This is a genomic window from Eubacterium barkeri (genome assembly GCF_900107125.1).
Lineage (GTDB): Bacteria > Bacillota > Clostridia > Eubacteriales > Eubacteriaceae > Eubacterium_O > Eubacterium_O barkeri.
Map to the genome: position 1 here is coordinate 115,343 of NZ_FNOU01000003.1, position 57,671 is coordinate 173,013.

The following is a 57,671-nucleotide window of genomic DNA, read 5'->3' on the forward strand; positions in this document are numbered from 1 at the left end:
CGTTGGGCCATAATCTTAGTGACAAGTTTCGTCGCCTCCAAAGTCCCACTGGTTTTTTCACCAACATTTTTAGCGAAATCATTTAATGTATTGAGCAATGCCATGATTATACCTCCATATTGTTTTATTGATAGTATTATTATAATAACATAAGATTAAAATCCACTGTAAATTTTTGCCTTTTAAACTGACAGTTTATGGGAAATGTCTAATATTCATCACTTTACGTATACCATTTTATAATTTTGGTTTACACACTTCGTGCTGTATGCTATAGTATAAAAAACAATCATTGTGAGGTATTCGTTATGACAGAAAAACATCCTTCCTTAATCAAAACTAAAAAGATGGTACTTTGTGCCCTTTTTGCAGCTTTGGTTGCTATTGGTGCCTTTATCCAGATTCCTATTCCTAACCTGGACTATTTTACCCTCCAGTTCTTTTTTGTTCTACTGGCCGGTATGCTCCTTGGCCCCCGTCTCGGAGCCCTTTCCATTGCTGTGTATGTCGCCATTGGACTGCTGGGCCTTCCTATTTTTGCCGCTGGGGGCGGACCAGCTTATATCCTTCGCCCCAGCTTCGGGTACCTCCTCGGCTTCATTGTCGCAGCCGGTGTTACCGGTTTGATTGCTGGTCAAAGTGACTCCCCACATGTCAAACATCTCCTCATCGCCAGTCTGGGTGGATTTCTTATTACCTACGGCATTGGGCTGACCTATAAATATTTTATTTTGAATTTTTATATGGGAGAGCCCATGCCCCTGGGGTTGATCTTTTTGTCCGCCTTCCCCCTGGATATTCCCGGAGACTTGATCCTTTGCCTCATTGCCTCCATTACAGGAACCCGGCTGATTCCCCGCCTTCGGAGGTCAATCAATGCTTAGTACCCTAACCCAAAAAATTTTAAAGGGCGGGCAGATTACCCGTCAGGAAGCGTCCGCCCTATCCCAGGTCCCACTGAATCATCTGGCAGATGCCGCCACACAGCTGCGAAAGCACTTTTGCGGTAATACCTTTGATCTCTGCACCATTATTAATGGAAAGGGCGGCCATTGCTCTGAAAACTGTAAATTCTGTGCCCAATCCACCCATTACCAAACCGGTGCAGAAGTCCATCCCCTTTTAGACACCCAGACCGTTTACGACACAGCCAAGCATTGTGGGGACCAGGGTATCCTGCGCTTTTCCAATGTGACTGCCGGACGCCGGCTCTCCTCCCCTGAGATGGAAGTCGTCGCCGCCCAATACAAAGCCATCCACGCCGACCTTCCCATTAAACTGTGTGCCTCCCATGGCCTTTTAGAAACTGAGGATTTTAAAAAATTGAAGGCTGCTGGTGTCACCCGCTACCATAACAACCTCGAAACCTCCCGTAAATTCTTTCCCAAAGTCTGCAGCACTCATCGCTACGATGATAAAATCAGAACCATCCTAGAGGCTAAAGAGGCTGGTCTTGAGGTATGCAGCGGTGGGATCTTTGGCCTGGGTGAAACCCTGGAGGACCGTCTGGATATGGCCTTTACCCTCCGGGAACTTCAGATTACCTCGGTTCCCATTAATATTTTAAACCCCATTCCTGGCACGCCACTGTCAGAACAGCCTCTCTGCTCCGAAGATGATGTTCTGCGCAGTGTGTGCCTCTATCGTTTCATCCTTCCAGGTGCCGCCCTGCGTCTGGCTGGCGGCCGGGGACTCCTTTCCGATAAGGGGGAAAGACTTTTTGCCACCGCAGCCAATGCAGCCATCACCGGGGATATGCTCACCACCGACGGTATTGATGTCAAAAGCGATCAGGCCATGCTGGCCCGTTTAGGCTATATCATTGGAGCCCTCTAATGGGAAAGACTCTTTTTATTGCCGGAACGGGAACGGATGTGGGTAAAACCTATGTCAGCGGTCTGCTTCTGAAGGCCCTCCTGGACACTGGTATCCAGGCCGCCTATTACAAACCGGTCCTCAGCGGTGCCCTTTCCCAGGGTGGTCGATTAATTCCCGGGGATGCGGCCCAGGTTTGTCAGATGGCAGGGCTTCACCAGGCACCGGGTGACTGTGTCAGCTATTGCTTTGGGCCGGCCCTGTCCCCCCACCTGGCGGCCAGGGAATCGGGGGAGGACATTGAGCTTTCAAAAATCCAACGAGACTTTGCTATTCATAAAAAAAGCACCGATACCCTCGTGGTCGAGGGGGCTGGTGGACTGATTACACCCCTGACCGATGGCCCTGCACCACTGCTCCTGACGGATATAATCCTCACCCTGGGCTGTCCGGTCCTATTGGTTTCTGGCAGTGGCCTTGGGGCCATTAATCATACAATGCTTTCCATTCACCACGGGCAAAGCCTTGGGATTCCCATGGCAGGTGTGGTCCTGAATCATTACGATTCCACCAATCCCATTCACATCGATAATGCCCGGATGATCGAGACTCTAAGCGGTCTTCCGGTGTTGGCTCGAATCGAAAGGGACGCCCGGACCTGGCCGGATGATAAAAATCAACTTAACACACTACTTTGTACCCTTTAAGAAAAAACACCAAGCCCCCTTAGGATTGGCTTGGTGTTTTTTATCGGCGTTATTTACGCCTTTTTATAGGCTTTTTCAATGGCGGCATACAGACGATAGCCTCCGGCTAAATGACTGCATTCATAGCCATTTCCCATCAGAATACGACAGGCAATATAGCTGCGAAGCCCAGACTGACAATGGAGATACACCGGCTTATCCTTTGGAATTTCTCCCAATCGGTTACGCAGGCAGTCCAGTGGAATCTGGGTGAAGCCTGAAATCCCTCCCCGGGCCACTTCGGCATCGGTGCGGACATCCAATAAGGTCGCACTGCCATCCCGGGGAAGACGGTCTACGTCATCCCAGAAAAACTGATTAACCTTTCCGGTTACCAGGTTTTCACCCACAAAACCAACCATATTGACCACATCCTTGGCCGATCCAAAGGGCGGGGCATAACAGAGCTCAAGTTCTGTTAAATCCGTAATCTTTCCCCCAAATCGGATGGCCGTTGCCAGGACATCCACCCGTTTATCCACGCCAGCATAACCAACAATCTGGGCCCCAATAATCCGCTCATCATCCCGACGCCAAAGCACTTTTACGGACATACTGGATGCCCCTGGGTAATAGCCCGCATGATTGGGTGAGAAAGTATAAGCCTTATTGTACGCAATCCCTGCTGCCTGAGCTGCCTTTTCAGTTAATCCGGTAACGGCCACCGTCATATCAAAGGCCTTAATCACAGCAGAGCCCTGGGTTCCGGTATAGGCAGTGCCAAGTCCACACACATTATCAGCGGCAATGCGCCCCTGCTTGTTGGCTGGGCCCGCCAAGGGAATCATGGCTGGACGATCGGTGATAAAGTTCTGGATTTCAACCGCATCGCCCACTGCAAAAATATCCTGGGTATCGGTTTGCATCTGGGTATTGACGACAATGGCCCCCCGGGCATTGGTTTTGATCCCCGCATCCACAGCGATTTTCGTATCCGGGCGGACCCCAATGGCCAAAATAACCATATCCGCCGTCAGTTCCCCATCTGAAAGTGTCACCTTTAAACCCCGGCCAGATTTTTCAATGGCGGTCACCCCACTGCCGGTTCGAATATCCATGCCCTTTTCTGTCAAATAATTTTGCACATCTGCGGCCATATCGTAATCCAGAGGGGCGATGATGTGGTCGGCCATCTCTACAATCGTTACTGCGGTACCCACATCCACCAGGTTTTCCGCCATTTCCACACCGATGGCACCGCCTCCGACGACCACCGCTGTTTTGGGCTTCGTGGATTGAATATAGGTTTTAATCCTCAAGGTATCCGGAATATTGCGCAGGGTAAAGATGCCCTCCAGATCTGCCCCGGCAATGGGCGGGACAATGGGCTCTGCCCCCATGGAAAGAATGAGCTTGTCATAACTTTCCGTATAGGTTTTATTATTCCCCCGATTAAGCACCGTCACTCGGTGGGCTACCGGGTCGATGGCGATGACTTCGTTTTCCACCCGGACGTCCACATTAAACCGGGCGTTAAAGGAACCCGGTGTCTGCAGAGTCAAAGCAGACCGATCACTGATGGTTCCCCCAATATAATAGGGCAAGCCACAATTGGCAAAAGAAATAAAGCATCCCTTTTCTAACAATACAATTTCTGCCTGTTCATCCAAACGTCGTAGTCGGGCTGCTGCAGAAGCGCCACCGGCCACACCACCAACAATTACTGTTTTCATAATCACTCACCATTCCTTCCATCATCTGTTATAATATCTTATTGTAATCCAATAACGCACTTTTTGAAACACCCTTAATTATTTGATCAGGAGAACACCATGGAATTAACCACTTTTGAACAGCATTATGCTCCCATCCTTTCTTTTTGGCATCACCTCAACAAGGGGCAACGTATTCTTCTCAGTCATCATGCCCGGGAGGTCTCCTTTAAGGCGGGAGAAAACGTCCACGGCAACACCGGTGAATGTACCGGTGTCGTCATTCTTAAAAGCGGAAGCCTGCGGGCCTATATGCTGTCGGATAAGGGACGGGAGATCACCCTTTACCGTTTGGTTCCCGGGGAAATCTGTATGCTTTCAGCCTCCTGCGTTATCGAATCCATTACCTTCGATGTCTTCATCGATGCTGAGGTCCAAAGCGAAGCCCTGCTCATTAACCCGGCGATCTTCTCCAGCCTCTCCAGGGAAAATGTCTATGTGGAAAATTTCGCCTTAACCATTGCCACCACCCGCTTTTCAGATGTGATGTGGGCGATGGAGCAAATTTTATTTATGAGCTTCGATAAACGTCTGGCTATTTTCCTCCTGGAGGAATATCGCAAGACTGGAGATCCCACCATCTTCCTTACCCTGGATCAGGTGGCCCGCTACACAGGCTCTGCCCGGGAGGTGGTCTCCCGGATGATCAAATATTTTGTGGCCGAAGGGATGGTCAGCCACAAACGCGGCCGGCTCACTCTGCTGGATATCCCCAGACTAATCGAGCTAACCAGAGATTAGTTTGATTATACACCCATCCGACTCCATTATACCGTGATTTAATCACGTACACATTGATAAAAAATCGGTTATAATAGAAACATATCATTCGTTAAAGGGGAATTTCTATGTTAAAAACCATTGCAAAAAAATTTTTTATTGATGAAAAAGCAAATTGTGCAGAAGCAGTCTACCGGGCTGCTGCCCAGTATTACCACTTTACTGCAGGTAAAGAGGATATCGCCATGGTCCGCGGCTTTGGCGGCGGTATGGGCTGTGGCAGTACCTGTGGTGCACTGGCCGGTGCATTATCCGCCCTGGGGCGTCTTTACGACGGTGAAAAAACCGCCCTCACCCAAACGGAACTAAGTGCCAAGCTTGTGGCTGCTTTTTCTGAAATCACAGAAGATACCAATTGCTCTGTCCTCAAAGAAAAATATTTTGAAGAAGAACAACGCTGTTTAAAAACGGTGGAGATTGCCTGTGATGCCCTCGAGGTGATTGCCGCAGAAAGTGGCTTTGGACCAATAACCACCACAACCCTATCCGCCGAAGATATTAAAGCCGCCAAGGGGATGGGATTCCTGCACAATAAAGGCACCAATGCCTTTAACTGCCGGGTCATCACCCGAAATGGCAGAATCTCCAGTGTTGAAAACGCCTGTATCGCAGAAGCCGCCAAACGCTTTGGCAACGGAAATTTGGCCTTTACCACCAGACTGACCGTGGAAATCCAGGGTGTTCCCTTTGAAAACATTGAACCCATCCGGGAATTCCTGGCAACTGTGGGCCTGGAAACCGGTGGAACTGGCAGTAAGGTCCGCCCGGTGGTGGCCTGTAAGGGCACCACCTGTCAATATGGCCTGTGCGACACCTTCGATTTGTCAGAAAAACTCCATTATATTTTTTACAAGGGCTACCGCAATGTCAGCCTTCCCCACAAATTTAAAATCGCCGTGGGGGGGTGTCCCAATAATTGTGTCAAACCGGACCTGAACGACATCGGCATCATTGGACAACGCCAGCCCATTTTGGATACCGATATCTGCCGAGGTTGTGGCAAATGTGCCGTCGAAAAGGGCTGCCCCATCGGTGCCAGCCAGGTGGTGGATGGAAAGCTTATCATTGACCGGGATATCTGTAATAATTGTGGCCGCTGTATTGCCATGTGTCCCTTTGAGGCTCTTTCCGGCCCAAGTAACGGCTTTAAGATTGTCATTGGTGGCCGTTGGGGTAAGAAAATAGCCCTTGGTCAAGCCCTGAACCATATCTTCACCACTGAGGAAGAGGTCATTGCCACCGTGGAAAAGGCCATCCTCCTCTTCAGAGAACAGGGTATCCCCGGGGAACGTTTCTCCGACACCATTGCCCGCATCGGTTTTGAACAGGTTGAAGCCCAGCTCCTGGCCGATGAGCTCCTGGCCCGGAAGGATGCTATCATCAATGAAATGACTGTGGTGGGGGGCGCCACCTGCTAAATAACGAGGGACTGTCCGTCCGCCTCTCCTGCAACCAGACGCAACAGCTTCCCCGCCGTTGCGTTCTTTTTTTACAACGTAATCCCGTCTTTAATCTGCTCAAAAAGCTTATCCCCAATGCGATTGACGTTTTTAAGCTCCTCTAAATTCGTGAAGGAACCATTTTTCGTCCGATAGTCAATAATATTTTGGGCCAGGACCTCTCCTATACCACTCAAGGTCATCAGCGTTGTCTTATCCGCGGTATTGATATTCACCAAACCACTGCTACTGATGGACCCGCCCCCTTCTTCCTCCCCTGTATGAATTGTCGGAATGGTAATCTTAGCGGCATCCTCAACCACTGCAGCTAAATTCAGGGCATCACCATCCGCCTCTGGAGACAATCCCCCCGCTGCATCAACGGCATCGATCACCCGAGAGCCTCCGTCTAAGGTATAGACTCCCGGATTATTAACTGCCCCAGCCACATGTACCAAGACCTTCGTGCTTGTGGTCTCCTGGACAGCGGAGGTGTTTCCTGCCGGTTCCACCGGGGTTAGCAGTGCATCTCGCTTCTGTTGTTGACGCACAATCCCCCAGATTACAATTCCCAGGAGAACGGCCCCAATGGCCAATCCATATCCCCATTTTTTACCATCAATTTTCCATTTTCTTTCCATCCGGCGTCGCCTCCCCCATTCTATTTCCCATTTAAAAATATTGTAACATGTAATTAAAATGTTTTCAAATACCCTTGACATTTCCATCACAACGTTTTATACTGGACTAAAAGAATCCAGTTTAATGAGAGGATCCAATGTTTATAACCAGAGAAATAGATTACGGTTTTCGTGTTGTTCGGGCCTTGCACCGAAACGGTCAGTGTACTGCTGCTGAGATTAGTGAACTTGAGGGCATTCCCACTGCCTTTGCTTACAAGATTTTGAAAAAACTCCAAAATGGAGAGATTGTTGAAATCATCCGTGGGAAATCCGGTGGCTACCATCTTAAGCAGAGCCCCGATACTTTAACCCTTCACGATATCGTAAAAGCCATCGGTGATGAAACTACCATCACCGCATGCCTGACTCCTGGCTATGTGTGTACATCCAATGAGAAAGGAAGGTGCAATGTCCACAGTGAGCTGCTTCGCATTCAAGCCGTACTCGAAGCTGAGCTTAAACGCAAAACACTGACAGAGGTATTCAACAGCTAATTCAAAATTCCCTTTTGGCAGAAAATTTCATAGGAGGTAGATTATTATGTTGTACAAAACCACAGATAACCACGAGGCCCTACGGACCAAGATTCGAGAATTCGCAGAAGCTGAGGTTAAACCCATCGCCTTCATGCTGGATCAAAACAACGAATTCCCAGATGAAGCCGTAGCCAAGCTTGGAGAAATGGGGATCATGGGGCTGCCCTATCCCAAGAAGTACGGTGGTGCTGGCCAAGATATTTTAAGTTATGCCATCGCCGTTGAGGAACTCTCTCGAGTTGATGGTGGAACTGGGGTTATCCTCTCTGCCCACGTATCCCTGGGCTCCTGGCCAATCTTTGCCTACGGCACTGAAGAACAGAAGAAAAAATACTTAGTTCCCCTGGCTAAGGGTGAAAAAATTGGCGCCTTCGGTCTAACCGAGACCAATGCCGGCAGCGACGCGGGTGAAACAGAAACCACCGCCGTCCTTCAGGGTGATCACTACTTACTCAATGGGGGAAAAATCTTTATTACCAATGCTGATAAAGCGGATACCTATGTGGTCTTTGCCGTCACCACACCAGACATCGGTGTACGAGGTATCAGTGCTTTTATCGTTGAAAAGGGCTGGGAGGGCTTCACCTTTGGAGATCACTATGACAAAATGGGAATCCGTTCTTCCTCCACCGCTGAATTGCTCTTCAACGATGTGAAGGTCCCAGTGGAAAACCTCCTGGGCAAAGAAGGCCAGGGCTTTAAAATCGCCATGTCCACCCTGGACGGCGGACGAATCGGCATCGCTTCCCAGGCCCTGGGTATCGCCCAGGGAGCCTACGAGCACGCCCTGGAATACGCCAAGGAACGGGAACAATTTGGTAAACCCATCGGTGCCCAGCAGGTAATTAGCTTCAAGCTGGCTGACATGGCCACCAAGCTGCGCTGTGCCCGATTCCTGATCTACAGTGCTGCCGAGCTGAAGGAAGCCCATGAGTCCTACGGCATGGAAGCCGCCATGGCCAAGCAATACGCTTCAGATGTCTGCCTGGAAATCGTCAACGATGCCCTCCAGATCTTTGGCGGAACCGGTTACTTAAAAGGGATGGAAGTCGAACGGGCCTACCGGGATGCTAAAATCACCACCATTTATGAAGGAACCAATGAAATCCAGCGTGTGGTCATCGCCTCTCATCTTCTGGGGAAGATCACCAAGGATACGGCCCCACGAACGGGAAAAAAGGGCCCCATCACCGGGGTTCGTAAGAAAATGATTCTTAAGGATGGCTCTGCCCAGGAGCGGGTGGCATCCGTCGTGGAATCCTTGAAAAAAGATGGCTATGATTTTACTGTGGGCATTCCCATGGATACCCCCATCCCCATGGCAGAACGGGTGGTCAGTGCCGGAAAGGGCATCGGCAGCAAGGAAAACATGAAGCTGGTAGAGGACTTAGCTGCCGCTGCGGGTGCAGTCATCGGTTCCTCCCGTCCAGTGGCTGAAACCCTGCGCTATCTTCCCCTGGATCGCTATGTGGGGATGTCCGGACAAAAGTTCAAGGGCAATCTCTACATTGCCTGCGGTATTTCCGGAGCTGGCCAACACCTTAAGGGCATCAAAGATGCCTCCACCATTGTCGCCATCAATAATAACCCCAATGCCCCCATCTTTAAAAATGCTGATTACGGCATCGTCGGGGACGTGGAAGAAATCCTGCCACTCCTTACTGCAGCTCTGGATACCGGAGAGGCCAAGAAACCGGCACCGCCCATGGTCAAGATTAAACGGGCCACACCGAAAAAACAGCCTCCAGCCTGGAAACTTTACGTCTGTAATGGCTGTGGCTACGAATACGATGCCGGTGCAGGGGACCCTGAAGCGGACGTGGCACCAGGTACCCTTTTTGAAAAACTTCCCGATGAATGGATCTGCCCGGAATGCGGCGAAGCAAAAGATCAGTTTGTCGAAGTATAATGGCTATATAAGGAAATCTCACAAACAGGAGGCATTGAAATGTATTGTGTAAGAAAAGTAACAGATGATTTGTATTGGGTTGGTGCCAGCGACCGTCGTTTGGCTTTGTTTGAAAATATCCATCCCATTCCCCGGGGCGTCTCCTATAACGCCTATGTACTGCTCGATGAAAAAACCGTTCTCTACGATACTGCAGACTGGTCTGTAGGGCGGCAATTTTTAGAAAATGTTGAAGCGGTTTTAAATGGACGACCCCTTGATTATATGGTTATCAACCATATGGAACCCGACCACGCTGCATCCATACAAGAAATTCTGCTTCGTTTCCCTGAAGTGACAATTATTACCACCGAAAAAGCGGCGATGTTTATGCATCAATTCGGCTTTTCCATCAACGACCATTTAGATGAGGTGGCCGAAGGCGATACCCGCTGCTTTGGCAAGCATACCGTCACTTTTGTGGCCGCCCCTATGGTCCACTGGCCGGAAGCCATGGTCACCTTTGATCTGACCGATGGTATCCTCTTCGCTGCCGATGCCTTTGGATCCTTCTGCGCCCTGGATGGCAAACTCTTTAACGATGAAGTCAACTACGACCGGGACTGGATCGATGAAGCCCGCCGTTACTACACCAATATCGTTGGGAAATATGGCCCCTTCGTGCAAAAACTCCTGGCCAAGGCGGGTACCATCGATATTAAGATGATTTGTCCCCTCCACGGTCTGGTTTGGCGCAGTGACTTAGGCTATATCATTGAAAAATATGATAAATGGAGCCGCTATGAGCCTGAAGAAAAGGGAGTGGTTGTCGCCTATGCTTCCATGTACGGCAATACTGAGACCGCAGCGAATATCATTGCACAAAAACTGGTAGAGCGCGGAGTGACCAACGTGGTGGTTTATGATGTCTCTAAAACCCACAAGTCCTATTTGATTTCTGATGTGTTTAAATACAGCCATTTGGTACTGGCCTCGGTGACTTACAATTTAGGAATCTTCCCGCCCATGCATGAATTCCTCATGGATATGAAAGCACTGAATCTGCAAAAACGGACCGTCGGTATTATCGAAAATGGCTCCTGGGCTTGTAAGTCCGGCAGCCTCATGTCCGAGCTTCTTGACCAGATGAAGGAAATGACCGTCCTGGACGACACCGTCACCCTGACCTCTTCCCTGAACGATATGGTATTGCCGGAAATGGATACCCTGGCCGATGCCATTGTGGAAAGCATGAAAGGCGAATGACACCCCTCCAATCTTTAACCGCCCCCTCCCTGAGGGGGTTTTCTTATTGCATCTTTTTAAGGAAATTTTATGTCAAAAGCCCCGATTTGTGCATTATCTGCCCCTTTTTGTCATTCCTATTTTTTGGTTCTCTCACTTAAGAATCGAGAATTATACTGACCTTAACCTAAGGAAACAGATCCACCCTACTGGATGCCTTAAGGAATAAAAACAATGGAGGTTACTACTTTGAAACACGTCGATGTAAAAGCACTTTTTATCGGTGATAAATCAGAAAACGGCGATTACTACAAAGAACAGATGGAAAAGCTCATGGATGCACACTTGGGCTGGCGACAGGATTATATGCCCGCAGATATGCCTGCCATCAGCGATGAAGACAAGCGTGACCCAAACTTTATTGCAACCCTTGGAAAAACCACAGAGGTTTTAGATGATCTGAACCAACGAATGCGCTCTGGCTCCATCCCCTGGAACAGCGCTGGACGGTATTGGGGGCAGATGAACGCGGAAACACTCATGCCTTCGCTCATTGCTTACAACTATGCCATGCTTTGGAATGCCAACAATGTCGCTCTGGAATCCTCCATGGCAACCTCCCAGATGGAAGCAGAAGTCGGTAATGATTTTGCCAATCTTTTCAGTTATACCGACGGATGGGGACATATCACCCACGATGGCTCCATCGCCAACCTCGAAGGGATCTGGTATGCCCGCTGCTTTAAATCCATTCCCCTCGCCATGAAGGATGTGTATCCTGAAAAGGTTGCCGGTCAATCGGATTGGGAGCTTCTCAATCTAAGCGTGGAAGAAATACTGGAAATGGTGGACTCCCTGAGCGCCGATGAAATGGATGCAGTCAAGGCGGCATCTTCCCGGAGCGGTAAACATATTTCCGATCTCGGTAAATGGATTGTTCCGGAAACCAAGCACTATTCCTGGGAAAAGGCTGTGGATATCTCCGGGGTTGGCCTCGATCAGATGGTAGCTATTCCCGTAAAAAGCAATTATCGTATGGATGTTGATGCTTTGGAAAAAACCATTCGACAGTTGGCTGCTGAAAAGACCCCTATACTCGGTGTCGTTGCCGTCGTTGGAACCACCGAAGAAGGTGCTGTGGACCATGTGGACCAAATCGTCGCACTCCGGGATCGCCTCAAAAATGAAGGGATTTATTTCTATCTCCATGTCGATGCCGCTTACGGTGGGTACGCCCGGGCTCTCTTCCTCGATACGGACGGCCAATATGTGGACTACGACAATATGGATGCCATGTTTAAGGAATATGACACCTTCCATTATCCAGTTGAAATTTCAGAGGATGTCTACAATGGCTATAAAGCTATCCAATTTGCGGAATCCATTACGGTGGACCCCCATAAAATGGGATATGTGCCCTATGCTGCTGGCGGGATTGTCATTAAGCATAAGGATATGCGCAATATTATCTCCTATTTTGCACCCTATGTCTTTGAAAAATCCACTGTGAAAGCTCCGGATATGTTAGGTGCTTTTATCCTTGGAGGATCTAAGGCCGGTGCCACAGCCGCTGCAGTCTGGACTGCCCATCGGGTGCTCGACCTCAATATTGCCGGATATGGACAACTCATTGCTGCCTCCATTGAAGCCGCGCACCGTTTCCGCGCCTTCCTGCAGAACCTATCCTTTACAGTTGACGGTCATACCATTGAAGTGTACCCTTTGAACCATCCGGATTTCAATATGGTGGATTGGGTCTTTAAAGAAAAGGGCTGCACCGATTTAGCCGCCATCAATGCCCTCAATGAAAAAATGTTTGATTATTCTTCTTATATGGAAGGTGATGTCTATGCCAATCATTTCATCTCATCCCATACAACCTTCAATCAGGATTCCTATGGGGACAGCCCTTTGGAATTTGTAGAAAGTATGGGAATCTCCGCCGATGAATGGCAAAAAGTCAAGGAGGTCACCCTGATGCGTGCCGCCATTATGACCCCCTATTTGAATGATGAAAAATTATTTGATTTCTATTCCCAGGCCATTGAAAAGGCTATGGGGAAAAAGCTGACAGAAATCTATCGTTCGAAGTAATCGCCATTACAGATCTGCTTGTCGCTCATCATCGGATTGTCGGTTTCTTACAATTAATAGAAAGAGGTGTTTTTCATGGGTAGCACTAAAAATTCAACACAAGGGTTGACCTTATCCAAGGTCAGTACCTTCACCTTTATCGGTATGACATGCGCCTTGGTTGCAAGCGTCAGGAATATTCCTGACGTTGCCGCCACTGGCTGGACAATGTTCTTTTATATGATTGTTGGGACACTCCTCTTTGGTTTGCCCATCGCCCTGATTTCCGGGGAATACGCTGGAATGTACCCCTCCGCTGCTGGCGGTCCGGAGCTCTGGACCACCAAGGCTTTGGGAAAAAAATGGGGATTTGTAACCTCCTGGCTCTTGTGGGTCCAAATGTTCCCGGGGATGGTCATGGTCGCCTCGGTTTTAGCCCCAATGCTGTGCGTGGGGATTAATCAGCCGGCCCTTGGTGAAAATAATATCTTTACTCTGGTCATGATTCTGGTGGTTTACTGGGCCGTTACCCTCCTGAATCTCAAATTCGATATGGCTAAAATCGGTGGAAAATGGGGAATCTGGTTTATGCTCTATATTCCAATTATCATTATCTTTTTACTCGGTGCCGCTGCCTTGTTTAAAACCGGAATCGATCCCCATAACCTCCTCGGCCATTTTGAAGCATCCTCCCTTGTTCCTTGGGGAAATAAAGGTGCCATTGAAAGTCTTCAGTATTTTGGTCCCATTATCTTTATCTTCACAGGGATTGAAATGTCCTCAGTTTATATCAAGCGTCTCGAAAAGCCCGTTAAGCAATATATCTCTGGTGTCTTTGCCGCTTTAGCCATTATGTTCATCGCCAACACCTTTAGTGCCCTGATTGTCGCCAATGTTTTAAATTCCGGCAATATTGACTTAAACAACGTCGCCCAGCCGGTGGTGTTCTTTTGTCAAATTCTTGGCTTACCCACCTGGATTGGTAACATCTTTGGTCTATTAGTCTTTGTAGGTGTCATGGTACAGCTTTCGGCATGGATTACTGGTCCCTCAAAGACCATCACCCAGGCTGCCCGTCGTGGCCTGTATCCGCCAAAATTCGAGTTTTGGAAAACCAACAAAATGGATGTCGCCCCAACCGTTCTTCTCACCCAGGCGACGATTATCTCCATATTTGCCCTGGTCTTCCTGCTAATTCCTGGTGTCAACAGCGCTTTCTTGACCCTTGTCAATGCCACCACCATCATCTATTGCTTTGTCTATATCATCATGGCCATTGGGATTATCCGTCTCCGGAAGACCCAGCCTGATCTGGCTCGCCCCTTCCGCGTTGGTAAAAAGGGCGATGGGCTACTCAAGGCCATCGCCATCATCCTCATGGCGATCATCGTTATTTCCTGCTTCTATTCAGTGTATTTTAGCTCCTTAGTCAGCGCCATTCTTACCGTTGTGGTCGCCTTTGCCTTCTTGATTATTCCCCTATTCATCTTTAAGAGGAGTAATCCTTCCTGGGTGACCAAGGTTCAGGAACTCATGAAGGATGAACCCCATAATATCCCTGAAGAATCAGAAGTCGATATTAAAAATGGGACGGCTGCACAAAAGTAAATAAGATGGTCACCATCATCGTCTATACTGGACGTACCAAAAACGCTCCCTTTCTGATTTGGAAAGGGAGCGTTTTATCCTATCATTTTTCTTTCTGGGCCGTCAGCGCCGCCTGGACCAGCACCGAGGCCGCCACGGCCAGGGCATCGTCATTGGTGTGAAACCGGGGATGATGGAGGGCCGGACAATTCCCGTCGAGTGCCCCGCTGCCGAACCAGAAGAGGAAAGATGGTACCCGCGCCATGATCATGGCGAAGTCCTCACTGGCCAGGGTGGGTGTCACAGAAACGATATCCGCCTCATCCACTACGGACCGGGCAGCCTTCCGGGCCAGGGCGGTCATCTCCGGTGAGTTGTCAGCCAGGGGGATATCTTCCTTATATTGAATTTCTGCGGTGCATTCGTAAGCCGCGGCGGTACTGGCCACGATGGCCTCCACCCGGCTGCGGGCCCGTGCCATGGCCGGAGCGCTCAGGGAGCGGATGGTGGCGGCCATCTGGACCTGGTCCACCACCAGGTTATCCATACTGCCCCCCTGGATGGCATTCACCGAGCAAATGAGATGATCCATGGGATCGGTATTCCGGCTGACGATGGTCTGCAGCCCCTGGACCATGGCGGCGGCGCAGACGATAGGGTCTACGCAGAGATGGGGCATGGAGCCATGGCCCCCCCTCCCTGTGACGGTGATGACGAAGTTAACCTTAGCTGCCATGAGCGCCCCTTCCTTGACGATGACCTTTCCCGCCGGTACACCTGGCCAATTGTGCAGCCCAAAGAAATAATCGGGCCGGGTCTGCTCCAGAAGGCCAGCCTCCAGCATGGATTGAGCACCGGTCGTAGTTTCCTCCGCCCGCTGGAATAGGAAGATGACATCCCCTGAAAGCTCGGTCCGCCGTCGGCTCAGGACAAGCGCCGCCCCCAATAGGGCGGCGGTGTGGAAATCATGGCCGCAGGCGTGCATCACCCCTGGGACGGTGGAGCAATGGGGGCTTTCCCATTCCTCGGTCTGGGGAATCGCGTCGATATCGCAGCGCAGCCCGATGGTGGGACCATCCCCTCTGCCGGACAGCCGGGCCACGATGCCGGTATCCACTGGCAGATCCAGGATCTCCACCCCCGGCAGCGCCGCCATGATGTCACCAATGCGCCGGGTGACCTCATATTCCCCATTGGACAACTCCGGATGGGCATGCATCCAATCCTTAAATTCCCGTATTTGCTTTTCCTCTTCGATACGCATTTGATTTTTAAATGTCATTCTTCCTTCCTCCTGTCCTTTGTACTCCATCCCATTATAGTCCATATTCCCGGGAAGTCAAAGGTGCGGGAGATGTTTCCATTTAAGAACTTGACAGACCGGCTAAAGAAGCGTATATTGAAAATTGCTGGGGGCGCCCTTCGGGCTGAGAATGCACCCCTATTACTTGATCCGGATAATACCGGCGTAAGGAGGCATCATATGTTAAATTTTTTCGTCGTACCCAATGGTGACGGCAGCTACGCCCTCTCCATCAGGGGCTATATGGCTGCGGCCATCATCGTATTCCTCATCCTCATCCTGTCCTCGATGCTGACGGACAGTAAGAAGCGCATCGACACCCGGGAGCTTACCTTCGCAGCGGTGGCCATCGCCCTCACCCTCGTCACATCCTTCATCAAGCTCTGGCATATGCCCATGGGCGGGTCCATCACCCTGTTTTCCATGCTGTTTATCACCCTCATCGGCTATTGGTACGGTCCATCCTTCGGTATTCTCACCGGAGTGGCCTACGGTATGCTGCAACTCATCATCGATCCTTACATCCTCAGCCTACCTCAAATGCTCATTGACTATCCCCTGTCCTTCGGGGCTTTAGGGATTTCTGGCTTCTTCGCCAACAGGAAGCACGGGATGGTCCTCGGCTATCTGGCGGGAGTCGCAGGACGTTATTTCTTTGCCGTCATTTCCGGCGTGGTCTTCTTCGGGATGTATGCGGCAGACTTCGGCATGTCCCCCCTGCCCTATTCACTGGCTTATAACGGCCTGTATATCGGCGGGGAGGCCCTCATCACCGTGGTGGTGCTGCTGATTCCCGCGGTTTCCAAGGCCCTTGCCCACCTGAAGGTCCAGACTTTAGCTTAAGACACTATTGAATAAAACCAAAACCCATTCCCATTTCAAGCGACTTTCAACGCCCTGGCTTATCCTCACGACTAATACTACAGATAATATTCCAGGGGATGCTCATGCTTTAGGTTGATCGCCTGGAATACCCGGTCCCGCATCACCACGAAGTCATCGGAGGTCCGCTCCCGCAAATGGGGCATATCCACCTTCAGCACGGTGTGGATACGCCCGGGGTTCGCTGCTAGGATGACGATGCGGTCCGCCAGGTATACCGCCTCTTCAATATCATGGGTAACAAAGATAATGGTCGTGCCCGTTTCCCGGCTGAGGGCCAGGATATCCTCCTGGAGCTTCATCCGGGTGATGGCGTCCAAGGCACCAAAGGGCTCATCCATGAACAACACCTCCGGCTGGACCGCCAAGGCCCTGGCGATGGCCACCCGCTGCTGCATCCCGCCGGAAAGCTGTCCCGGGAACTGGTCCCGGGCATGGGCCAAGCCCACTAGCTCCAGGTAGTGGGTGATGACAGCCTTGCGTTTCGATGGATCCATTTTATCCACCTCCAGACCCAGGGCCACATTCTGGGCAACGGTGCGCCAGGGCAGCAGACCATAATCCTGGAAAATCATCAGCCGCCTCCTTTGCGGTGCTGACACCGCCTGGCCGTCAATAATAACCGAACCGGTATCCGCCTTTAAAAACCCTGCCATGATATTTAGCAGCGTGCTTTTCCCACACCCCGACGGCCCCAGCAGGCAGGTCAGCTCACCTTTTTTTATTCCCAGATCAATGCCCTGAAGGGCCGCCGGGCCATCACCCTGACAGGGAAAGGCCTTCGATACATTTTGCACGTCGATGAACATGTCTTCCACTCTTTCTTCTGATCTATACATTTCCCAGACCCCAACGTTTTTTAACCCAGTGCTCGGCCATGCCCACCAGCTTGTTCAGCACCAGGCCGATCCCTCCGATGACGAGGATGACCGCCAGAAGAGCATCCGGACGAATGCTGTTTTTTGCATCCATGATCAGGAATCCCAATCCTGATTGGGCCCCCACCATCTCACCAGAAACCAGAAAAATCCAGGATGTCCCCAGGGCCAGCTGGAGGCTTGTCATAATCTGCGGAAAAATCCCCGGCAGGATAACTTTAAAAATCCGTTGCCAACGGTTCATCTCAAAGTTCTCAGCCACCTTCCAATAAACTGCTGGCAGGGCACCCACAGCCTTTACCGTAGACAGCAGCACCGGGAAAAACCCAGCAATGAAGATGATGGCGATGGCGGGGATATCCCCGATTCCCAGCCACAGCACGATAAAGGGCATCCAGGCCACCGGTGCCACAGGACGCAGCAGCTGGATGAGCGGGTTGACATAGGCAAAGGCCCTTGGAAAAAGCCCCAGCATCAGCCCAAGGCTAATCCCCAGGATGGCCGAAAGGGTGAAGCCCATCAGGAAACGGGCCAGGCTCACCAAGATATTGCCCAAAAGGCTGGCCTCAGAAAGACTGCCGGCCAATCCCCCGGTCCACAGCTCCCCAAAGGCGGCCCCCACCTGTAATGGTGAGGGAAAAAGGCTGGTATTCACCTGGCCAAGGCTGACCGCCAGCTGCCAGAGGATAAGCAGGACGAGGCAGGTGACCGCGGTATGCTTCATTGCTGATTTCATCGCGGCCTCCTAATTCTGGGAATAGACGAAGGTATCGTAATCCGGGGGATTCCCATTGATGCCGTCAGCCTTTAGCTTTTCTGTCAAGGTACCGTAATCCTCCCGGCTCAGAGTCAGGTCATCGTAGGAAATCCACTTGAGGGATTCCGCCAGTACCGTCCCATCCTGTCCCAAATATTTTTCCGCTACAGCCAGTGCCGAGGCATCATCCAGCTTCTGCCCGGCTTCCTTATAGCCGGCAATGATGGTCTGCGCCGCTCCGGGATTTTCTCTTAAAAAGGCACCGTTCAATACAAAGGCACAGCAGATGGAATCCTCCCATAAGTCACTGGATTCATAGAGCACATGCCCAAACCCCTTCACCACAGCGGCTGCACCAAAGGGCTCGGCCACACAATAGGCATCAATGGCACCACTGGCCAGGGAGGAGGGCATCTCAGCCGGCGACAGCTCGGTCAGGGTGACATCCTGGGTGGATAATCCTGCCTTGGTCAGGGCATCCTGGACCAGGATGTTATGGGAGGATTGGGTAGATGGAATGGCGATGGTCTTCCCCTTCAAATCCTGGGGTGTATTAATTTGCCCGGAGGCCACCAGCACATTCCCATCCCGGTGTCCCAGGGCCACGGCCTTCAGATCAATCCCCTTGCCCACGGCGCCCATGGCCAGCTCCACCAATACCGAGGCACCATCAATTTTCCCGGCATTCAGGGCATCCATCAGGTCCGTCCAGGAGCTGAATTTCTGAAGCTTGATCTGCACATCACTGCCCTGGGCTTCCAATAATTCCTTTTCTTCAAAAACCGGCAGGGCATGGGTAATGGGCAAATAGCCGATGGTGACTGTTTTCTGGGCCGATGTCCCGTTAGTACTCCCCTTGCCCTGGCATCCTGCCAGGAGGAGGACGGCTGCCAAAAGAATGGACAATGCCGCCATCCCCATTTTTAATTGCTTATGCATGCTGTGCCTCTCCATTCTGCCACCCCAGGGCGGCCCGCTTTTCTTTAATATCGGCAACGATCTTTTCACCTAATGCGATGGGCTCCGCATCCACCACCATCACAGATCCCAGGGTTTCCCGGGTATCCTCTTTCAAAAACCGGATCACTTTCTCAGAGCCATGGATGGGTGCCTCGACGCAATGATAGGAGCTCACCCCCATCAGCCGGAAGCCCAGGGAGGCATCCAGCCCCTTCTCATTGGACCACTCCGGTGAGGTAAAGGCGACGGGCATCTGGTGAATATCCTTCCCCATGGACGCTGCCAGGCCTGCGAAAAAGGCCGAGGAGCGGGTATTGTCGATGCATTCACCCACATGCCATACTGGTGGCAGATCATCCTTCTCTAAAAATCTCCGGAGAGTCTGGCCTACCCGTCCGTAGGCCTGGGCATTGGTCTGGCAAAAGCCCAGCTTCATCAAAGGAAATGACGCACAGCCATTGGTCAAAATCAACACATTGTGCTTCAGCAGCACCTCCGCCACATCAACAATAGCCTTCTCATACACTACCTTGGGATTATTACACCCTACCATATTGACGATGCCCAGGATTTCCCCGGAGCGCAGAGCTTCTGCCATCTGGTCCAGCCCACCGTGGATTTTCTGGATATATTCCACGGAGAAGCCCACCTCGGCCTCCACCTCATAGGGCGGGATGAATACGGGGATGTTCCGGCGGCTTTCATAGCTTTCGATGGCCCGCTGGATGATCCGCTCGGCAATTTTCTGGGTATCATCAATATTGCTGTGGTGATGGTCATAGCCGATGTGCTCAGCACCGGGCAGCCGGTTGGAATCGTTGGTGGTAACCACCGTGGTCTGGTAGCATCGGGCCACATCCATAATCGCCGGATAGATTTCCTGGACGTCCGCCACCCACAGGTCCAGGGCACCGGTCCCCAGTACCAGCTCCGCGCTGATGGCATTGGATAACGGAATAACGCCATCATAACGGTACATCGCCGCTAAGGAGGAGCAGCAGATGCCATAAAACTGAATACCCTTAGCGCCCTTTTCCCGGGCCAGCTTCAGGTATTTTTCACTGTATCCGGTTTTCATGATCTCCCGTACCAGCACCGGGAGATGCCCATGGACTGCAATGTTGACATAGCCCTCCTTCAAGGCCCCGATATTGGTTTTCGCCGTCGCCCGATCGCCGATCCCCAGCAGGGCATCGGTGGCGATGGATGCTCCCAGCACACCGCTGAAGGTAAAGACCAGGCCGCAGCGCAGGAACTGGCGCATGATGCTCTCCCAATCCGAATCGATGCCGCAGCCCGATTTATGATAGGCCTCAAAGACCTCATGGTAAGCGCTGATGGGCAGGATGTCCATATCCTTCCACACCTGCTGCCGCTCCAGGGGTGCGCAGGCAGCAATGGTCCGATAGGGCTCCGGCTCGCTCCGGGATAAATCCGCCAGGAGCACATCCGCCAGATCGATGGTGATGTTCTTGAGCTGGCGGCGGGCCGTTTTAATGCCAAAGGCCTCGGCCATGATCCGGATTTTATTCTCACCGTCAATAGCAATATCCATCTTGCCCTGGGCCGCCCATTTCAGCATAAGGATGACCTCCCGGGCGTGCATCCCATGCTGGGCTGCACCGGCTGCGGCACTGCGCAGCAGATTGCGGGCCACAATGAGGTCGGCATCTGCCCCACAGACCCCCCTCGGACTTTTCTTCGTTATTCGGCAGGGGCCCATATGGCAATTTTTACAGCAGGTTCCCGCCATCCCAAAGTGGCACTGGGGCTGCTGAGCATCGAATCGGTCAAAGGCCGTCTCCAGCTTAAGCTGGGCCATCCGCAGGAGCATCTCCCGTACGGCGGGGTCTGGGGTTTTCCCCAGCACCGCCTGCTTATCTGGAAAGGTCCTCCGATAATCCGAAACGGCCTTGGTGTAATCATCCTGAAAGCCCTCTGGGGTTTTTTCATCGGCTGGGATTAACTTCGGAATGCCATTTTTGTCAAAGCGGATCTTACTACGATGATGATGATCATCATGCTGATGGGTGTCTTTCATATCATATCTCCTCAAAACTGAATACTCTTCCAATGTCATATTAAACATATATGTTTAAAATTATCGATTTTGTATAGTTTAATGGATTCCCATGGATTTGTCAAACCTTTTTTAGGCATTTGACCCTCGGAAAGGTTTCAGTTGTTGAATGCCTTCTCCCATGGTAGAATAAAAATAGTATATTTTCGTTCGTAATCGGATTTATGGAAAGGAACCATCATGCTTCCCCATTGGAAAAAGAACATCACCCTCTTCCTTTTAAGCCAGACCATCTCTATGTTGGGTTCTGCCCTGACGCAATATGCCATGATTTGGTATGTCACTCTGAGTACCCAATCCGGAATGATGATGACACTGAGTACCCTCTGTACCTTTATACCCCAACTGTTCATCTCTCCCTTTGCCGGAGTGTGGGCAGACCGTTATAATCGTAAGCACCTCATCATCCTGGCGGACGGCCTGGTGGCATTGTCCACCCTGGGTCTGGCTCTGGCCTTTATGTCCGGGTACCGTGAGCTATGGCTCCTTTTTACTGTTGCTGCCATCCGTTCCGTTGGAACCGGAATCCAGATCCCTACGGTGAACGCCCTGATCCCTCAGATGGCCCCAGAGGATAAACTCATGCGGATCAATGGCATCAACGGTACCCTCCAGACCTTTACCATGCTGGTGGCACCGGCGGTTTCCGGTGCCCTTCTGGCCACAACCACTGTCGAAGCCGCTTTTTTTGTAGATGTGGTGACCGCTGCTATTGGTATCTCCTGTTTTGCCGCCTTGGTGACTGTACCCAAGTCTACTTTCTCTCCCCAAAATAAGACAAAGGTCCTCACTGACCTTATGGTGGGTGTACGCTATACCTTCTCACACCCCTTTGTCCGGGGAATGCTCATCTTTTACGGTATCTTGATGTTCCTGGTAAGCCCGGCGGCCTTTCTCACCCCGCTGCTCATCTCCCGTGAGTTTGCCAACGAGGTCTGGTATTTAACGGCCAATGAACTGGCTTATTCTGCCGGAGCCACCATCGGTGGCTTTATCATCTCCATCTGGGGTGGGTGGACAGACCGCATTAAAACCATTGCCGTGTTTACTTTCTTATACAGTATTCTCAGCATCGCCTTGGGATTATCGCCCTGGTTCATCATTTTTCTAGTGGCTATTTTCGGTATCGGCTTTACCGTGCCCTTCATCACCACCCCCTTCATCGTTTCCCTACAGGAAGAGGTAGAGGAATCCATGATGGGCAGGGTATTCTCCATGCTGCAGATTGTTGGTACAGGGGCTCTTCCCCTAGGCATGGTGCTTTTCGGACCCCTGGCAGATGCGATGAGCATCCGCATCATCATTATTGCTACTTCGGTCGTCATCCTGTTAACCATCATCCTGCTGCGGAACAGCCGGGATATCCAGGGGACACGGCATTAAATGGAACGAAAAAAAGCCCTGAACACCGTTATTTAAAAGTGTTTCAAGGCTTTTTATTTTGTCGAATATGGTGCGCCCGATACGATTCGAACGTACGGCACATGGCTTCGGAGACCATTGCTCTATCCACCTGAGCTACGGGCGCTAAAAGGTTACTGAATTATTATACCTTAACTGCATAAATTGTCAATACGGATTTTCAGTCTTTTTCAAAAGAATTCCAAGAATTTTCTTGTTCAGAAAGAAAATATATTCATTTTTAAGGAATTCAAGGCAAAAAAAATGATATACTTTATAAAATAAAACCAACGGAGGTTATGATGAAGCGAAATGATTATATCAGCTGGGACGAATATTTCATGGGTATTGCCCATCTGGCTGCCCAGCGCAGTAAAGACCCCGGCACCCAGGTAGGCGCTTGCATCGTCGATGCCGATAATAAAATACTGACCATGGGATACAATGGAATGCCCACGGGCTGCGATGACGACCATATGCCCTGGGCGCGGGAAGGTGATCCCTTAAACACAAAGTATTTATACGTTTGTCATGCCGAGTTTAATGCTATTTTAAATAGTGGTGGCCGCTCTTTAAAGGGTGCTACCTTGTACGCCACCCTTTTCCCCTGTAATGAGTGTGCCAAAGCCATTATCCAATCCGGGATTAAGCGGGTGATTTATGGGGAAGATAAATACGCCGATTCTGACAGTGTGCTGGCTTCAAAGCGTATGTTTGAAATGGCTGGTGTCTCCTATGATGCCTATGTCCCCTCAGGCAAGCAGATTACCATCGAATTATAAATGAACACAGATTTAAAACGTGCCCGACGCCACTTGAGTGACTGGGCACGTTTTTTACGGATTATGGTCTCTGTTGGTCAAAGCATTGTTTTAAAGTGCTATACAGTATCTGAGTATCAATCGGCTTTGCAATATGACCATTCATTCCACTGGAAAAGGCTTCGGATACATCCTCGGTGAAGGCATTGGCCGTCATGGCGTATATCGGTATCGTCGCTGCTTCAGGATGATTAGATTTACGAATTGCCTTTGCCGCCTCATAACCATCCATAAAAGGCATCTGAACGTCCATCAAAATGGCGTCATAGGTTCCTGGCTCCATGGCCATAAAACCTTCTACCGCTTCCTTGCCATCCACTGCACAATCCACCCTTAAGCCAACCAGTTCCAATAAATCAATGGCAATTTCACGGTTTATTTCATTATCCTCTGCTAATAAAATGCGTTTTCCAGTAAAATTGTAGTCCTGTTCATCGGCCGTGGCTTTTGTATATTTTCCACCGCTTAAAGTCATCAGCACATTATAAACAGTCGATTGAAACAAGGGTTTCGAGATGAACATATTCGCCCCCGCCGCCTTGGCTTCATCCTCTATTTCTGAAAGATCGTAGGCTGAAACGATGATGATAATGGTGTCCTCATCGTACAACTCCCGAATTTTCCGTGTAACCTCTACCCCATTTGTTCCCGGCATTTTCCAGTCAACAAAGCAAAGATCATAACCACTACCCGCAATATAAGCATCCTGAATCCGTGCAAGGGCATCCTCCCCACCCTCAGCTGTTTCAAATTGAACACCAATACGTTCGAGCACGATGGTGGTGTATTCCAGAGTCTGGGCATCATCATCCACCACTAAGGCTTTAATATCCCTAAATTCTGCCGGTTCATTTTGTGGTACATCCGATATGCTGTCAAAAGGAAGTTCTACGGCAAAGGTCGTTCCCACTCCAACGGTGCTTTCCAGCGTTATGGCGCCATGCATCATTTCAACCAAACTTTTGGTAATGGATAAACCTAAACCGCTTCCCCCGTGGTTTTGAGCCGTTTCCGCACTCTCCTGCTCAAAGGGCTTGAAAATACGGGTTTGCATTTCCTTGGAAATACCAGCCCCGGTATCCGTAACCGCAAATCGAAAGTATATTTTTTCTCCCTGACGATCCTCTTGGGCGATCAAAACCTTAATGCTTCCACCCTTTGGCGTGAATTTATAAGCATTGGACAGAAGATTCAGGAGAATCTGGTTAAGCCTCAGGGCATCGCCTACCAGCATTTCCTCTGTGACGCCCGAAAGCAATACCTCAAACTCAATTTCCTTTTCTTTACACTGCGTATAATATAGCGTGGTAAGGGACGTTAAAAGAGCTTTTAAATCAAAGGGATTGTGGGCAATTTTTAGTTTTTCACTTTCAATTGCTGACATATCCAACACATCATTGATAATACTCAAGAGAATTTTTGCAGATGCATCAATTTTAGATAAATAATCCTTTGTTTTGAACGAATCATCCGTATGATGTTTGGCGATTTCCGTCAAACCCACGATAGCATTCATGGGGGTTCGGATTTCATGACTCATCCTGGCCAGGAATTGAGATTTGGCTTGATTGGCATGCTCTGCCTGACGGACCGATTCAGAAAGCTGCTTATTTTTTTCCTGAATTTTCTCTGTGTTTTTTTGACGAATGTTTAAAATCTGCCAAAACATAAGAACACACAAAAGGATAAGCAAAACGATAAAAATGAAAGGCACGCGATATTTATATAGCATGTCCCCCAAGGTAAGATGATAAGGCTTACCGGTGGTATATTTGGCGATAATCTGGGACACTGTATCCTCGTCAATCTGGGCGATGCTTTTATTGACAACCGAAATCAGCATCGGATCTGATAATAGGGGATTGACGTTCCCATTTTCATCAACAAGGGAAACAGCACTTAGACAAAGTTGATCGCTCAGCCCCTCCACAGGAAAGGCCGATAGGCTTTCATACTGGGGCTTGGATAAAAGATAGGTCACCACATATTGGTTCTGCATGGCCAAATCAGCTTTTCCATCTAAAACCGCCTGAAAACTTTCCTCCACCGTATCATATACATCAATGGTAAAATTGGGGTATTTCGTTTGCAAAAAAGCCTCAATGCTCCCTGACCCTGTGGCCATGGCAATTTTATAAGATGCATCTTTGTCAAAGGTCGTATCCGATTTTCCTACGAATACCTTTTGAGCTGCCAAATAGGGATTCGATAGCCGTAGTCCCTCTGTTTTCAGATTAATGCTGTTGTACTCCACACTGGCAATTAATCCGATTTTATGTTCCGTTAAATAATCATAGCTGACTTTTCCTGGTGGCAAAGGAATATACTGAATGGAAAGCCCACTAATTTCGGAAATCTTATCCACAATATCCCGGGTCATTCCTGCAAATTCTCCAGTATTCGTATCCTCATAAGACACCGGATCCTGATTCGAAACATATCCCAAATTAACGGAGCCCAGCTTTACAATATATTCCTGCTCCGCCTTACTAAAGGCTTGTGAATTTTGAACATCATCAAAATATTCTTTATCCAGGGACATTTCATAGTAGCGATTATTGGTGTGAATATAGACTTGGGCAGCATCCACCCCTACTTTAATTGAGGGATCATTGGGGTTACAGGCAAAGTACATATCCACTGGGGTCATCCGGGCTATAACCTTATAGTCATTGGTATATCGGATGGTCCCCATCATCAGGGCATCAACCTGACCAGCGTCTAAAGCCGCACGGGCCTCCTGATCAGTGGCATAATCCGACATAATAACTGAAACACCTTTTTCGGCCATGGTTTCCTGACATAAAGAACGGTAGGCTGAACCGGAAATACAGCCGACGCGCAGACCACCGAAATTACTGTAATCCTCATAGGCATAGTGGGTATTATCGGTTTTCACACAAAGTAATGCCCCATTTTCTCCCATACTTTCTTCTGAAAAATCATAAAGCCCTTCACGCCCGGGGGCCTTCTGTACGCCGACAACGATATCTACAGCGCCTTGCTCCAGATTTTCCAGGGCCTGACTAAAGGACATATCCACGTAATCCAAAGTCCATCCATTATAATCGGCAATATCCCTTAAATATTCTACGGCGTATCCTTTAACTGTTCCATCCACTTGACGTTCAATAAAATTAGGATAGTTCATCACAGCCACTTTAACTGTTTTTTCGGTACTTGCTGCCCAAACCGGCAACGTACTGACTATCAGTATGATCACTAGCATTAATATTAATCTAAACGGATGCTTCAACGGATCACACCTCCCCTTGTCCCGGATTGATGGGTCTGTCCATTTTAAACTGTCCAATATTTTCTGCTGTCCCAATGGTTTTTATGGGGTTTCCCTGATCATCAAAAATATTGGTGCATCTGATTCGCCACCAAATCTGCTGCCCCGAGGGTTCATTAAGTGGGATATCGTAGCAAACCGCCTTTACCCCATCATAAAGCGCCTGCTGTTTTTCTTGATACAGATTGACATATTCCGGGGGAATGATGCCGCTTTCTACCAGAAACCGACTGTACTGAGGAATGACATCTGCAAACCCTAAATTTGCTCCCTGGATACCATTAACACACGTATCCGTTAGTAGGTCGTGTTCCCAATACTGAAGTCCAGAGTGGGAGAGGGCAATCTCCAGCTTTAACCGTTGTTCATTAAGGCTCTCGGTAGTCAAACGCTCCTTTGTAATGTCAATAATGGTGACGTAAAACCAACCTTCTCCATTTTCATCCTGCACCAAATGACCAATATCATGAACCCAACACAGACTGCCATCTTCCTTCTCAATCCGATATTCGCATTCATCCACATTTCCGACAGCAATTTGTGTTCTAATTTCATTGAGAACCCGTTCCCGATCTTCATGCCAGACCATTTTTTTAAAGGAACGGCCAAACTTTTCATCAAATCGCTGCCGGCTATAGCCCAACATTTTCAGCATATTCTCACTTACAAAATCAAAGGTATCATTGTCCTCTGCACGATAACGAAAAATTCCCCCTGGCATTAAATCCAGCAGCCGCTTACGGTCTTCTGAGAGATCCGTTAATTGTTGGGCGATGGCTGCCCGGGCAGTATTATCTTGAATATACTGAATTCTTGCGATTTTTCCGCCCCATTCCGTCAGCTTTCCCTTAATGATGTAATGCTTTCCCTTGGCTTGATCGACCACCTCATGTTCACAGTACTCCTTCGACATTTCAGCCAAAGGCACGCAGTGGGGACAGGGCTTTGTATATCCCCAAATCAGATTATAGCATTTTTTCCCTGACCCAGTCCGTCGGTCACACCCTGCAATTTCACCAACGACATGATTCAGGTAGAGCACATCGTAATTTTCTGTGTCGCATACCATGATCCCATCGCTGGTTTCATCTAAGAGCCAATCTAAATTTCGGGAAAGTACAGGGGATGGCATAGGCATTTCATGGTCGTAAATCTGGTACTGATTTTTCCCAAGCCGTTTAGCCACCAACAGAGCACTATCGCCATTTTTATAGAGCGTTTGATAATCGGTGCCTTGATCTGGTGCGATGGATACACCTGCCGTCGCTGTTATTTCCACACCACCATACTGGACCCTTAGTTTTCTGCAAAGCAGACTGACACGTTTATGTAACTCCGGCAGATGCGTTAAGGTTGGTAAGAAAATGGCAAATTCATCCCCGCCCAATCGCGTGATAATATCCCTTTCTTCAAAATAGCATCGCAAAATATCAGCAATATCCACCAGAACCGCATCCCCCTGATCATGACCAAAAACATCGTTTATCGTCTTGAAATTATCCAGATCCAAAATGATAAAGGCGCCATCATTGGGTCCAGATGCCGCAAAAAATGCATTCATCCGTGTTTCTAAGGCGATGCGGTTATACAGACCCGTTAAGGCATCGTGCTCTGCCTGATAGCGCATAGCCTCCACTTCCTGACTCAAGAGCGTTTCTCTTTCCATAAGGCGCAGCTTAGACTCTGCTAAAGCACTATTGACCCGGTGTCGGGCAACCTCTGTATGATAAGGCTTTGAAATAAAATCATCTGCTCCCATGGACAGCGCTCTGGCCTCCCCCTCTTCCCCAAGCTTTGAGGTAATGATGACCGGAATACCGCAGGTATCCGGGTTCTCTTTCAGTTGCCCCAATAGCTGGAATCCGTCCATAATCGGCATCACCAAATCCAATAAGATGATGTCAACCATTTTATAGTTTTTAAGAACATAATCGGAAGCGGTTTGCCCATTATTAATTTCAACGATGGTATAGGTGCTCGAAAAAATTTCTGCCAAAATCTTTCGGTTGACCTCAACATCATCGACAATCACCATCACCCCCTTTGTCCCACCATTGTGGATTGCAACCTGATTGCTCGGCACATAATCCCCCAGGGAGTCAGCATCACAATTGGCAATAACGGACTCTTTTAAATAAGCTTCAAAGGCAGTGCGGGGCATTGGCCTTGCATAATAGTACCCTTGGACGCAGTGGCACCCCATTTTTCTCAAGATATCCAGCTGGGTCTTGGTTTCCACTCCCTCTGCCACAACATCCAAATTCAGCCATTTGGCTAAACTTATCACAAAACTCAAAATACTCGGACTGCCACTACCGGCTGTTTCATTTTGAATGAATTGCATATCCAGTTTGAGAATGTCCAGGGGCATCTGGGATAGCATATTCAGGGACGAATACCCTGAGCCAAAATCGTCCATTTCAATAATGAATCCCAAATTCTTCAGTTTTCTGACTGTTTTAATCAGCTGCTCCGGATCCTCTGTATAGGCGGTTTCGGTGATTTCTAAATGGAGGTAACGGGGCTGAATCCCTGCTTCGTTCACCAGTCCCAGTAAGAATTCCGGTAAATCGGTACGGTAAATATCCAGCCTTGAAATATTCACCGAAATGGGGATTAACCGTTGTCCTTGATCCTGCCAGTCTTTTAATGTCTGACAGACCGTCCGCCACACATACTGATCAAGCTTTGTAATAAAGCCATTGCGTTCAAAAATGGGAATGAAGATCCCTGGGGACATCAATCCCTTTTCGGGATGGACCCACCGGATAAGTGCTTCTGCCCCAACGACTGCTTCCTTCTTCACATCATACTTAGGCTGATAATATACTTTGAACTGATTGTCCTGAACCGCGATTTCCATTTCATCAAGAATGGATTGCTCAAAGAGGAGGTCCTGACGAATGATATCATCGTAGTAGGCGTAAGGTGTATCGTACTGTCCCTTTATGGATTTACAGGCAATGACCCCGCGGTCGCACATCACATTTGCGGGAATATCCAGTGCCTTAACCACATAAATGCCAAAACGAAGCCCCAGGCTGATGGGAATAGGAAATCGATTGACCTGGGCAATCATTTCATCAAAACAGGTTTTGTCATAGGCGGGTCGATGGGGCAGTAAGCAGGCAAATTGATCCACACCAATCCGGCCACAGATCCCTTCCTCTACAAAATAATTCTCCATCAAACCGGCCAAGTGTTTAAGTAGCGCATCTCCAGTATCCATCCCAAATAAATCATTAACCAATTTAAAACGTTCAATATCACAGCAGATCAGGTCATAACTTTCTGAGGGTTTACCTTTAATTTTCATCATTATCTGCTCATAAAAAAATTCTTTTTTCAGGACTCCCGTCAATGCATCCTTACGAACAGCATTGACCAAAGCCGCTGTTTCTCTAAGCTTAATGGTATTTGCCAGTCGGTGCTTAATAACCGCAGGCTTATAGGGCTTCACTAAAACATCGTTGGCCCCCATGGATAAAGCCAAAACCTCAGTGTCCGCAGCATCATCCCCGGTTGTTACAATAATCGGAATCTTTGACAAAAGCGTATCGCCGCTCATGGCTGTCATCACCTCATACCCATTCATAACAGGCATGGTAATATCCAGCAAAATCGCAGCAATACGCTCCTTTTGTTGGTGTAATATATCTAAGGCAATCTTTCCATTTTCTGCTTCCAGGATTGTGTAATCTTCCTTCAAAATCCCAGACAAAACCAGGCGGTTTACCCGCCGATCATCCACAATCAAGACACATTTTCTCTTTGGCATCGAAATGCCCTCCCCTTTTTTCTATCTCTATCCCTATCATTCTGCCGATGCGTATTCTTCTCTTTTTATTCCTCTGGATTGACCTCCACTGTGGGTGTGGGGGCTGGTGTCGCCGTTACATTTTCAATTTTCTGCTGAGTCGTATGGGTAATCTCCCCAAACCAGGTCGTAATGGTGGATAAACCAAAACCGGTATTGATCCCAAAGAATCCCAGCCAAATAAATAAAGTGTACAGAACGGTCACCAGGGTAATTACCACACTTTTCCCAAGGCCACTGCGATGGTAGCGATAAAACACGTATAAGCCAAGGGGGGGCAGGGCAATGATTAAAATAACCATCACCCACTTTTTCACCAATAGCCTTTTAAGCCTTCCCCCAGAAGTGTCCTCAGCCTCTGACAGTCCATCATCCCTGGTGGATACTGCTGCCGCCCCTGATGATGCACTTTGGCCGATGGGGTCAAATTCCTCTTCCTCAGCATAATAATCTTTAAATTTTTCCGGATTTTTTATGACATCCGCCACACAGGATTTATACCATTCCAATACCTGCTCATCATCGCATTCTATGCGCAGGAGGACATGACCTTGATCCTTCTTGGCAAAGCGAATGCTAATGGTGTCTGCACCGTACTCTGCTGTCATAACATCTCCCTGGCGATTTAATTTGATTTTTGTAAAATCCCCGGTATCCAGTGCTATTTCAGAGGCATCAATCCACTGGCCAAGGGTCCCTGGAGCCGATAGCTTTTGCTTGTTCATTTGTTTTCATCCTTTATTGTAATGCCGCCTGCTGAATCAACACGTCCATCTCAGCCAGCCAGGCCTGTTTCACGTTCTGTTGAATTTCATATCTTCCGGTGACCGCATTATATTCAAAGAGGCGGCTAAGGGCGTAGGGGCTCGTGTTTCCACTTCTTTGGAGAATTTTGTACACCCCGATGGCATCATCGGGGTCATTTAGAGTATCCTCTAGTCTCCCGAGGATTGCCATTTTCTGACGGTCACTGGTACTGGCTGGATCTTCTAAATCAAAAATCTGGGTATCTGTTTGAACACTTAATCCAGCGGAATTTAAAATGGTATACTCTGTAATGAGGAAATCGTGCTGCTGATTAAAGCGATCCACAAAACGAACCAACTGGAAATCGAGCTGGTTCCCCACGTCAACCGCAGACCCCTGGGGTCCCTGCCGCCTGACGATCCCCAGATTAAAGAGTCCCTCCTGGCTGCAGTCATCCAAATCGTAGGTGTAAAGACTTTGCCATTCGCCATTAATCTCCTTCAGGATTTGAATAAAGGCCTCCTGATAATACCACGTCTTTCCATCCACAGTATAGCCCATGCTTCCCCCATCGTCTGAGCCTGAAAAGCTGTTTTTTAGCAGCACTTCGCTTTCCGGTATGAGGGAAAACACCGCCATCTGATGGATCGTCCCCTTGCGGTTACAGGATACCGTGTACTTCGGAATCTTCTGATAATCATCTTCATTATTATTTTGAGCACTCACTCTAGGACCATAGAGGCCGATATCAATTTCTACATTGCGCTCACGCACCATATAAAGCCAATAGCCGATGGCACTGGCAATGGTGACGGCCATGAGAAGGGCGCACCATTTGAAGGCATTCTTTGAATTTTCGTCCAATTTTACATCCTTTTGATTCTATATTTCTACTTTATCTGTATTATAACAAATAACTTCGCTTCCTCCAATAAAAAAACACCCCAGAGCAATCTCCAGGGCGTTTTTCTTCAAATGAATTACTGTGCTACAACGTTCTTTGCCTGTAAGCCACGGGGGCCATCTTCGATGTCAAAAGTTACACTTTGTCCTTCGTTCAGGGTTTTGAAGCCATCAGACACGATTGCGGAAAAATGTACGAAGACATCGTCGCCATCTTCACGGGAGATGAATCCAAATCCTTTTTCACTGTTAAACCATTTTACTGTACCTGCGTTCATCACGGTACCTCCTAAATCCTTAATATCCAAGGAACCGATAAAAAAATCACATATTTTTGCAAACCACTTATACTAGAGTAAAATGATCTGCAAAAATATGTGAATCAATTACTACTTCCTTAAGACAAATTAATAATAACCTAATTACTATTTTTTGTCAATTATTATTCGTCCTGCAATGGGAAATATTACAAAAATTATTTAAAAAAGGCACTGTCCCCCAGAACTCATCGACGGTTTTTGTGGGACAGTGCGCTTAATAATCACTCTTTTCTCAGATTGAGACTCAGCTTGGGCCAGGTTTGACACATCGACAAGTGAATTCCAGTTTGCCTGGCCGTCTGTCGAATGAACTGATAGGCCAAAACATCTGGATTGATGCAATGGGCATTCATCTCATAGATGGCAGGATCCTCTGCAACGCTTCGGATATCCACATACTGATCGAATTCCAAGGAGCCATTGCTCTCGAAAACATAGGGAATGCCCTTGATTTCCACCACAAGCAGCGGTGCCCGTTCCCCCTCATCCATTACTTTTTTCTCAGAATCTCGATTTTGTAGCCATCGGGATCGGTGATGAAGTAATAGTTCTTCTTCCCTGCGTCCAGGCCACTTAAATTGGTAACCGTATAGCCCTTGGCAATGTGCTCATCATGACTGGCTTCCAAATCCTCTACTTCCAGAGCCAGGTGACCGTAGCCATTTCCTAAATCGTAGGGAACTTCCGGGTCGTAATTATAGGTTAACTCCAGGGTAAAGTCAGTCTGACCATCCCCCAAATAGACTAAGGTAAATTTACCCTCGGGCTTGTCCTTCCTTCGGACCTCTGTCAGTCCCAGGGCGTCTTCATAAAAAGCTAAAGATTTTTCCAGATCCATCACCCGGATCATAGTGTGCAGCATACGATATTTTCCCATGGATTCCTCCTAAAAGTGTATTGTTCAGTTTCCCACAACATCCTTGTAAAACTGATAGGCCGAAAGCTTCTTATCCAAATTAAATGAAATATAATGATCCATGATATCCATCACCCTCCGAATCATCTCATCGGGCAAATCCATATCCCGAATGACCTTAATGGGTTTAATCAGCAAGATCTCCATCACAGACAGCTGTTCTGGAAGCAGGCGATAGGTATACCCTTCATCCCCGGAGCAATCCCGACAGATAGCCCCGCCTCCATCAATGGAAAAGTATATCAATTCCTCTGTTTTTTTGCAATGGGCACAGGCAGAAAGAACGGGCCGAATGCCTTGAGCCTCTGCAATCTTCAGCTGAAAAGCGGCCACCAAAGCAGTGTCACTGACCGCCTGTCCCTGGGATAAATAGTACAATATATGGTTAGCCACCTTTAAAACCGCCGGATTCCCCTGGTAAAAATCATAAAAGGCATCCAGCAGCTCTAAAATATAAGAGGCCAGGGACATCTTGAGTAAATCCTGACGCAGGGGATAGAAGGCTTCAACTAAAGTCGCCTGATTGATGGAGGCAAAATTCTTTCCCGGATAGTAGACAAATTCACTAAAGGAAAAGAGCTGGGTGGCTGCCACCAGCTGACTTTTACTGCGCCTGACCCCCTTGGCAATGGCCTTTTGCTTGCCCTCCTTCTCTGTAAACAGGGTGAGTATCTTATCCTGCTCCTGGAAGGGCTGCTCCCTTATGACCAAGGCCCGTGTCTTAACCTGGGCCATTAGTCAAAATAACCCAGATCCTTTAAATCGTAATTCCGCTCCCGCCAATCGGCTCGAACCTTTACCCAAAGCTGGAGATTCACCGGCGTTTTTAAGAAGAATTCAATATCCCGCCGGGCCTGGCTCCCAATTTTTTTCAGCATGGCCCCCTGCTTCCCAATAATGATACCCTTGTGGCTTTTCTTTTCACAGAAAATGGTAGCGTCAATGTCCAGAATATTTTTATTGGGCCGTTCCTTCATCATGGAGATTTCCACGGCCACTCCGTGGGGAATTTCATCCCGAAGGAGATTGAGGATCTTTTCCCGAATCAGCTCGGCAACAATAAATCGCTCACTCTGATCCACAATCATGTCATCAGGGAAAAACATCGGGCCTTCCGGCAAATTCTTCCGAATGAGGGTGAGCAATTCTTCAATACCATCCCCCTCCCTAGCCGAAATGGGCAAAATGGCCTGGAGAAAATCATAGGACTGATAAAGGGCGATGGTTTTAAGCAGTTCCTCTTTGGGTACGGTGTCAATTTTATTCAGAACCAGAAGGATGGGTGTTTTAATTTTGGAGAGCTTCTCTAAAATATACTGATCCCCAGGACCCAGTTTCACTTCCGGCTCCACCAGGTAGAGCACCACATCCACATCGCCCAGGGTATCCATTGCGGCCTTTTGCATATAATCCCCCAGCTTGTTCTTAGGGCGATGCATCCCGGGAGTATCAATGAAGACCATCTGGCAATCATCCTCGGTGTGGATACAGCGGATGGCGTTCCGGGTCGTCTGGGGCTTGCTGGAGGTAATCACCAGCTTTTCCTTCATAATGGCATTAAGCAGGGTGGATTTGCCCACATTGGGACGCCCGACGATGCTGATGAAACCTGATTTAAATTCTTTTTCCATTGATTCAACTTCCTTCTCTATTTGATGGCCATTTATCCGACTGGCCTTTTCCCATTCTATCCATCGTATCTTAAATTCCTCCCATGGTCGCAATGGTTGTCATGATGAGCTGCCAAAACCGAGGTCCAAAAATAATGAGCCCCACTACAACAGAAACCCCCGCCATAAGAAGGACGGCTCCTGCGGCCGTATCCTTACTGGCCTTGGCCAAATCGTGATATTCTTCAGTGTAGAGGTCCACCAGGGTCTCCACTGCCGTATTGACCACCTCAAGGATTAAGACAAAGCCAATGACAATGACCAGAGCCAGCCACTCGGGTGTGGTGATGCGGAAATAAAACCCGGCCAAAATGGCTAAAACCCCAATAATGGTATGAATCTTCATATTGGGTTGGGTTCGCAGCACATAGTTTACCCCTTGGATGGCATAATGAAAACTACTCCTTAAGCGTCGCATTTCATCCCCCCTTTTCCAATCAGTCCTCTTGACCCATGATGGCCTTTTCACGGGTGCGCATCACCTGTTTATCTCCAGGCACCATATGATCGTAACCCAGCAGGTGTAAGGTGGAATGGACGGATAAATAGCACACCTCCGCCTCAAAGGTATTGCCGTATTCTTTAGCCTGCTTCTCAGCCTGCTCCAAATTCACGATGATATCTCCCAATACCAGGGGCATCCCTTCCTCAAGCTCGATGATCGCATCCTCCGGTGTGAAATCATTCATGGGAAAGGAGAGCACATCCGTCGCTTTGTCCTGATGGCGATATTCTGCATTAATGGCTTGGATTTCATCCGGTGTCACCATGGAATAACTGATTTCCACCTCAACATCCGGCTCGATGCCCTCACTTTCCACCGTCCGTTCAATAACGTCTAAAATTTGGGCTTTCAGGGCATCATCCACCCCTTGATCCGTCCGGTTATCAAACTCAATTTTAATCATTTTCTTTAACCTTTCGTTTTTCTGCCCGGGCCTGCCGCTGTTTTTCACTTTTATCGTAGGCTTCTATAATGCGCTGGACCAGCCGATGACGCACCACATCCGATTCTGTAAACTGAATAAAAGCGATGCCCTTCACCCCCTTTAAGATATGCTGTACTTCCTTAAGACCTGAACGCTTTCCCTCGGGCAAATCCACCTGGGTGACATCCCCGGTGACCACCACCTTGGAGCCTGCCCCAAAGCGGGTTAAAAACATCTTCATCTGCTCCGGGGTGGTGTTTTGGGCCTCATCTAATATAATATAGGCATTTTCCAGGGTCCGCCCCCGCATATAAGCCAGGGGAGCCACCTCGATGAGCCCCTTTTCCATATTGCGTTCAAAGGCCTCTGCTCCCATGATTTCAAAGAGGGCATCGTACAGTGGGCGCAGGTAGGGGTCCACTTTATCCTGGAGATCCCCGGGCAAAAATCCCAGCTTTTCCCCGGCTTCCACCGCAGGCCGGGTAAGGACCAGGCGGTCAACCTCTCCATTTTTAAAGGCCGTAATGGCCATGGCCATGGCGAGGTAGGTTTTTCCCGTCCCTGCCGGACCGATGCCAAAGACCATCTCATTCTTTCGGATGGCCTCAATGTATTTTTTCTGGCCGATGGTTTTGCTGCGAATGGGCTTTCCCCGGGTAGTAAAGCAGATGGTATCTTCGCGAAGGGCACCGTATTCACTGGAAAGTCCCCTGGCCTCCAGCTGGAGGATGTAGTCCGTGGTATCCTTGGTCATCGTCCCCTGGACGGCCACGGTTTTTACCATTTCCTCCACCACCCGGATACCGGCGTCCACAGCCTTAGCTCCCCCCCGGATTTTCAAGGTGTTATCCCGGACGATGACATCAATATTCAGCCGCCCCTCAATCATCTTAATATTTTCATCATACTGGCCGAAGACCTTGGAGAGAATCTCCGGTGATTCAATAAGTAACTCTTTCGTGATTTCTTCCAATGACACGCTCCTTATTCATACTTTGGTGCATACAGGGTTTCCAGTATTCCGTAGCCCTCTGGGCAGCGGATGATGGCAATCCCCCCCAATTTGATTTCAAAATGCCATTTAACATCTAAGGGTAAATCCAGCAGGTTCAGAAGCAGACTGTGAACGGTTCCCCCATGGGCGACGATGAGTATCGTCTGATTCTCTTCTGCCTTGTCTTCTTCCCTGATAAAGTGTTCCAGGCGCTGGTGGTACTCCACATAGGATTCACCTTCTGGGAGGATGGTAAAATTATAATCCCCCATCCACTTCTTCCAGGCCTCTGGGTCCTTCGCCTCGGCCTCGGCAGTGGTAAGTCCGTCAAAAATACCAAAGTTAAACTCTTTTAATACCGGCTCTACCGAAAGGGGGACTCCGAAGACCTCCGATGCCTCTTCTCCAATGATCCTGGCACGGCTGATGGGGCTGGCATATATCCGATCAATGGGAGTGCGCTGATGAATGGCCTGGATTTCTTCAAGAAGGCGTTCTTTCATCACAAGCCCCCGCTTGGTATAGGGGGATTCAGTGTGACCGTTGAGACGGCCCTCCACATTCCCCTGGGTTTCCACATGGCGTACAAGTATATATCGCTTCATTTCGTCATCCTTTAATCAATTGTTATGGTGTTATTATATCCTTATTTTTGAAAATTAAAAAGGACCTTCAATAAATAATATTGCGGATCCCCATTTTTTATTCTAGGACAAAATTAATTCAAGCTGGCACAGCAGCTCATCCCGTTGATTGATAACATCCACACGGTAGTGATGATTGGCCACCTGGGCCGAACGGACCGTCACTATATCGCCATAAAAGCCCTGATTTTTATAAATAATTTTCACCTGGGAAAGAGCCATAGATTTCACCTCTTCCAGGGGTAGGATTTCCAGGGCCCAGGCCAGGTATTTCACATGGTTCACGTGGGTATTGAAATCAATATCCAAATAGCGGACCTGGAACTGCTTTTCCTCTGTCCAATCGGAAACCTTTGTCAACCGCCGCAGATTAAAATCGGTTTGATCCCCGGCCTGATAAACCACATTCTGGGGAACACTCTCCATCCGGCGCAAGCGGCCGCTTTCCGTATCGATGAGCATCCATTCCGTATCCGCCTCGATCATGACCCTCCCGCCCTGATCTCTGATGGCAAAACGCCTATGGGCAGCAAAGCCATGGAAGGCGATGGCCTCGGTTTCCACTGTAATCTCCTGATTAAAGACCGGGTACTCCATAAAGCGCACATCGTATTTCACTAAGAACCAAGCTAATCCAGCCGTTTCCATGACCTCCAGTCCGACGCCCAGAGCTTCGCTTTGCTCCTGGCTGCTTTGCTGAAAGTAGTTCATCGCCGCTACGGGTGACAGCTGGTAATCATAGGTACACTCGTAGCCATTGACCCGCTGTTTTTTTTCATATATTAATCCCATTGTTGCTCCTTCTTTCATTCCTATAGCTTGGGAAAGGCCTTTCCTGTGGTCATATCCTCCTGATGCTTCTTCTGGACCTGTTCATCGGCATCACCGTATTCCCTTAAAATGTTTTCACGCTCCAGGCTCCCGGCCTTATATTCCCGGGCCTTTTTCATCTGACTTCCTAAAAATCCATGGGCCTCAATATCGGCCATCTGACGTGCGGCATAAGTGGTTTCCGGATGCACCACCCGTGTGCGCATGGTGTTCAGAATACCATCCGAAAGCCCAAGATTTTGTTCCATCTCTGCCATATCTTCTAATATTTCCAGGGCCCAGGTCCGCATATCCACCAATTCTCCACTTCGTTTGATTTTAAAGCCTGGCTGGAGGCCGCCGACAGCGACGGCCTCTTCATTCAAAAGCCCCTCCTGCTGCCATTGGGGGTAGTCCTCCTCGGGCTTAATGAGCATATAGAGAATAAAGCGATGGACAAATTCCATATCAATTTTTGCGATGCCACAGGGATCGTATACGTTGAGGTCAATGGTGCGGATCTCCAGATACTTAATGCCGTCTTCCCTCAGGGATTCCAGAACATTGACCGCATCCCTGGGCTTCATCCGTATCTGGGTATAAAGCTCCTTGGCTGCGGAAAGATATCCTTTATCCACATAACCTTGAACATCCTCTGCAAAAGACGCCACAGAGGTATAGTCCGGGTACAGGGGAAAAAGGTTTTTATAGCCACAGGCTGAATTTCGAAAGGATGGGCCGGTAGTCTCCAGATAGGAACCAGCATCATCCACCGGGGACATCTGGGCCACACAATCTGGGATATAGCTCTTGTGCAGGCCAACACTACACCCGGTGAGATAGATAATGAGCCAACGGTATCGCAGATAATTGCGGACGATTTTCAGATAAACCGCATCTTTAAACGCCTGATGGCTATACTCTGGGGCAATGGCACGCCGAACCGTTTCAATGTCCTCATCCTTAAAGGAAAAATTCAAATGAATCCCTGAAATCAGCTGTTTCTTTCCACCATATTTTTCAATGAGCCCCTGGCGGTAAGCCATAGCACTCCCCGCATCGGGTCGTCCTTCGTAAATCGCAATGGGGATCGCATCGTCTTCAGGAATATCGCAGGGCATGGATTGAGGCCAGAAAAATTCATTCTCCGGCAGCACATCCTGTACTGCATCACAGAGCCAGGTTAAGGCCGTGTAGGCCTTATCAATGGTGTCCACGGTGGGGGTCACCACCTCGATTTGGCTTTCTGAAAAATCAGTGGTAATAAAGGGATTGATCAGCTTGTTCCCAAAGGGTTCCGGATGTAAGGTCGTTGCCAGCTTGCCTTCCGGCGTTACCCTTAGACCTTCGCGCTCAACGCCATAATCACCGCGCAAAAGCTCCTCGGGTGTTAATAAATCACGTAGTATTTTACAATTAATATTCATCGTTCACCTTGTATATTTTTAGCATATTTAGGTTATTATACCACAGAAACTTAAGGGATTCTAATAAATGAAAAGACCCTGCCACAGGGGTAGGGTCTTCAAGGAAGGCTGCGCTTTCAAATCTATTCATTAAAGTTTAGGAGAGAGTTAAATCTGTAAAAAGTGTACTGCAGCTTCCATTCCATCGATTTTGAGTAAGAGGAGTTTCAATCGATAAATAAAGTTTAACTCATCTAACTTATTTTGTCAATCCCTTTTGGGCTTTTTTTATTTATTTTAAGATTTTTACCGTCGTATGGGTTAAATGATAAAAGGTCGCCTTTGCCCCTTCGATTTTATAGCTCTGGAATTCTCCAGTTATCTCAATGGGTGTGCCCACCTCCGGGTAATCCTCGGGATAGCTACCTGTTTCCCATGTGAATTCCAGGGGCACCGAGCAGCATGCCGTCACGTCGGAAATTGGGGTATAAAAGCAAAAGTAATCCGTGTTTTTTGAGATAGCGACCTTGAACACCCCCTGGATCCGAATGGTTTTCCCCACATAATCCTGGGGTGCATTTAAAATCTGTACCGCTTGGGAGTACCCCAGGGTTTCACCCATTTGGGTTAAATCGTAATCCACGGGTTTGTTCATGCTCCCGCAACCGCTCAAAAAGAGAAGTAACAGTACAATGCACAATATTAAGCCACAGAATCTTTTTTTCTTCATCGCTGACCACCGATTCTGCCCATCCCATAAAACAGTAAAAACACCATCATCCCCATGACGACAATGGTGGCACCCACGGGGGTCGAAAACATGATGGCGGTTAGAATACCCATCACTGTGAAGAGCACTGAAAGCACTCCAGAGACTACCACCACCTGCTTAAAGCTGTGAAACAGCTGCATGGCGGAAAGCGTAGGGAAAACGATGAGCGCCGAAACCAACAAAGATCCCACCAAATTCATGGCCAGAACGATGATGGTCGCTGTAACGATGGCAATGAGAAGATTATAGGCCTTTGTATTCAGTCCCATGGCTTTGGTGAAGGTTTCATCAAAGGTCAGGGCAAAGATCCGATGGTAGAAAAAAACAAACACCAAAATAACAACAATGGATAAAACCAGACACTGCACCACATCCAATACGGTCAGCGTCAGGATGGAGGTCGAACCGAAAAGCGTTGTACAAACATCCCCACTGATATTGGCTGATTGGGAAAAGAGATTCACCAGGAGGTACCCCAAAGCCAAGGCCCCCACTGAAACCATGGCAATAGCGGCATCCCCCATGACACGCATCTGCTGGCCCCGTTTCAACAGGACGATGGCGGAAAGGATGGTCAGTGGCAGAATTACGACCATTTTATTTGTCAGCTGTAGGACCATGGCCACTGCCATGGCACCAAAAGCCACATGGGACAGGCCGTCCCCGATAAGTGAAAATTGCCGCAAAACCAAGGTTACCCCCAATAATGAAGCCGAAAGGGCAATGAGCACCCCTGCAACGAGGGCATATTGAACAAAAGGGTAGGTTAGATCGGTCAAAAGCATCTTTTTATACCTCCCTTTTGCTGGCGGCCAAATACGCCTTACCCACAGCACTCTTGACATAATCCTCCCGGCTGCCGTAAAACCGCGGAGAACGATCAAGATGAAGAATATGGCTAGTCTGTTGGACCACAGCCGTAATATCGTGGCTAACCATGATAATCGACACTCCCAGGGTTCGATTCAATTGCTTCACCAAGGTGTAAAAAGCCCCACGACTTTCGGGGTCCAATCCGCTGACCGGCTCATCCAAAACCAAGAGATCAGAGGCCGCACACAATGCCCGTGCCAGAAGCACCCGTTGCTGCTGACCCCCGGACAGTCTGCCGAAGGGCTGTTTTTCAAGTCCTGCGATGCCCACCTGCTCCATGGCATTCTGGGCAATCTGCCGGTCCATACCACTATAAAAGGGGCGATGCCCCATATGCCCCAATCGTCCGGATAACACAATTTCTTTCACAATCGCCGGAAAATTCCGGGATGCTCCCGTCATTTGGGGCAAATAGCCGACCCCCGAAGGACAAAGCCGCTCTCCCCACTGGATCTGTCCAGATATGGGAGGGATCAGCCCCAGCAGGGTTTTAATAAAGGTGCTTTTCCCCACACCATTTTCTCCGATGACACCGAGATAATCCCCGGAGTGGATGGCGAGGGATAATCCCTCCACCACCCGTTTTTTTTCATAACCCAGGGTAACGGCATTAAACTGAATTTGTAACATTTGCGTTCTACTCATTCAAGGCCCCTCGAAGTACCGATAAATTCTTCTCCATGATACCCAAATAGGTTTCTCCCTTGGAGATATCCGAGGCTGTGACGGATTGCATGGAATCTAAAGCCTGAATCTTTTGATTTTTAGCTTTGGTGTTTTCCACAATGGTCTTCGCAATTTTTTGATCGGAATTTTCAATGGTGAAAATGGTTGAAACTCCCGTGGCATCCACCTTTTGAGCCAAATAAGAAATGGTTTGAAAGCTTGCCTCGGACTCCGCCGAACACCCAACAAATGCGGCAGAATAGGTAATCCCATAATCATCCATAAGGTACCGGAAGGGAAAACGATCCCCAAAGATGACCACTTGATGCTTAGCCGCCGCTACCATCCTACTGTATTCTTCGTCCATTTCCGATAATTTCTCAACATACTCACCATCCCGTTTAATATACTCCTGGGCATGATCCCCATCCATCTGCTGGAGGGCTGTTGCGATGGCATTACAGGCAATCTTCGCATTTTTAAAGGAGAGCCAGATATGCTCGTCCAACTCCGGCTCATCATGGTCATGCTCCCCCTCCTCCTCGGTTTGCATTCCCTCGACAACCGCCTCCTCCTTTACTTTTTCAGCAAGTGCATCCATCAAGCGCAGCGTCTTTGGCTTTTTCTGAGCATCCGTCTTTAAAACCTTTTCCACCCAGTCATCGGATTCCCCGCCAATATAGATAAACAAATCGGCATTGTTGATTTTTTTAATATCCGCTGCCGTTGGCTGGTAGCTATGGAGATCCACGCCCTTATCCTGGAGCAGTGTCACCTCAATGGACTCCCCACGGTCTCCAAGGATCTGCCGGGTCCAATCGTATACGGGGAAGGTGGTACAGACAATATGAAACGCCTTTTTCTGCCCCCTTTCCGCCGACATGCCACACCCAGTGATTATTCCAAAGGCCATCATCCCAACACACAATAGCCCGATTATTTTCGTATAATATTTCAATTTTTTCCTCCAATTCAACATCATTTATTGACCAATAAATTTAAAAAAACGCACGTCAAAAAATCCCTTAACGGGAGACGGTACGTCCTGTTTTAGTTCAATAATTTAACCTTGAGGGAGACAGGGGTATCCCCGGATCGGCGATCCCCTCGAAATAAAAAGATACCGTGAAATAAAATGCAGCCAAAGACCAATGCCACGGCCTGTCCTGCCAATCCATCGCCGCCGGACAAAAGGTTCTGGCACGCGCTGATGGTATGGCATACCGGACAATCTGCTCCAGTACAGTGATGGTGGTCATTCAGAATGAGATGGGCAGCGCCCAGCATTGATAAAACCAATAGACATGACAAAAAAAGACTCACGCGACGTTCAATGCGCTGGCCCTGCGGTTGTTTCTCCACACCAAAGCACCCCCTTCTGATCGTTGGAATGTTTCAATTATATGAGATATTCGGAAAAAGTCAAGGTCCACTAACTTGTGTTTTAAGAAAGGAGCACCTCTAATTCGGTGAGTCATTCATTAAATAATTTGAGGGTATCTTTCAACATCCCGTCCGCTATAGACTATCTTATCCGCAATTTTCACTAGATAGCCTTCCTAAGTCCCCGGCTGATATTGTCCCCAAGGGCATCGGTGAGATCGAGATTCTTTAGTTTCTTAAAATCATTCTCTAACAGCTCAATACTAAATACTTGAACCGATAGCAATGTTATGAATTATATAATAAAAAGTATAAATAAGAATGATTGCACCTTTTATTTGAGAATTTCATAAGCATTATAACTTTCATGGACATTAATAGTTTTTAGTACACTCACCCCTAGAGATCTTGCTGAAAAATACCCTACCATCGCATCATAGGCAGTAAAAAGTCTCTCCTTCGAGATATCCTGGTTTATTTCATGTTTTGATCGATTATACACTTTCATAAATTGTAATAGATTCTCAATAATCATCGAATCCACATCTCCAAGTTTCTGCATCTTATAAATTGATTTCCCTAATGTTATCTGTTTAAATTTAAATACTCTGAATGGTTCTTTAGCTTTTAAATATAATCGACATACCGCTTCAAGATGCATACCAGACATTTGTATCACATAGCGCGCATTCATTCGAATATCTGTAATCTCGATTTCAGAACGTACATATTGAAGCGGTCTATAAAGCTCCCTTTTTAGTCCACTCGGAAATGGATTTTGTATAGGATCTTTGGGCAGACAATATCCACCGATTCCTCCAATTAGTTGATCTGCTTTCCATAATTGATCACAGCGATATTTCATCTCCAATCCTTTTTTTTGCAAAAGAAAAACATCGATACATTCTTTCGTCTTTTCCGAAAGCACAAAATCGTATAGCTTTTGCAGCTCAGGATGTGTTATTTTCAAAGGGACTACCTCCAACCAACTCAATCATCAGCAATAAGCTCTATTCTATACTGATATTAATGAATCATAAAAACACTTTACAATGATTTGCGTATTCCCCTTTTCACTCTCCCGTCGCATCATTAAATGCTGGGCTTCCTGGATCTCCCCAATCTGTTTTTCCCGAGGAGATGACCGTGCCATCTTCCCGGACCACGGCATAGATATCCAATATCTCCGTATTAATAGGGTGGCGCGCATTTTCAACCTGTTCGTAGGTAATCCGCTCCAGGGCAACTAAATTGCATTTCTCATTCTTGGATTTCCGGTCATACACCAACATTAAGGAAACGGGATTACCCTCCTCATCTGTAGACTCCTTGAGCAGTGCCTGGGCATTTCCCTTGGCATTATCTGCCCGGGTAAAATGCATTTCCTCCTGATTCGAAAACTCAGCATCATACACCTGGCGCAGCACATCCCCTGGGTTGACGTGACTTTCTATGGCCGCCTGCTTCTCTGCCACAAGACGTGCCGCCTCCTGGGTCTTGTAAATGCCATACCCAGCCAAAATCAGCACCAACGCTAAAACAATCAAGCCGATAATCCAGGGCCAAGACTTTTTGAGTAGGTTCATTTTCATTTCTCCTTGTATTCTATATCTAAGGGCATCTCCCGAAGGGAAGCTATACTTAAGCGTATTATATCAGGTGGTTAGCAAAAAGGAAAGCCCTGGGGGAAGTGCCACTTATGAGAATGAAATTGAGCTACCGAAGCTACGCTTCCATGATCTGCACCATACCTATACCCACGTGACGGACGCTATGCGCAAAAAAAGCCAGAGAACCGTTTGTTCCCTGGCTTTTTGCTTTTTATGAAATGGTCGGAGTGAGAGGATTTGAACCTCCGGCCTCATGGTCCCGAACCATGCGCTCTACCAAACTGAGCCACACCCCGATAAAATTAAAACTTAAATTGCAAACCAACGGAGTTTATTGTAATATAGAATGTATCTTAAATCAAGGTTTTTTTTAAATTTTATAAGAGATAATTGGAGAGTGTTATATGGAAATATTAACGTTTCAAATTGCAACCCATGAGGGAATGCTGGAAATAACCGATTTGGTCCGGGACTATGTCAATCGCAATCAAATCAAGGATGGGCTGATTATGCTCCAGGCCCCGGAAAAGTCCGTTGGGATAACCTTTGCCGATGCTGCTGATCCCAACATTGAGCGGGAATATCTCAAAAAGCTCAATCATATGCTGCCAAAGTACGACGGAATGCAATTCACGGGATGGTCCACCCCCGGAATCAAGGCGGCCTTCATTGGACAATCCATGCAGGTGATGATTCAGGGCGGCACACTCATTCTGGGGTACCAGCAGGGCATTTTTGTCGCAGACTTTGCCGGTCCCTCTGATAAACGCAGCCTCTTTATCAGCCATATTGGCACCACCTTGGCCGAGGGCGAACAGGCTAAGATTCCAGCGGTCCTTGCCCAGATGAACGCCCAGGTTGAAGCTGAAAAGGAAGCCGCACGGCTGGAACAGGAACGGGTAATTGCAGAAATGCGAGAGGAGTATGCCAAGCGTCAGGCTAACCTGAATGCAGCTGAAGACGAAATCGAATCCGATCGTCGATTATAATAAAAGGAGAAAACAATGCCAACAAGTAAAAAAAGTCCCCATAAACATACCCCAAAGAAAAAAGAAACGAATACCCACCAGACCATCAAGCCCTGGCACCGCATTGGTGCCCTGGTCCTGGTGGCAGCCCTTATTCTCAGCATGGTTGCCATGTACGCTTTTTAAATAACCGTGAAGATACGGATAATTTGCGTTGGTAAGTTAAAGGAAGCCTACCTTGGACAAGCCGCCGCTGAATACAAAAAGCGACTGAGCCGGTACTGTAAGCTAGAGATTCTCGAGGTGAAGGATGAAAAGGTCCCGGAGCGGCTAAGTGAGGCCCAGCGGGCCCAGGCCATCGCCGCTGAGGGGGAGCGGGTCCTCAGGCATCTGGAGGATAACGGCGCGGTCATCACCATGGAAATTGGTGCAAGGGCCTTGACCTCCGAAGCCTTTGCCGCCCGGATTGCTGATTTTGGTCTTTCAGGAACCAGCACCATTACCTTTGTCATTGGTGGATCCCTGGGCATCGCACCAGCAGTCCTAAAACGCTCAGACTTGTCCCTTTCCTTTTCCCCCATGACCTTTCCCCATCAGTTGTTCCGGGTCATGCTTCTGGAGCAGATTTACCGGGCTTTTAAAATTAACAACCACGAAACCTACCATAAATAGCAACTACGAAAGGAGCTATCCACCATGACGAATTCCTCCATGCAGGAGCGGGGCCATCTGGCCCGGCACGCCGGCATTACACTTTCAGCCACCTCCACAGAGGCCCGAAACCAGGCCCTGGCAGCTATTGCCGAGGCCCTGGATGCCGGACGAAGTGATATTCTTGCCGCCAACAGGCGAGACTATGAACGCAGTGTTTCCGAAGATTTAGCGGCCCCTCTTTTAAAACGCCTGACCTTTGATGACCATAAGGTGGATGATGTCATTTCCGGGATTCGCAGCCTCATTGAACTGCCCGATCCCGTGGGGCACACCCAAATGGCCAAGGAATTAGACAACGGCCTGGATCTCTATCGGGTGAGCTGCCCCATCGGCGTCATTGGGATTATCTTTGAATCCCGCCCCGATGCCTTTGTTCAAATTTCCAGTCTTTGCCTGAAATCCGGCAATGCGGTTCTGCTAAAGGGCGGCCGGGAAGCCCTGGAAACCAATCGCGCCTTAAACCAAATCATCCACGATGCCTCCGTGGCAGCCGGCATGCCCGAAGGCTGGATTCAAAACCTGGAGAGCCGGGATGAGGTCACTGAAATGCTGGCCCTGGATGACACCATCGATTTAATTATTCCCCGGGGCTCCAATGCCTTCGTCAAATATATTATGGACCATTCCAACATCCCGGTAATGGGCCACGCCGACGGGATTTGCCATGTGTACGTGGACGCAGAAGCAGATCTTCCCATGGCCGTGGATATCGCAGTGGATGCCAAATCCCAATACGTAGCAGTCTGCAATGCCGCCGAAACCCTGCTGGTCCACCGGGCCATTGCCCCCCAATTCCTCCCCGCGCTCAAGGCGAAGATGGATGCCGCAGGGGTACACCTTCTAGGGGATGCCGAGGTCCAGGCCATCATCGATGTGGATGCTGCCACCGAGGCAGACTGGTCCACCGAATATTTAGATTACATCCTCTCCATTAAATTGGTGTCTGATCTGGATGAGGCCATTGATCACATCAATCGCTATGGATCTGGCCATACCGATGTGATCATCACGACAGACGAAGCTGCCCAAAAGCGTTTCACCACCCTGGTGGATTCTGCCTGTGTCTTTGTCAATTGCTCCAGCCGTTTTTCAGACGGCTTTCGCTTTGGCTTCGGCGCCGAGGTTGGAATCAGCACCGCCAAGCTCCACGCCAGAGGGCCTGTGGGCTTAGAGGGACTCCTAAGCTATAAATATAAACTCATTGGCCACGGGCAAATCGTTGCAGACTACGCCGAAGGACGGGCATCCTTTACCCATCAGATGATGGATGCCACATGCCCTCTATAAACTAAAAATCGAGGTTATTATGTTAGAATTAAAAAATATTTGCTTTGAAGCTGAAGACGATCAAAAAGAAATTCTCAAGGACATTAATTTAAAGGTCCCTGGAGGCAAGTTTATAGTTATCACCGGACCCAACGGCGGTGGAAAATCCACCCTGGCCCGGATTATCGCAGGGATTCAGACGCCGACTAAGGGGCAGATCCTTTTTGAAGGACAGGATATCACCACCCTCAGCATTACCGAGCGGGCCCGTCTTGGCATCAGCTTTGCCTTCCAGCAGCCCGTTCGTTTCAAGGGGATTACCGTCCATGACCTCATTTCCCTGGCTGCCGGAGAAGCCCTTAACCAAAGCGAGGCCTGCCGGTATCTTTCCGAGGTGGGTCTGTGTGCCCGGGATTATATCGACCGGGAGCTCAACGAAAGCCTCTCCGGTGGCGAAATCAAACGGATCGAAATCGCATCCATTCTGGCCCGGGGGACCAAGCTGTCCATCTTTGATGAGCCTGAAGCCGGTATCGATTTATGGAGTTTTAAAAACCTCATCGACGTGTTTAAAAAGATGTATGAGACCATCAACGGCTCCATCATGATCATCTCCCATCAAGAACGGATCTTAAATATTGCCGATGAAATCATCGTGCTGGCCAGCGGAAAAATCATCAGCCAGGGTACCCGGGATGAGATTCTCCCCCGGCTGCTCACCGGTACGGATAAGGTGGACTTCTGTCCACTGCAGAAATAGGAGGACATCATGGATCAGATTGCAAAAGATTTATTAAAAGAAGTGGCCGGTATTGAAGGCGAACCCGATGGTGCCTTTAATATCCGTGAAAACAGTGGCTGTGCCGGACGAAATTCCACCGAGGCCATCCAGATCATCAGTAAGGAAGACGGCTCAGGTATTGATATCGTCGTCGCACCAGGTACCAAGAACGACAAGGTCTACATTCCCGCCCTGGTTACCTGCAGCGGTGTACACGATCTGGTGTACAATGATTTTTTTATCGGTGAAAATGCTGATGTCACCATTGTAGCCGGCTGCGGCGTCAGTACTGACGGCTGTGATGGCTCAGAACACAATGGTATTCACCGCTTCTTTCTAAAACCCGGATCAAAGGTTCTCTACCTTGAAAAGCACATCGGCTTTGGGGAGGGGTCCGGGGAACGGGTCATTAATCCCGAAACCTACATGGAGCTGGAATCTGGCTCCACCATGACTATGGAAACCACTCAAATTAAGGGTGTGGACTCCACTAAGCGGGTGTCCAAGGCCATCATTAAAGAGGATGCTACCCTGGTGATTAAAGAAAAGCTGATGACCCACGGCAGTCAATACGCCGAGACCGCCTTTGAAGTGGCCTTGGAAGGCGAAGGCGCCAGCTGCACCTTAAGCTCCCGCTCCGTGGCCCGGGATACCTCCAGGCAGCTCTTCCTCTCCAAAATAAATGGTAATAATCGCTGTGCGGGACATTCTGAATGTGATGCCATCATTATGGACCAAGGGGTCGTTTCGGCCATTCCGGAAATCACAGCCAACCACCTGGAAGCGGCCCTGATCCACGAGGCCGCTATTGGCAAGATTGCCGGGGACCAGATTATAAAGCTAATGACCCTTGGACTGACTGAGGCTGAAGCAGAAGCCCATATTATCGATGGTTTCTTGAAGTAACACGGATTTAATTGGGTGAAGCATTGCTTTTTTTGTCCTTGACGATTATACTATAGGATAGAATGAAACGCCCTCACGAGGGCATCAAGGAGCTGACATGGAAAGTAAAATTATTATGGATAGCTGCGTAGATTTTAACGACTCGGCCTTCAGCCCTGCCGTGGAATACCAACGCATCCCCTTTAAAATCATCATCGATGGTGAAGAAATCGTCGATCAAAATTTGAACACCTTCCTCCTCATTAATAAAATGAAGATGAGCAAGCACAAGATGACCACTGCCTGTCCGTCCCCCAAGGATTTTCTGGACGCAATGGACCCGGCCAAAGCCAACTACATCGTTACCATCTCCAGCAAGTTAAGCGGCTGCCATAACAGCGCCGTTATGGCGAAGAAAATGGCTGAAGAAGAAGGTATTACAGAAAATGTCTATATCTTCGATTCACTCTCTGCTGCCAGTGGTGAGGATTTGGTGGTGATGAAGATTAATGAGCTCATCGCCCGGGGACTTTCCCCCCAGGATCTCGTTCCCATCGTCCGGGATTATATTGCCAATATGACCACCTACTTCATTCTGAATTCCCTGGATAATCTGGCTAAGAATGGCCGCATCAGTCCTGCGGTGGCCCTCATTGGAAAAATGCTTAAAATTGTTCCCATTATGGGTTCCCGGGATGGGGAAATAGAATTGAAGGAAAAGGTCCGGGGCCGGAAGAAAGCATTCGCCCGATTGGTGGAAGTCATCACCACCGAGGTTCAGGATGCTGGTGAGCGGATTTTTGCCATTACCCATGTCCATGCCCTGGAACAGGCAGAAAAACTAAAGAACGCCATCCTGGATGCCAACTTATTTAAAGATGTGGTTATTTTTGAAGCCGGTGGCCTCAGCAGCTTTTACGCCGATAACGGCGGTATCGTCGTGTCCTATTAATGTACTCACCCAGGCCGCTTCGGCGGTCTTTTTCTTGTGTTTAATACCTGTTTTGTGATTGAAAGGAATCTATTTATGCGCGTCATTCCCTGGTTTATTTATTTTTGGCTTTATCTCATTGCACTCATTCCCAAGCACCGAAAGGCCGTGGCCCTGGGAAAGGCTGGTAATCGAAAGGCCCACGATGAACTGGTTCGTTCTGCTGTCCGACCATGGGCGCAATCCATGCTGACTTCTGCCGGAGGTCAGGTTACAGTCTGTGGCCTGGAAAATATGCCAAAGGGCCCTGCAATCTATGTATCCAACCACCTCAGCTACTGTGATATCCCGCTGATGCTCGGATATCTGGGTGACGATACCAAGCCCTTGGTCTCAAAAAAAGAGAATGAAAAAATCCCACTAATTAGGGGCTGGATGGAAGAACTACACTGTGTTTTCCTTCATCGGGATGATCCCCGGGCAGCTGTAAAGGATCTGGAGGAAGCGGCCCACTGGGTCAGTGAAGGCTACTCTATGGTAATTTTTCCGGAAGGGACCCGCAGCAAAGATGGAGAAATGGCAGACTTTAAAGCCGGTGCCTTTCGTATCGCCCAAAAGACCAAGGTACCCGTGGTTCCCGTGTGCATCCAGGGGACTAATGATGTCATGCGCCCCGGCAGCATCTGGATGCACAAGGCTCCTGTAAAAATGCAGATTCTCCCTCCCATCGATACCAGCACTTACGAAAAGGCCGATTGGCGGATGCTGCCTGAGCTCGCTGAAGAGCATGTTCGACATGGCCTGACCGCCATGTCCCTAGCTGCTCCCCAATAAAAAACACACCGATGGTATCCATTTGAATCCATCGGTGTGTTTCTTATTTCTGAGATTCTATCCGCTCTAAAAGTGGAATAAGCCTAGAAAAATCCTCAATGATATAATCCGCTCCAGCCTTCTGGTAAACACCGATGGTTCGCTGTCGATGACTCTGTTTTTCGGCATCGCTCAATGCTGAGAAAACCTCTTGAGACAGCCCCATGATGGAACTGCCATCCACGATGCCCACCGTCAACAAGCCCGCGGCTTTACCTTCATGAATATCTGAAACCGTATCGCCTACCTTAATAGCCCCTGACACCGCTGATACTGCCAATTTTTCTAAATTTTTAAAAATCATATAGGGATAGGGACGCCCCAGGCTGCCCACAGCATCCGGACTGAACCAACAATCCGGAGCGTACCCCTGTTTTTCTGCCTCTGAAACCACCACTGTCATCATTTCATCTGTATACCCTGTGGTGGAGCCAATTTTAAGGCCCTTGGCACGACAGGCCGCCACCCCTTCCAGTACCCCCGGTTTAGGGCTGGCATAATCCTTTAGAATCGCGAGAATTTCTTTTTCGCTCATCTGATAAACCGCATCCACATCCTCTGGCTTTGGTCCCATTCCATAAATCTTTTCCCATGCTCCAGCAATTCGCGGCATACCCAGCATGGCAGCAATATGGTCATGCTTAAGCATCCCCATGGGGCGACGAACTTCCTCCAATGAAGGTGTAATCCCAAAATGCCGGAAAGCCCTGATGAATGCTTCCACCGGAGCAAAACAGCCAAAATCCACGGTGGTTCCAGCCCAATCTAAAATAATCGCTTCAAGTCTCATTCTATTGACCCCCTTCCTTTTTTTCTTCGAGGAATGCGAATATGATGGCACACAGGGCATCAATATCTCCTTTGTATATTTCTCCGATGTTTCCAATACGGAAGGTTTCTGCATCCGTTACTTTTCCCGGATAAATGGCATATCCCCGCTCTTTGATATAATGGTACATCTCATTAAACGTATAACCGCAGCCTTCCGGAAAACAAAAGCTGGTGATAATGGGACCCTGATTTTGGGTAATATAGGTTTTAAAGCCCATTTCTTTCATTTTTTCAATTAATCGGGCATTGTTTTCCTGATATCGGGTATTTCTTGCTGCGATACCCCCGGCCGCTTCCATTTCTTCCAGAGCTTTGGAAAATGCCAGTACCGAATGAGTGGGTGAGGTATATCGCCATTTTCCGTCGATTTCCATGGTTTCCCATTGGTCATATAAATCCAGGCACAGGCTTTTGGCCTGGCCCTGGCATTTTTGCAGCGCGACTCTTTTACAGAGGATAAAAGAAAAACCGGGAACACCCTGAATACATTTATTACTGCTGCTGATCAGAAAATCAATGCCATACTCTGCCATGGGTATGACCATGCCACCAAAACTGGACATGGCATCCACAATGAAGGTCCTGCCCCTGGCTTTAACGACCTCGCCAATGGATCGGATATCATTGAGTATCCCTGTCGTGGTTTCATTATGCACCATGGCGACATGGGTGATTTCCGGCTCACCGTCCAAGCGCTTATCCAGGGCGGTGGCATCCGGAATACGATTATAAGGCATTTCCTCGATACTATAGTTCAGTCCGGCATATTTGGCCATTTCCTCCATACGCCTGGAATACACGCCATTACAAAGAATCAGGAGGTGATCCTCTGGCCCGACGGCACTAGTCAACACCGATTCTACGCCAAAGCTGCCACTGCCCTGCATGAGTACTGCAGTATAGTCTAATTCACCCACCATTGCCAAATCCAGTAGTTTCTTTCGAATTCTTTGGGTGATGGCTTTATAATCCTCATCCCAGGTGCAATGATCAAAGAGCATTTCCGCCTTTACGCCAGGGGAGGTTGTCAGTGGTCCGGGGGTTAATAATTTATAACTTTTCATGATGCCCCCCTATTTACAGGATTCCGATAAGGCTTGATGCTGTTTTAACAGCTCTACGGTCAAGGGTTTGCTGTATACTTTTGGCGTGCCATCACCTGCTGGAACACTTTCTCCTTGGTAGAGGGGAACCGGATAAATAGACAGTAGCTCCGGCCGTGCTTTTTCGATGATGCACTGGGCCATGGCCATGGCTTTATCCTGCTTTTCGCCGCCGCCATGGTTGACCACCGCCACGGATTCAGTCAAGATGTAGTTTCCCTCCATGGGATCCGCATAATCGATAGGAAGGCCGGACGCTTTATCTGCAACAGCCTGATGACGCAGCCCGAAGCCAATGGCGACTTCCCCTGCCCGCACCTTTTTAATGGGACCAGAACCCGAAGTTTCAATGTGATCCCCTGCATTATCGTAAATTCCTTTTAAAATAGTCTTGGCCTCTTCTTCCCCATATTGCTCAACAAGGGCCTGGATCATTAGCCAAGCGGTGGATGATCCCTGGATATCAATCATGGAAATCAGACCTTTGTATTCAGGCTTTGCCAAATCGGCAATGGCTGCAGGCACCGTTAAATTCTTTTCTTTTACCATTTCCGTATTGTAAATGATGGTTCCCTCCAAAGCCGTTACCGGAGAATAATAACCGGGATATTCTGAAAGAGCGCCTGTATCAAAGGTGAGATCCGTAAACATGCCGCTCTGAGCCTGGGCGCTTTCCAAATAAAATGAGCTCATGGTAACTAAGTCCGCTTCAATATCCGTTCCCTCAGCCATCAGTTTCCCACCCAGCTCCGAGGTGCCAAAGGTCTGAAAGAGATATTGACCGGAATAGCCGTTGCCATCCAGGGCTTTTTTCATTGCCTCTACGGCTTCATCATCGCCGTTACTGTAAATAACCACCTGATCCGAACTGGTGGTACCATCGCTGGCACATCCCGCTGAAAACAGCACCGTCATCCCCAGGATGATGGCGAAAAAACACATGACGATTCGTTTCATTGTAATACTCCTTGTCTTTTTTTCTGATATTTGATCAAAGCGAAGGTAATGCCCTTCACCAACAAGTTCGTCCCTAGAATCAAAAGAGAAAGAACGAACACTTCGTAAAAACTGCCATAATGCTGAAGCTCTTTAATCTTGGTCGTCAGCACCATTGTACGGGCCCCTGTCAGGAAAACCACCGCACTGATGGTGACCATGGCATTGATGAAATAATATTGGAATACTTCGACAATGGTCGCCCTGGCATTGGGGATGATGACCCGTCGCAGCGTAGCAAACCAGCTGTCTCCCATGAGCCGGGCCGTGGATTCCCAGGAATGATCCATTTTAGACAGGGCATTTTTTGCCATCATATAAGGCGTCGCAAAAAAGTGGACCATATTAGACAGGATAACAACGGCAAAGGTGTTTTGAAGAATACTGCCTTTAAAGCTCAGCATGAAAGCAATCCCCAGGACCATCCCCGGCAGGGTATTGGCCATGGTGGCCACACCCCGGATAAAATTCTTCAATCCCTTGGATACCGCACTTCGTTCCGTCACCACCGCTGCGCCAAAGGAAATCGCAACCCCAATGACCGCACTGCACACTGCTACCCACAAAGAATTAAGATAGATCTTGGTTAGAGCGCTATCTGCCAGCACCGCCTGATAGTGCTTCAGGGTGAGGGTGCAGTCATAGGGCCAGGCCTTTAAAGCCGGGATGATGAGGATGACTGCAAAAATTGACAGCAAGGCCAAATCCACAACCACTGCAAAGGCCCCTAAAAATATATCCCTCAGTGGATTTTTAGGCACTGTGACCTGGGATAAACCACTGTAAGACATATTGTACCGTTCCAAGGTGTTGATGATGACGATGCTGATTAAAGAAGGAAGCAGCATTATCAGCGCCACCACTGCCCCATTTCCAAAATCGGGGACGCTCCCCAGCATCTGATTGTACAAAGTAATCGCCACCGTATCAAAACGACCGGCCAAAGATGCCGGAATTCCATAATCTGTAAAGGCCAGAAAAAAGCACTGGATAAAAGAGATGGCCAAAGTCCCTGTCATGGGGCGGGCCACCGTAACCCAAAGGGTCCGCACCTTTGAATCCCCCATGACCCGGGACACCACGGAATAACGTTTATCGATATAACCCAATGTATTATTAATCAACAGAAAGGAAATCGGCAGGGTGTAAATAACATACCCCAGAAGCAACCCCTTGATTCCATAAATGCCAGCTTCTCCCCCGCCAATGAAGGGCGTCAGCATCCCCTGCTTACCAAAGGAATACATGATGGCAAAACCGTAAGTGATGGTAGGCAGCAGCATGGGCAGCACCGTTATGGTCCGTACACCGCGCTTTACCCATTCCGGAAGACGGCTATAGTGCAGGGCGTAGGCCATGATCGATGCAATACCTGTCGTTAGAAGGGCTGCCACACCAGAGATCCAAAGACTATTGACGAGTGCTACCCCAAAATTCGTCTCGGTAAATACTGTTTTGAAATGCTCAAGGGAAAGACCACTGCCATCCCAAAAGCATTGCCATAGCATCGCCGCCATGGGTATTCCCATAAAAACGAAAAAAATACCTGCAATAATAAGACCGATGATTCGAGGTTCTATATCCTTGTGTCGGAGCATTTAACTCACCTTGGCCGTCATGGGAGATTCCCCGCGATACAGCGACAGGATATTCTTCCGTTTAATTTCCAATTGATGAAGAATGAAGGTTTTCACAAAATCACTGGCTGGTGCCTTTAGGATTGCTTGGGGCTCCCCATGCTGGACAATCCGCCCACCATCTAAAATCAGCACCCGATCCGAAAGAGTCAAGGCCTCCTCAGGATCGTGGGTGACGATGATGGTGGTCAGGTCTAATTTCCGGGCAATGATTTTGATCCGTTCCTTGATGGATTCTTTGATAACACCATCCAATGCGCTGAGTGGTTCATCCAACAGCAGAATTTTAGGCTTCATGACCAGTGTCCGGGCCAGGGCTACCCGCTGCTTTTGCCCTCCGGACAATTGGCCGATTTCCTTATCCAGGTGTTCCTCTAAACCCAGGAGATGGATAAGGGCATCCACTTCTTCTGATGTGGATATCCCGGGCTTATTCCGAAGGCCGTAACGGATATTCTGTCTGGCATTCAAATGGGGGAATAAACCGTAATCCTGGAATACAATGTTAAATCCCCTTTTTTCCATGGGCAGATGGGTGATGTCTTCTCCTTCCATCTCTATGGTTCCACCATCCGATGCTACTAAACCGAGGATCAGGTTCAGCAGGGTGGTCTTCCCACTTCCTGAGGGTCCAAGAATGGATAATATTTCGCCTCTTTCTACTTCCAAATCGACATCATCCAGAATCTTTTTATCATCATAATATTTTTCAATGTGGTTGAGTTTCAGCATCGCTTCCTCCGTTTTCACCTTTTTACTTGGGCATCTATACTCTAGCACACCTTTTTACTAGAAATCATCAAATCTACACGAAAGTTAGGTTAAATGCTCATGGCTAAATTCGTCCATGACCTCTACAAAAAAACAAACCGATCTTAGCATCTTCATGCCAAAACCGGCCTAAACCCTTGTAAATAATTACCCTCATCCTTTTTTAATTATCCGTGTATTCCAGGAAATCCAGTGATTTTACCGTCCATTCCCCCTAAAATCGATGATGTAAACTCTACATCAAATCCTCCTGTTCTTCTAAGGATTCATAGGCCCGATCACTGATTATCCGGCTATTATTATCCATAATCTGGGTATGGATTTCAAAACGACTTAACAACACGCCGGTATAAACCATATCGACCAGGGCATGCTGGGTTACCCTGGAGAAAATAGCATTCCCATACATATACTGCTCCGAGGAAGTCGTCAGACATAGATCCCCATATCGCTTAATGAGGGATTTTTCGAAATTTGTAATGGCCGCCGTAGCCGCGCCCGATTTCTTTGCAATTTTAAGCACATCGATGGTATTGCGGGAATACCCCGAATACGAGATGGCAATAGCCAGATC

The 57,671-nt window shown here is 48.5% G+C and carries 57 protein-coding genes, 2 tRNA genes and 1 riboswitch (2 of these 60 running past the window's edge); of the genes, 21 read left to right on the forward strand and 38 right to left on the reverse strand.

The window, feature by feature from the left end; genetic code table 11:
* On the reverse strand, window positions 1-104 hold the 5' portion of the coding sequence (locus BLU30_RS03105) for a zinc ribbon domain-containing protein (protein ID WP_090243362.1). Its footprint begins 379 nt before the window's first position; 104 of the gene's 483 nt are visible here — the first part of the coding sequence; the start codon lies at window positions 102-104; its stop codon lies beyond the left edge, outside the window.
* Between the two features lie 204 nt (window positions 105-308).
* On the opposite strand from BLU30_RS03105, the gene BLU30_RS03110 reads away from it, so the two are divergent.
* From BLU30_RS03110 to bioD, 3 genes are read left to right on the forward strand one after another with little or no spacing between them, the layout of a single operon-like run.
* Complete coding sequence (locus BLU30_RS03110) at window positions 309-884, forward strand: biotin transporter BioY (RefSeq protein ID WP_090243364.1); 576 nt, start codon at window positions 309-311, stop codon at window positions 882-884.
* Complete coding sequence (gene bioB / locus BLU30_RS03115; RefSeq protein WP_090243366.1) at window positions 877-1,836, forward strand: biotin synthase BioB; 960 nt, start codon at window positions 877-879, stop codon at window positions 1,834-1,836. Before BLU30_RS03110 ends, bioB begins: the two co-directional genes overlap by 8 nt.
* Window positions 1,836-2,522, forward strand: a complete 687-nt coding sequence (gene bioD, locus BLU30_RS03120) for a dethiobiotin synthase (protein WP_090243368.1) — start codon at window positions 1,836-1,838, stop codon at window positions 2,520-2,522. Before bioB ends, bioD begins: the two co-directional genes overlap by 1 nt.
* A 53-nt stretch (window positions 2,523-2,575) precedes the next feature.
* Here bioD and BLU30_RS03125 read toward each other — a convergent pair whose 3' ends face one another.
* Entirely contained in the window at window positions 2,576-4,234 is a 1,659-nt protein-coding gene (locus BLU30_RS03125) for an FAD-dependent oxidoreductase (RefSeq protein WP_090243370.1), read from the reverse strand.
* 99 nt (window positions 4,235-4,333) lie between these two features.
* Here BLU30_RS03125 and BLU30_RS03130 point away from each other — a divergent pair, with 99 nt between their 5' ends.
* Window positions 4,334-5,014: a Crp/Fnr family transcriptional regulator gene (locus tag BLU30_RS03130; protein ID WP_090243373.1), complete on the forward strand. Its 681-nt coding sequence runs from the start codon at window positions 4,334-4,336 to the stop codon at window positions 5,012-5,014.
* Window positions 5,015-5,121: 107 nt separating this feature from the next.
* On the forward strand, window positions 5,122-6,471 hold the full coding sequence (locus tag BLU30_RS03135) for a C-GCAxxG-C-C family (seleno)protein (RefSeq protein WP_090243375.1): 1,350 nt from the start codon (window positions 5,122-5,124) through the stop codon (window positions 6,469-6,471).
* Window positions 6,472-6,542: 71 nt separating this feature from the next.
* Here the strand turns inward: BLU30_RS03135 and BLU30_RS03140 are convergent, their stop codons facing one another.
* Window positions 6,543-7,133: a ComEA family DNA-binding protein gene (locus BLU30_RS03140; protein ID WP_176770809.1), complete on the reverse strand. Its 591-nt coding sequence runs from the start codon at window positions 7,131-7,133 to the stop codon at window positions 6,543-6,545.
* Between the two features lie 137 nt (window positions 7,134-7,270).
* Between BLU30_RS03140 and BLU30_RS03145 the strand changes: the two genes are divergently transcribed.
* From BLU30_RS03145 to BLU30_RS03165, 5 genes are all read left to right on the forward strand, one after another.
* Entirely contained in the window at window positions 7,271-7,669 is a 399-nt protein-coding gene (locus BLU30_RS03145) for an RrF2 family transcriptional regulator (protein ID WP_090243379.1), read from the forward strand.
* A 46-nt stretch (window positions 7,670-7,715) separates the two neighbouring features.
* On the forward strand, window positions 7,716-9,620 hold the full coding sequence (locus BLU30_RS03150) for an acyl-CoA dehydrogenase family protein (RefSeq protein ID WP_090243381.1): 1,905 nt from the start codon (window positions 7,716-7,718) through the stop codon (window positions 9,618-9,620).
* Between the two features lie 39 nt (window positions 9,621-9,659).
* Window positions 9,660-10,865, forward strand: a complete 1,206-nt coding sequence (locus BLU30_RS03155; RefSeq protein ID WP_090243383.1) for an FprA family A-type flavoprotein — start codon at window positions 9,660-9,662, stop codon at window positions 10,863-10,865.
* A gap of 228 nt (window positions 10,866-11,093) precedes the next feature.
* Complete coding sequence (gene tdc, locus BLU30_RS03160) at window positions 11,094-12,938, forward strand: tyrosine decarboxylase (protein ID WP_090243385.1); 1,845 nt, start codon at window positions 11,094-11,096, stop codon at window positions 12,936-12,938.
* Window positions 12,939-13,013: 75 nt separating this feature from the next.
* On the forward strand, window positions 13,014-14,525 hold the full coding sequence (locus tag BLU30_RS03165) for an amino acid permease (protein ID WP_090243387.1): 1,512 nt from the start codon (window positions 13,014-13,016) through the stop codon (window positions 14,523-14,525).
* 82 nt (window positions 14,526-14,607) lie between these two features.
* On the opposite strand, the gene BLU30_RS03170 is transcribed toward BLU30_RS03165, so the two are convergent.
* Window positions 14,608-15,786, reverse strand: a complete 1,179-nt coding sequence (locus BLU30_RS03170) for a M20 metallopeptidase family protein (RefSeq protein ID WP_090243389.1) — start codon at window positions 15,784-15,786, stop codon at window positions 14,608-14,610.
* Between the two features lie 119 nt (window positions 15,787-15,905).
* Window positions 15,906-15,996, forward strand: a riboswitch (TPP riboswitch).
* Here BLU30_RS03170 and thiT point away from each other — a divergent pair.
* On the forward strand, window positions 15,988-16,650 hold the full coding sequence (thiT, locus tag BLU30_RS03175) for an energy-coupled thiamine transporter ThiT (RefSeq protein ID WP_090243391.1): 663 nt from the start codon (window positions 15,988-15,990) through the stop codon (window positions 16,648-16,650). Its footprint overlaps the riboswitch before it by 9 nt.
* Before the next feature lie 77 nt (window positions 16,651-16,727).
* Here thiT and BLU30_RS03180 read toward each other — a convergent pair whose 3' ends face one another.
* From BLU30_RS03180 to cooS, 4 genes are read right to left on the reverse strand one after another with little or no spacing between them, the layout of a single operon-like run.
* Window positions 16,728-17,498 (reverse strand): ABC transporter ATP-binding protein, encoded by a 771-nt coding sequence (locus BLU30_RS03180; protein ID WP_090243393.1) that lies wholly within the window; start codon window positions 17,496-17,498, stop codon window positions 16,728-16,730.
* A gap of 22 nt (window positions 17,499-17,520) precedes the next feature.
* Window positions 17,521-18,303 (reverse strand): ABC transporter permease, encoded by a 783-nt coding sequence (locus BLU30_RS03185; protein ID WP_090243395.1) that lies wholly within the window; start codon window positions 18,301-18,303, stop codon window positions 17,521-17,523.
* A gap of 9 nt (window positions 18,304-18,312) precedes the next feature.
* Window positions 18,313-19,263, reverse strand: a complete 951-nt coding sequence (locus BLU30_RS03190; RefSeq protein ID WP_090243397.1) for an ABC transporter substrate-binding protein — start codon at window positions 19,261-19,263, stop codon at window positions 18,313-18,315.
* Window positions 19,256-21,325, reverse strand: coding sequence for an anaerobic carbon-monoxide dehydrogenase catalytic subunit (gene cooS, locus BLU30_RS03195; RefSeq protein WP_242873488.1), 2,070 nt, complete (start codon window positions 21,323-21,325; stop codon window positions 19,256-19,258). The genes BLU30_RS03190 and cooS overlap by 8 nt, the downstream gene beginning before the upstream one ends.
* Window positions 21,326-21,544: 219 nt before the next feature.
* Here cooS and BLU30_RS03200 point away from each other — a divergent pair, with 219 nt between their 5' ends.
* The gene (locus BLU30_RS03200; protein WP_090243399.1) at window positions 21,545-22,747 is read left to right on the forward strand and encodes an MFS transporter; all 1,203 of its coding nucleotides are present in this window, start codon (window positions 21,545-21,547) and stop codon (window positions 22,745-22,747) included.
* A gap of 68 nt (window positions 22,748-22,815) precedes the next feature.
* Here BLU30_RS03200 and BLU30_RS03205 read toward each other — a convergent pair.
* Window positions 22,816-22,892: transfer RNA gene (locus BLU30_RS03205), tRNA-Arg, on the reverse strand.
* Between the two features lie 175 nt (window positions 22,893-23,067).
* On the opposite strand from BLU30_RS03205, the gene BLU30_RS03210 reads away from it, so the two are divergent.
* The gene (locus BLU30_RS03210; protein ID WP_090243401.1) at window positions 23,068-23,547 is read left to right on the forward strand and encodes a deoxycytidylate deaminase; all 480 of its coding nucleotides are present in this window, start codon (window positions 23,068-23,070) and stop codon (window positions 23,545-23,547) included.
* 61 nt (window positions 23,548-23,608) lie between these two features.
* Here BLU30_RS03210 and BLU30_RS03215 read toward each other — a convergent pair whose 3' ends face one another.
* The 23 genes from BLU30_RS03215 to BLU30_RS03325 form a co-directional block, all read right to left on the reverse strand.
* Window positions 23,609-26,737, reverse strand: coding sequence for a response regulator (locus BLU30_RS03215; protein WP_176770810.1), 3,129 nt, complete (start codon window positions 26,735-26,737; stop codon window positions 23,609-23,611).
* 109 nt (window positions 26,738-26,846) lie between these two features.
* Window positions 26,847-30,659 (reverse strand): EAL domain-containing protein, encoded by a 3,813-nt coding sequence (locus tag BLU30_RS03220; protein WP_090243406.1) that lies wholly within the window; start codon window positions 30,657-30,659, stop codon window positions 26,847-26,849.
* A gap of 65 nt (window positions 30,660-30,724) precedes the next feature.
* Window positions 30,725-31,423, reverse strand: coding sequence for a hypothetical protein (locus BLU30_RS03225; RefSeq protein WP_090243408.1), 699 nt, complete (start codon window positions 31,421-31,423; stop codon window positions 30,725-30,727).
* Window positions 31,424-31,436: 13 nt separating this feature from the next.
* Window positions 31,437-32,309 carry a hypothetical protein gene (locus BLU30_RS03230; RefSeq protein WP_090243409.1) on the reverse strand — a complete coding sequence of 291 codons (873 nt, stop codon included), beginning with the start codon at window positions 32,307-32,309 and terminating at the stop codon, window positions 31,437-31,439.
* Between the two features lie 116 nt (window positions 32,310-32,425).
* A complete protein-coding gene (locus BLU30_RS03235; protein WP_090243411.1) occupies window positions 32,426-32,626 on the reverse strand; it encodes a cold-shock protein in 201 nt (66 codons plus the stop codon).
* A gap of 263 nt (window positions 32,627-32,889) precedes the next feature.
* A complete protein-coding gene (locus tag BLU30_RS03240; protein WP_090243413.1) occupies window positions 32,890-33,159 on the reverse strand; it encodes a hypothetical protein in 270 nt (89 codons plus the stop codon).
* On the reverse strand, window positions 33,159-33,545 hold the full coding sequence (gene gloA / locus BLU30_RS03245) for a lactoylglutathione lyase (protein ID WP_090243415.1): 387 nt from the start codon (window positions 33,543-33,545) through the stop codon (window positions 33,159-33,161). Before gloA ends, BLU30_RS03240 begins: the two co-directional genes overlap by 1 nt.
* 24 nt (window positions 33,546-33,569) lie before the next feature.
* Entirely contained in the window at window positions 33,570-34,319 is a 750-nt protein-coding gene (recO, locus tag BLU30_RS03250; protein WP_090243419.1) for a DNA repair protein RecO, read from the reverse strand.
* Complete coding sequence (gene era, locus BLU30_RS03255) at window positions 34,319-35,215, reverse strand: GTPase Era (RefSeq protein ID WP_090243421.1); 897 nt, start codon at window positions 35,213-35,215, stop codon at window positions 34,319-34,321. The genes recO and era overlap by 1 nt, the downstream gene beginning before the upstream one ends.
* A 70-nt stretch (window positions 35,216-35,285) precedes the next feature.
* Complete coding sequence (locus BLU30_RS03260) at window positions 35,286-35,672, reverse strand: diacylglycerol kinase family protein (protein ID WP_090243423.1); 387 nt, start codon at window positions 35,670-35,672, stop codon at window positions 35,286-35,288.
* A 19-nt stretch (window positions 35,673-35,691) separates the two neighbouring features.
* Window positions 35,692-36,162 carry an rRNA maturation RNase YbeY gene (ybeY, locus tag BLU30_RS03265; protein WP_090243425.1) on the reverse strand — a complete coding sequence of 157 codons (471 nt, stop codon included), beginning with the start codon at window positions 36,160-36,162 and terminating at the stop codon, window positions 35,692-35,694.
* Complete coding sequence (locus BLU30_RS03270; protein ID WP_242873489.1) at window positions 36,155-37,156, reverse strand: PhoH family protein; 1,002 nt, start codon at window positions 37,154-37,156, stop codon at window positions 36,155-36,157. The genes ybeY and BLU30_RS03270 overlap by 8 nt, the downstream gene beginning before the upstream one ends.
* An 11-nt stretch (window positions 37,157-37,167) precedes the next feature.
* Window positions 37,168-37,782: a histidine phosphatase family protein gene (locus tag BLU30_RS03275; RefSeq protein ID WP_090243426.1), complete on the reverse strand. Its 615-nt coding sequence runs from the start codon at window positions 37,780-37,782 to the stop codon at window positions 37,168-37,170.
* A 102-nt stretch (window positions 37,783-37,884) separates the two neighbouring features.
* Window positions 37,885-38,613 carry an acyl-[acyl-carrier-protein] thioesterase gene (locus tag BLU30_RS03280; RefSeq protein ID WP_176770811.1) on the reverse strand — a complete coding sequence of 243 codons (729 nt, stop codon included), beginning with the start codon at window positions 38,611-38,613 and terminating at the stop codon, window positions 37,885-37,887.
* A 20-nt stretch (window positions 38,614-38,633) separates the two neighbouring features.
* The gene (locus BLU30_RS03285; protein WP_090243430.1) at window positions 38,634-40,058 is read right to left on the reverse strand and encodes a hypothetical protein; all 1,425 of its coding nucleotides are present in this window, start codon (window positions 40,056-40,058) and stop codon (window positions 38,634-38,636) included.
* A gap of 271 nt (window positions 40,059-40,329) precedes the next feature.
* The gene (locus BLU30_RS03290) at window positions 40,330-40,767 is read right to left on the reverse strand and encodes a hypothetical protein (protein WP_090243432.1); all 438 of its coding nucleotides are present in this window, start codon (window positions 40,765-40,767) and stop codon (window positions 40,330-40,332) included.
* Window positions 40,764-41,594, reverse strand: coding sequence for a metal ABC transporter permease (locus BLU30_RS03295; protein ID WP_090243435.1), 831 nt, complete (start codon window positions 41,592-41,594; stop codon window positions 40,764-40,766). Before BLU30_RS03295 ends, BLU30_RS03290 begins: the two co-directional genes overlap by 4 nt.
* A 4-nt stretch (window positions 41,595-41,598) precedes the next feature.
* Window positions 41,599-42,327: a metal ABC transporter ATP-binding protein gene (locus BLU30_RS03300; RefSeq protein WP_242873490.1), complete on the reverse strand. Its 729-nt coding sequence runs from the start codon at window positions 42,325-42,327 to the stop codon at window positions 41,599-41,601.
* Window positions 42,320-43,306: a metal ABC transporter substrate-binding protein gene (locus tag BLU30_RS03305; RefSeq protein WP_242873491.1), complete on the reverse strand. Its 987-nt coding sequence runs from the start codon at window positions 43,304-43,306 to the stop codon at window positions 42,320-42,322. The genes BLU30_RS03300 and BLU30_RS03305 overlap by 8 nt, the downstream gene beginning before the upstream one ends.
* A gap of 92 nt (window positions 43,307-43,398) precedes the next feature.
* On the reverse strand, window positions 43,399-43,710 hold the full coding sequence (locus BLU30_RS03310) for a hypothetical protein (protein ID WP_090243440.1): 312 nt from the start codon (window positions 43,708-43,710) through the stop codon (window positions 43,399-43,401).
* A gap of 355 nt (window positions 43,711-44,065) precedes the next feature.
* Entirely contained in the window at window positions 44,066-44,701 is a 636-nt protein-coding gene (locus BLU30_RS03315; RefSeq protein ID WP_090243442.1) for a hypothetical protein, read from the reverse strand.
* Window positions 44,702-44,804: 103 nt separating this feature from the next.
* Entirely contained in the window at window positions 44,805-45,317 is a 513-nt protein-coding gene (locus BLU30_RS03320) for a hypothetical protein (protein ID WP_090243444.1), read from the reverse strand.
* A 243-nt stretch (window positions 45,318-45,560) separates the two neighbouring features.
* A tRNA-Pro gene (locus BLU30_RS03325) sits at window positions 45,561-45,637 on the reverse strand.
* Window positions 45,638-45,745: 108 nt separating this feature from the next.
* Between BLU30_RS03325 and BLU30_RS03330 the strand changes: the two genes are divergently transcribed.
* The 8 genes from BLU30_RS03330 (at window position 45,746) to BLU30_RS03360 (ending at window position 51,720) form a co-directional block, all read left to right on the forward strand.
* Window positions 45,746-46,330 carry a YjbQ family protein gene (locus tag BLU30_RS03330; protein ID WP_090243446.1) on the forward strand — a complete coding sequence of 195 codons (585 nt, stop codon included), beginning with the start codon at window positions 45,746-45,748 and terminating at the stop codon, window positions 46,328-46,330.
* A 15-nt stretch (window positions 46,331-46,345) separates the two neighbouring features.
* Window positions 46,346-46,495, forward strand: a complete 150-nt coding sequence (locus BLU30_RS14190) for a hypothetical protein (RefSeq protein ID WP_176770812.1) — start codon at window positions 46,346-46,348, stop codon at window positions 46,493-46,495.
* Between the two features lie 6 nt (window positions 46,496-46,501).
* Complete coding sequence (rlmH, locus tag BLU30_RS03335) at window positions 46,502-46,981, forward strand: 23S rRNA (pseudouridine(1915)-N(3))-methyltransferase RlmH (RefSeq protein ID WP_090243448.1); 480 nt, start codon at window positions 46,502-46,504, stop codon at window positions 46,979-46,981.
* Window positions 46,982-47,005: 24 nt separating this feature from the next.
* Window positions 47,006-48,310, forward strand: a complete 1,305-nt coding sequence (locus BLU30_RS03340; protein WP_090243449.1) for a glutamate-5-semialdehyde dehydrogenase — start codon at window positions 47,006-47,008, stop codon at window positions 48,308-48,310.
* Between the two features lie 19 nt (window positions 48,311-48,329).
* Complete coding sequence (locus tag BLU30_RS03345) at window positions 48,330-49,049, forward strand: ABC transporter ATP-binding protein (RefSeq protein ID WP_090243503.1); 720 nt, start codon at window positions 48,330-48,332, stop codon at window positions 49,047-49,049.
* Between the two features lie 9 nt (window positions 49,050-49,058).
* Window positions 49,059-49,976: a SufB/SufD family protein gene (locus tag BLU30_RS03350; RefSeq protein WP_090243450.1), complete on the forward strand. Its 918-nt coding sequence runs from the start codon at window positions 49,059-49,061 to the stop codon at window positions 49,974-49,976.
* Window positions 49,977-50,073: 97 nt separating this feature from the next.
* Window positions 50,074-50,907 carry a DegV family protein gene (locus tag BLU30_RS03355; RefSeq protein ID WP_090243452.1) on the forward strand — a complete coding sequence of 278 codons (834 nt, stop codon included), beginning with the start codon at window positions 50,074-50,076 and terminating at the stop codon, window positions 50,905-50,907.
* A 75-nt stretch (window positions 50,908-50,982) separates the two neighbouring features.
* The gene (locus tag BLU30_RS03360; protein WP_090243455.1) at window positions 50,983-51,720 is read left to right on the forward strand and encodes a lysophospholipid acyltransferase family protein; all 738 of its coding nucleotides are present in this window, start codon (window positions 50,983-50,985) and stop codon (window positions 51,718-51,720) included.
* A 43-nt stretch (window positions 51,721-51,763) separates the two neighbouring features.
* Here the strand turns inward: BLU30_RS03360 and phnX are convergent, their stop codons facing one another.
* The 6 genes from phnX to BLU30_RS03390 form a co-directional block, all read right to left on the reverse strand.
* Window positions 51,764-52,549 carry a phosphonoacetaldehyde hydrolase gene (gene phnX, locus BLU30_RS03365; RefSeq protein ID WP_090243457.1) on the reverse strand — a complete coding sequence of 262 codons (786 nt, stop codon included), beginning with the start codon at window positions 52,547-52,549 and terminating at the stop codon, window positions 51,764-51,766.
* A gap of 1 nt (window position 52,550) precedes the next feature.
* Window positions 52,551-53,654, reverse strand: a complete 1,104-nt coding sequence (locus BLU30_RS03370) for a 2-aminoethylphosphonate--pyruvate transaminase (RefSeq protein ID WP_090243459.1) — start codon at window positions 53,652-53,654, stop codon at window positions 52,551-52,553.
* Window positions 53,655-53,663: 9 nt separating this feature from the next.
* Window positions 53,664-54,650 carry an ABC transporter substrate-binding protein gene (locus BLU30_RS03375; RefSeq protein WP_090243461.1) on the reverse strand — a complete coding sequence of 329 codons (987 nt, stop codon included), beginning with the start codon at window positions 54,648-54,650 and terminating at the stop codon, window positions 53,664-53,666.
* Window positions 54,647-56,287 carry an ABC transporter permease subunit gene (locus BLU30_RS03380; RefSeq protein ID WP_090243463.1) on the reverse strand — a complete coding sequence of 547 codons (1,641 nt, stop codon included), beginning with the start codon at window positions 56,285-56,287 and terminating at the stop codon, window positions 54,647-54,649. Before BLU30_RS03380 ends, BLU30_RS03375 begins: the two co-directional genes overlap by 4 nt.
* Window positions 56,288-57,058 carry an ABC transporter ATP-binding protein gene (locus BLU30_RS03385; protein WP_090243464.1) on the reverse strand — a complete coding sequence of 257 codons (771 nt, stop codon included), beginning with the start codon at window positions 57,056-57,058 and terminating at the stop codon, window positions 56,288-56,290.
* A gap of 274 nt (window positions 57,059-57,332) precedes the next feature.
* Window positions 57,333-57,671: the 3' portion of a MurR/RpiR family transcriptional regulator gene (locus tag BLU30_RS03390; RefSeq protein ID WP_090243466.1), read on the reverse strand. It continues 552 nt past the right edge of the window; only the last 339 of its 891 coding nucleotides appear in the window; its start codon lies beyond the right edge, outside the window — the gene reads right to left on this strand; it ends in the stop codon at window positions 57,333-57,335.

What these genes read in the sequence shown, in the direction of transcription:
- BLU30_RS03110 (WP_090243364.1), top strand. Translation starts at nt 309, where the DNA reads ATGACAGAAAAACATCCTTCCTTAATCAAAACTAAAAAGATGGTACTT.
- bioB (WP_090243366.1), top strand. Translation starts at nt 877, where the DNA reads ATGCTTAGTACCCTAACCCAAAAAATTTTAAAGGGCGGGCAGATTACC.
- bioD (WP_090243368.1), top strand. Translation starts at nt 1,836, where the DNA reads ATGGGAAAGACTCTTTTTATTGCCGGAACGGGAACGGATGTGGGTAAA.
- BLU30_RS03125 (WP_090243370.1), bottom strand. Translation starts at nt 4,234, where the DNA reads ATGAAAACAGTAATTGTTGGTGGTGTGGCCGGTGGCGCTTCTGCAGCA.
- BLU30_RS03130 (WP_090243373.1), top strand. Translation starts at nt 4,334, where the DNA reads ATGGAATTAACCACTTTTGAACAGCATTATGCTCCCATCCTTTCTTTT.
- BLU30_RS03135 (WP_090243375.1), top strand. Translation starts at nt 5,122, where the DNA reads ATGTTAAAAACCATTGCAAAAAAATTTTTTATTGATGAAAAAGCAAAT.
- BLU30_RS03140 (WP_176770809.1), bottom strand. Translation starts at nt 7,133, where the DNA reads ATGGAAAGAAAATGGAAAATTGATGGTAAAAAATGGGGATATGGATTG.
- BLU30_RS03145 (WP_090243379.1), top strand. Translation starts at nt 7,271, where the DNA reads ATGTTTATAACCAGAGAAATAGATTACGGTTTTCGTGTTGTTCGGGCC.
- BLU30_RS03150 (WP_090243381.1), top strand. Translation starts at nt 7,716, where the DNA reads ATGTTGTACAAAACCACAGATAACCACGAGGCCCTACGGACCAAGATT.
- BLU30_RS03155 (WP_090243383.1), top strand. Translation starts at nt 9,660, where the DNA reads ATGTATTGTGTAAGAAAAGTAACAGATGATTTGTATTGGGTTGGTGCC.
- BLU30_RS03165 (WP_090243387.1), top strand. Translation starts at nt 13,014, where the DNA reads ATGGGTAGCACTAAAAATTCAACACAAGGGTTGACCTTATCCAAGGTC.
- BLU30_RS03170 (WP_090243389.1), bottom strand. Translation starts at nt 15,786, where the DNA reads ATGACATTTAAAAATCAAATGCGTATCGAAGAGGAAAAGCAAATACGG.
- thiT (WP_090243391.1), top strand. Translation starts at nt 15,988, where the DNA reads ATGTTAAATTTTTTCGTCGTACCCAATGGTGACGGCAGCTACGCCCTC.
- BLU30_RS03180 (WP_090243393.1), bottom strand. Translation starts at nt 17,498, where the DNA reads ATGTTCATCGACGTGCAAAATGTATCGAAGGCCTTTCCCTGTCAGGGT.
- BLU30_RS03185 (WP_090243395.1), bottom strand. Translation starts at nt 18,303, where the DNA reads ATGAAATCAGCAATGAAGCATACCGCGGTCACCTGCCTCGTCCTGCTT.
- BLU30_RS03190 (WP_090243397.1), bottom strand. Translation starts at nt 19,263, where the DNA reads ATGCATAAGCAATTAAAAATGGGGATGGCGGCATTGTCCATTCTTTTG.
- cooS (WP_242873488.1), bottom strand. Translation starts at nt 21,325, where the DNA reads ATGAAAGACACCCATCAGCATGATGATCATCATCATCGTAGTAAGATC.
- BLU30_RS03200 (WP_090243399.1), top strand. Translation starts at nt 21,545, where the DNA reads ATGCTTCCCCATTGGAAAAAGAACATCACCCTCTTCCTTTTAAGCCAG.
- BLU30_RS03210 (WP_090243401.1), top strand. Translation starts at nt 23,068, where the DNA reads ATGAAGCGAAATGATTATATCAGCTGGGACGAATATTTCATGGGTATT.
- BLU30_RS03215 (WP_176770810.1), bottom strand. Translation starts at nt 26,737, where the DNA reads ATGAACTATCCTAATTTTATTGAACGTCAAGTGGATGGAACAGTTAAA.
- BLU30_RS03220 (WP_090243406.1), bottom strand. Translation starts at nt 30,659, where the DNA reads ATGCCAAAGAGAAAATGTGTCTTGATTGTGGATGATCGGCGGGTAAAC.
- BLU30_RS03225 (WP_090243408.1), bottom strand. Translation starts at nt 31,423, where the DNA reads ATGAACAAGCAAAAGCTATCGGCTCCAGGGACCCTTGGCCAGTGGATT.
- BLU30_RS03235 (WP_090243411.1), bottom strand. Translation starts at nt 32,626, where the DNA reads ATGAACGCAGGTACAGTAAAATGGTTTAACAGTGAAAAAGGATTTGGA.
- BLU30_RS03240 (WP_090243413.1), bottom strand. Translation starts at nt 33,159, where the DNA reads ATGGATGAGGGGGAACGGGCACCGCTGCTTGTGGTGGAAATCAAGGGC.
- gloA (WP_090243415.1), bottom strand. Translation starts at nt 33,545, where the DNA reads ATGGGAAAATATCGTATGCTGCACACTATGATCCGGGTGATGGATCTG.
- recO (WP_090243419.1), bottom strand. Translation starts at nt 34,319, where the DNA reads ATGGCCCAGGTTAAGACACGGGCCTTGGTCATAAGGGAGCAGCCCTTC.
- era (WP_090243421.1), bottom strand. Translation starts at nt 35,215, where the DNA reads ATGGAAAAAGAATTTAAATCAGGTTTCATCAGCATCGTCGGGCGTCCC.
- BLU30_RS03260 (WP_090243423.1), bottom strand. Translation starts at nt 35,672, where the DNA reads ATGCGACGCTTAAGGAGTAGTTTTCATTATGCCATCCAAGGGGTAAAC.
- ybeY (WP_090243425.1), bottom strand. Translation starts at nt 36,162, where the DNA reads ATGATTAAAATTGAGTTTGATAACCGGACGGATCAAGGGGTGGATGAT.
- BLU30_RS03275 (WP_090243426.1), bottom strand. Translation starts at nt 37,782, where the DNA reads ATGAAGCGATATATACTTGTACGCCATGTGGAAACCCAGGGGAATGTG.
- BLU30_RS03280 (WP_176770811.1), bottom strand. Translation starts at nt 38,613, where the DNA reads ATGGGATTAATATATGAAAAAAAACAGCGGGTCAATGGCTACGAGTGT.
- BLU30_RS03285 (WP_090243430.1), bottom strand. Translation starts at nt 40,058, where the DNA reads ATGAATATTAATTGTAAAATACTACGTGATTTATTAACACCCGAGGAG.
- BLU30_RS03290 (WP_090243432.1), bottom strand. Translation starts at nt 40,767, where the DNA reads ATGAAGAAAAAAAGATTCTGTGGCTTAATATTGTGCATTGTACTGTTA.
- BLU30_RS03295 (WP_090243435.1), bottom strand. Translation starts at nt 41,594, where the DNA reads ATGCTTTTGACCGATCTAACCTACCCTTTTGTTCAATATGCCCTCGTT.
- BLU30_RS03300 (WP_242873490.1), bottom strand. Translation starts at nt 42,327, where the DNA reads ATGAGTAGAACGCAAATGTTACAAATTCAGTTTAATGCCGTTACCCTG.
- BLU30_RS03320 (WP_090243444.1), bottom strand. Translation starts at nt 45,317, where the DNA reads ATGAACCTACTCAAAAAGTCTTGGCCCTGGATTATCGGCTTGATTGTT.
- BLU30_RS03330 (WP_090243446.1), top strand. Translation starts at nt 45,746, where the DNA reads ATGGAAATATTAACGTTTCAAATTGCAACCCATGAGGGAATGCTGGAA.
- BLU30_RS14190 (WP_176770812.1), top strand. Translation starts at nt 46,346, where the DNA reads ATGCCAACAAGTAAAAAAAGTCCCCATAAACATACCCCAAAGAAAAAA.
- BLU30_RS03340 (WP_090243449.1), top strand. Translation starts at nt 47,006, where the DNA reads ATGACGAATTCCTCCATGCAGGAGCGGGGCCATCTGGCCCGGCACGCC.
- BLU30_RS03345 (WP_090243503.1), top strand. Translation starts at nt 48,330, where the DNA reads ATGTTAGAATTAAAAAATATTTGCTTTGAAGCTGAAGACGATCAAAAA.
- BLU30_RS03350 (WP_090243450.1), top strand. Translation starts at nt 49,059, where the DNA reads ATGGATCAGATTGCAAAAGATTTATTAAAAGAAGTGGCCGGTATTGAA.
- BLU30_RS03355 (WP_090243452.1), top strand. Translation starts at nt 50,074, where the DNA reads ATGGAAAGTAAAATTATTATGGATAGCTGCGTAGATTTTAACGACTCG.
- BLU30_RS03360 (WP_090243455.1), top strand. Translation starts at nt 50,983, where the DNA reads ATGCGCGTCATTCCCTGGTTTATTTATTTTTGGCTTTATCTCATTGCA.
- phnX (WP_090243457.1), bottom strand. Translation starts at nt 52,549, where the DNA reads ATGAGACTTGAAGCGATTATTTTAGATTGGGCTGGAACCACCGTGGAT.
- BLU30_RS03370 (WP_090243459.1), bottom strand. Translation starts at nt 53,654, where the DNA reads ATGAAAAGTTATAAATTATTAACCCCCGGACCACTGACAACCTCCCCT.
- BLU30_RS03375 (WP_090243461.1), bottom strand. Translation starts at nt 54,650, where the DNA reads ATGAAACGAATCGTCATGTGTTTTTTCGCCATCATCCTGGGGATGACG.
- BLU30_RS03380 (WP_090243463.1), bottom strand. Translation starts at nt 56,287, where the DNA reads ATGCTCCGACACAAGGATATAGAACCTCGAATCATCGGTCTTATTATT.
- BLU30_RS03385 (WP_090243464.1), bottom strand. Translation starts at nt 57,058, where the DNA reads ATGCTGAAACTCAACCACATTGAAAAATATTATGATGATAAAAAGATT.